Origin of the sequence: Streptomyces rugosispiralis (assembly GCF_024505145.1) — a bacterium.
GTDB lineage: Bacteria > Actinomycetota > Actinomycetes > Streptomycetales > Streptomycetaceae > Streptomyces > Streptomyces rugosispiralis.
On sequence record NZ_JANIAA010000004.1, the window covers coordinates 114,148 to 170,976 of the forward strand.

The 56,829-nt window shown below is 71.6% G+C and carries 49 protein-coding genes and 1 pseudogene (1 of these 50 only partly in view); 23 read left to right on the top strand and 27 right to left on the bottom strand.

Annotation, left to right across the window (positions count from 1 at the left end; all coding sequences use genetic code 11):
• Positions 1-108: 108 nt before the first annotated feature.
• Positions 109-1,302, top strand: a complete 1,194-nt coding sequence (locus NP777_RS09230; RefSeq protein WP_256649601.1) for a S1 family peptidase — start codon at positions 109-111, stop codon at positions 1,300-1,302.
• Positions 1,303-1,360: 58 nt separating this feature from the next.
• Here the strand turns inward: NP777_RS09230 and NP777_RS09235 are convergent, their stop codons facing one another.
• The gene (locus NP777_RS09235) at positions 1,361-2,365 is read right to left on the bottom strand and encodes a multicopper oxidase domain-containing protein (RefSeq protein WP_256649602.1); all 1,005 of its coding nucleotides are present in this window, start codon (positions 2,363-2,365) and stop codon (positions 1,361-1,363) included.
• Between the two features lie 223 nt (positions 2,366-2,588).
• Between NP777_RS09235 and NP777_RS09240 the strand changes: the two genes are divergently transcribed.
• Together NP777_RS09240 and NP777_RS09245 are read left to right on the top strand one after the other, a co-directional pair.
• A complete protein-coding gene (locus NP777_RS09240) occupies positions 2,589-5,066 on the top strand; it encodes a ThuA domain-containing protein (protein ID WP_256649603.1) in 2,478 nt (825 codons plus the stop codon).
• Positions 5,067-5,128: 62 nt separating this feature from the next.
• The gene (locus NP777_RS09245; protein ID WP_256649852.1) at positions 5,129-7,282 is read left to right on the top strand and encodes an OmpL47-type beta-barrel domain-containing protein; all 2,154 of its coding nucleotides are present in this window, start codon (positions 5,129-5,131) and stop codon (positions 7,280-7,282) included.
• A 210-nt stretch (positions 7,283-7,492) separates the two neighbouring features.
• Here the strand turns inward: NP777_RS09245 and recQ are convergent, their stop codons facing one another.
• Positions 7,493-9,364: a DNA helicase RecQ gene (gene recQ, locus NP777_RS09250; protein ID WP_256649604.1), complete on the bottom strand. Its 1,872-nt coding sequence runs from the start codon at positions 9,362-9,364 to the stop codon at positions 7,493-7,495.
• A gap of 158 nt (positions 9,365-9,522) precedes the next feature.
• On the opposite strand from recQ, the gene NP777_RS09255 reads away from it, so the two are divergent.
• A complete protein-coding gene (locus tag NP777_RS09255) occupies positions 9,523-10,077 on the top strand; it encodes a snapalysin family zinc-dependent metalloprotease (protein ID WP_256649605.1) in 555 nt (184 codons plus the stop codon).
• A gap of 56 nt (positions 10,078-10,133) precedes the next feature.
• On the opposite strand, the gene NP777_RS09260 is transcribed toward NP777_RS09255, so the two are convergent.
• Positions 10,134-10,931, bottom strand: coding sequence for a DeoR/GlpR family DNA-binding transcription regulator (locus NP777_RS09260; protein WP_256649606.1), 798 nt, complete (start codon positions 10,929-10,931; stop codon positions 10,134-10,136).
• A gap of 217 nt (positions 10,932-11,148) precedes the next feature.
• Between NP777_RS09260 and NP777_RS09265 the strand changes: the two genes are divergently transcribed.
• Positions 11,149-11,916: an HpcH/HpaI aldolase family protein gene (locus tag NP777_RS09265; RefSeq protein WP_256649607.1), complete on the top strand. Its 768-nt coding sequence runs from the start codon at positions 11,149-11,151 to the stop codon at positions 11,914-11,916.
• 39 nt (positions 11,917-11,955) lie between these two features.
• Here the strand turns inward: NP777_RS09265 and NP777_RS09270 are convergent, their stop codons facing one another.
• From NP777_RS09270 to NP777_RS09305, 8 genes are all read right to left on the bottom strand, one after another.
• The gene (locus NP777_RS09270) at positions 11,956-13,326 is read right to left on the bottom strand and encodes an NAD(P)/FAD-dependent oxidoreductase (RefSeq protein WP_256649608.1); all 1,371 of its coding nucleotides are present in this window, start codon (positions 13,324-13,326) and stop codon (positions 11,956-11,958) included.
• Between the two features lie 77 nt (positions 13,327-13,403).
• Complete coding sequence (locus NP777_RS09275; protein ID WP_256649609.1) at positions 13,404-14,393, bottom strand: zinc-dependent alcohol dehydrogenase family protein; 990 nt, start codon at positions 14,391-14,393, stop codon at positions 13,404-13,406.
• Positions 14,390-15,268 carry a carbohydrate ABC transporter permease gene (locus NP777_RS09280; RefSeq protein ID WP_256649610.1) on the bottom strand — a complete coding sequence of 293 codons (879 nt, stop codon included), beginning with the start codon at positions 15,266-15,268 and terminating at the stop codon, positions 14,390-14,392. The genes NP777_RS09275 and NP777_RS09280 overlap by 4 nt, the downstream gene beginning before the upstream one ends.
• Positions 15,265-16,230: a carbohydrate ABC transporter permease gene (locus NP777_RS09285; RefSeq protein WP_256649611.1), complete on the bottom strand. Its 966-nt coding sequence runs from the start codon at positions 16,228-16,230 to the stop codon at positions 15,265-15,267. The genes NP777_RS09280 and NP777_RS09285 overlap by 4 nt, the downstream gene beginning before the upstream one ends.
• Positions 16,227-17,576: an ABC transporter substrate-binding protein gene (locus NP777_RS09290; RefSeq protein WP_256649612.1), complete on the bottom strand. Its 1,350-nt coding sequence runs from the start codon at positions 17,574-17,576 to the stop codon at positions 16,227-16,229. Before NP777_RS09290 ends, NP777_RS09285 begins: the two co-directional genes overlap by 4 nt.
• A 53-nt stretch (positions 17,577-17,629) precedes the next feature.
• On the bottom strand, positions 17,630-18,391 hold the full coding sequence (locus tag NP777_RS09295) for a DeoR/GlpR family DNA-binding transcription regulator (RefSeq protein ID WP_137981334.1): 762 nt from the start codon (positions 18,389-18,391) through the stop codon (positions 17,630-17,632).
• Positions 18,392-18,669: 278 nt separating this feature from the next.
• The gene (locus NP777_RS09300) at positions 18,670-20,022 is read right to left on the bottom strand and encodes a 6-phospho-beta-glucosidase (protein WP_256649613.1); all 1,353 of its coding nucleotides are present in this window, start codon (positions 20,020-20,022) and stop codon (positions 18,670-18,672) included.
• The gene (locus NP777_RS09305; RefSeq protein ID WP_256649614.1) at positions 20,019-20,780 is read right to left on the bottom strand and encodes a DeoR/GlpR family DNA-binding transcription regulator; all 762 of its coding nucleotides are present in this window, start codon (positions 20,778-20,780) and stop codon (positions 20,019-20,021) included. Before NP777_RS09305 ends, NP777_RS09300 begins: the two co-directional genes overlap by 4 nt.
• A gap of 130 nt (positions 20,781-20,910) precedes the next feature.
• Here NP777_RS09305 and NP777_RS09310 point away from each other — a divergent pair, with 130 nt between their 5' ends.
• From NP777_RS09310 to NP777_RS09325, 4 genes are read left to right on the top strand one after another with little or no spacing between them, the layout of a single operon-like run.
• A complete protein-coding gene (locus NP777_RS09310) occupies positions 20,911-22,047 on the top strand; it encodes a carbohydrate kinase family protein (protein WP_256649615.1) in 1,137 nt (378 codons plus the stop codon).
• A gap of 31 nt (positions 22,048-22,078) precedes the next feature.
• Entirely contained in the window at positions 22,079-23,497 is a 1,419-nt protein-coding gene (locus tag NP777_RS09315) for an extracellular solute-binding protein (RefSeq protein ID WP_256649616.1), read from the top strand.
• Complete coding sequence (locus NP777_RS09320) at positions 23,494-24,402, top strand: carbohydrate ABC transporter permease (protein ID WP_256649617.1); 909 nt, start codon at positions 23,494-23,496, stop codon at positions 24,400-24,402. The genes NP777_RS09315 and NP777_RS09320 overlap by 4 nt, the downstream gene beginning before the upstream one ends.
• A complete protein-coding gene (locus NP777_RS09325; protein ID WP_256649618.1) occupies positions 24,399-25,223 on the top strand; it encodes a carbohydrate ABC transporter permease in 825 nt (274 codons plus the stop codon). Before NP777_RS09320 ends, NP777_RS09325 begins: the two co-directional genes overlap by 4 nt.
• A gap of 54 nt (positions 25,224-25,277) precedes the next feature.
• Here the strand turns inward: NP777_RS09325 and NP777_RS09330 are convergent, their stop codons facing one another.
• Positions 25,278-26,036 (bottom strand): DUF72 domain-containing protein, encoded by a 759-nt coding sequence (locus NP777_RS09330; RefSeq protein ID WP_256649619.1) that lies wholly within the window; start codon positions 26,034-26,036, stop codon positions 25,278-25,280.
• A complete protein-coding gene (locus NP777_RS09335; RefSeq protein ID WP_256649620.1) occupies positions 26,033-26,272 on the bottom strand; it encodes a hypothetical protein in 240 nt (79 codons plus the stop codon). The genes NP777_RS09330 and NP777_RS09335 overlap by 4 nt, the downstream gene beginning before the upstream one ends.
• 125 nt (positions 26,273-26,397) lie before the next feature.
• On the opposite strand from NP777_RS09335, the pseudogene NP777_RS09340 reads away from it, so the two are divergent.
• Positions 26,398-27,045: pseudogene (locus NP777_RS09340) on the top strand (phosphoribosyltransferase); the annotation flags it as partial.
• Positions 27,046-27,077: 32 nt separating this feature from the next.
• On the top strand, positions 27,078-27,347 hold the full coding sequence (locus NP777_RS09345) for a DUF1876 domain-containing protein (protein WP_037952439.1): 270 nt from the start codon (positions 27,078-27,080) through the stop codon (positions 27,345-27,347).
• A 137-nt stretch (positions 27,348-27,484) separates the two neighbouring features.
• On the opposite strand, the gene NP777_RS09350 is transcribed toward NP777_RS09345, so the two are convergent.
• Together NP777_RS09350 and NP777_RS09355 are read right to left on the bottom strand one after the other, a co-directional pair.
• Positions 27,485-27,904 (bottom strand): LysM peptidoglycan-binding domain-containing protein, encoded by a 420-nt coding sequence (locus NP777_RS09350; protein ID WP_256649622.1) that lies wholly within the window; start codon positions 27,902-27,904, stop codon positions 27,485-27,487.
• A 277-nt stretch (positions 27,905-28,181) separates the two neighbouring features.
• Positions 28,182-28,571 (bottom strand): hypothetical protein, encoded by a 390-nt coding sequence (locus tag NP777_RS09355; protein ID WP_256649623.1) that lies wholly within the window; start codon positions 28,569-28,571, stop codon positions 28,182-28,184.
• On the opposite strand from NP777_RS09355, the gene NP777_RS09360 reads away from it, so the two are divergent.
• From NP777_RS09360 to NP777_RS47710, 3 genes are all read left to right on the top strand, one after another.
• Positions 28,564-28,929, top strand: a complete 366-nt coding sequence (locus NP777_RS09360) for a DUF4232 domain-containing protein (protein ID WP_256649624.1) — start codon at positions 28,564-28,566, stop codon at positions 28,927-28,929. The genes NP777_RS09355 and NP777_RS09360 overlap by 8 nt on opposite strands.
• Positions 28,930-29,089: 160 nt before the next feature.
• Positions 29,090-29,263: a hypothetical protein gene (locus NP777_RS09365; RefSeq protein ID WP_256649625.1), complete on the top strand. Its 174-nt coding sequence runs from the start codon at positions 29,090-29,092 to the stop codon at positions 29,261-29,263.
• Positions 29,264-29,359: 96 nt separating this feature from the next.
• Entirely contained in the window at positions 29,360-31,090 is a 1,731-nt protein-coding gene (locus tag NP777_RS47710; RefSeq protein ID WP_308405066.1) for an HEXXH motif domain-containing protein, read from the top strand.
• 39 nt (positions 31,091-31,129) lie between these two features.
• Here the strand turns inward: NP777_RS47710 and fxsT are convergent, their stop codons facing one another.
• From fxsT to NP777_RS09405, 6 genes are all read right to left on the bottom strand, one after another.
• Positions 31,130-35,494 carry an FxSxx-COOH system tetratricopeptide repeat protein gene (gene fxsT / locus NP777_RS47715; protein ID WP_305889558.1) on the bottom strand — a complete coding sequence of 1,455 codons (4,365 nt, stop codon included), beginning with the start codon at positions 35,492-35,494 and terminating at the stop codon, positions 31,130-31,132.
• Positions 35,491-36,672, bottom strand: a complete 1,182-nt coding sequence (locus tag NP777_RS09385; protein WP_256649626.1) for an AAA family ATPase — start codon at positions 36,670-36,672, stop codon at positions 35,491-35,493. Before NP777_RS09385 ends, fxsT begins: the two co-directional genes overlap by 4 nt.
• A complete protein-coding gene (locus NP777_RS09390; RefSeq protein WP_256649627.1) occupies positions 36,669-38,132 on the bottom strand; it encodes a VMAP-C domain-containing protein in 1,464 nt (487 codons plus the stop codon). The genes NP777_RS09385 and NP777_RS09390 overlap by 4 nt, the downstream gene beginning before the upstream one ends.
• 405 nt (positions 38,133-38,537) lie before the next feature.
• Positions 38,538-39,719: a phosphorylase family protein gene (locus NP777_RS09395; RefSeq protein ID WP_256649628.1), complete on the bottom strand. Its 1,182-nt coding sequence runs from the start codon at positions 39,717-39,719 to the stop codon at positions 38,538-38,540.
• Positions 39,720-39,786: 67 nt separating this feature from the next.
• Positions 39,787-40,344, bottom strand: coding sequence for a hypothetical protein (locus tag NP777_RS09400; RefSeq protein ID WP_256649629.1), 558 nt, complete (start codon positions 40,342-40,344; stop codon positions 39,787-39,789).
• 66 nt (positions 40,345-40,410) lie between these two features.
• Positions 40,411-42,330 (bottom strand): sigma-54-dependent Fis family transcriptional regulator, encoded by a 1,920-nt coding sequence (locus NP777_RS09405; RefSeq protein WP_256649630.1) that lies wholly within the window; start codon positions 42,328-42,330, stop codon positions 40,411-40,413.
• A gap of 164 nt (positions 42,331-42,494) precedes the next feature.
• On the opposite strand from NP777_RS09405, the gene NP777_RS09410 reads away from it, so the two are divergent.
• The 3 genes from NP777_RS09410 to NP777_RS09420 all read left to right on the top strand — a co-directional run bounded on the left by NP777_RS09410 (position 42,495) and on the right by NP777_RS09420 (position 46,555).
• Positions 42,495-44,243: an FAD-dependent oxidoreductase gene (locus tag NP777_RS09410; protein ID WP_256649631.1), complete on the top strand. Its 1,749-nt coding sequence runs from the start codon at positions 42,495-42,497 to the stop codon at positions 44,241-44,243.
• 90 nt (positions 44,244-44,333) lie between these two features.
• The gene (locus NP777_RS09415) at positions 44,334-45,248 is read left to right on the top strand and encodes a YceI family protein (RefSeq protein WP_256649854.1); all 915 of its coding nucleotides are present in this window, start codon (positions 44,334-44,336) and stop codon (positions 45,246-45,248) included.
• A gap of 452 nt (positions 45,249-45,700) precedes the next feature.
• On the top strand, positions 45,701-46,555 hold the full coding sequence (locus NP777_RS09420) for a family 43 glycosylhydrolase (RefSeq protein WP_256649632.1): 855 nt from the start codon (positions 45,701-45,703) through the stop codon (positions 46,553-46,555).
• 110 nt (positions 46,556-46,665) lie between these two features.
• On the opposite strand, the gene NP777_RS09425 is transcribed toward NP777_RS09420, so the two are convergent.
• Positions 46,666-47,190, bottom strand: coding sequence for a DUF3761 domain-containing protein (locus NP777_RS09425; RefSeq protein ID WP_256649633.1), 525 nt, complete (start codon positions 47,188-47,190; stop codon positions 46,666-46,668).
• Between the two features lie 160 nt (positions 47,191-47,350).
• On the opposite strand from NP777_RS09425, the gene NP777_RS09430 reads away from it, so the two are divergent.
• The gene (locus NP777_RS09430; protein WP_256649634.1) at positions 47,351-47,839 is read left to right on the top strand and encodes a glutathione peroxidase; all 489 of its coding nucleotides are present in this window, start codon (positions 47,351-47,353) and stop codon (positions 47,837-47,839) included.
• A 43-nt stretch (positions 47,840-47,882) separates the two neighbouring features.
• Here the strand turns inward: NP777_RS09430 and NP777_RS09435 are convergent, their stop codons facing one another.
• Positions 47,883-49,745, bottom strand: a complete 1,863-nt coding sequence (locus tag NP777_RS09435) for a glycoside hydrolase family 9 protein (protein ID WP_256649635.1) — start codon at positions 49,743-49,745, stop codon at positions 47,883-47,885.
• Positions 49,746-49,931: 186 nt separating this feature from the next.
• Between NP777_RS09435 and sigJ the strand changes: the two genes are divergently transcribed.
• Positions 49,932-50,822 carry an RNA polymerase sigma factor SigJ gene (sigJ, locus tag NP777_RS09440; protein WP_256649636.1) on the top strand — a complete coding sequence of 297 codons (891 nt, stop codon included), beginning with the start codon at positions 49,932-49,934 and terminating at the stop codon, positions 50,820-50,822.
• Positions 50,823-51,048: 226 nt separating this feature from the next.
• Positions 51,049-52,281: a glycosyltransferase gene (locus NP777_RS09445; RefSeq protein WP_256649637.1), complete on the top strand. Its 1,233-nt coding sequence runs from the start codon at positions 51,049-51,051 to the stop codon at positions 52,279-52,281.
• A 294-nt stretch (positions 52,282-52,575) separates the two neighbouring features.
• On the opposite strand, the gene NP777_RS09450 is transcribed toward NP777_RS09445, so the two are convergent.
• Positions 52,576-52,770 carry a hypothetical protein gene (locus tag NP777_RS09450; protein ID WP_256649638.1) on the bottom strand — a complete coding sequence of 65 codons (195 nt, stop codon included), beginning with the start codon at positions 52,768-52,770 and terminating at the stop codon, positions 52,576-52,578.
• 137 nt (positions 52,771-52,907) lie between these two features.
• Between NP777_RS09450 and NP777_RS09455 the strand changes: the two genes are divergently transcribed.
• Genes NP777_RS09455 through NP777_RS09465 form a run of 3 tightly spaced genes read left to right on the top strand, consistent with a single transcriptional unit; the run spans position 52,908 to position 54,256 of the window.
• Positions 52,908-53,495 carry a helix-turn-helix domain-containing protein gene (locus tag NP777_RS09455; RefSeq protein ID WP_256649639.1) on the top strand — a complete coding sequence of 196 codons (588 nt, stop codon included), beginning with the start codon at positions 52,908-52,910 and terminating at the stop codon, positions 53,493-53,495.
• Entirely contained in the window at positions 53,407-54,078 is a 672-nt protein-coding gene (locus NP777_RS09460; protein WP_256649640.1) for a DNA-binding protein, read from the top strand. Before NP777_RS09455 ends, NP777_RS09460 begins: the two co-directional genes overlap by 89 nt.
• Positions 54,079-54,097: 19 nt before the next feature.
• Positions 54,098-54,256, top strand: coding sequence for a hypothetical protein (locus tag NP777_RS09465; RefSeq protein ID WP_256649641.1), 159 nt, complete (start codon positions 54,098-54,100; stop codon positions 54,254-54,256).
• Between the two features lie 37 nt (positions 54,257-54,293).
• Here NP777_RS09465 and NP777_RS09470 read toward each other — a convergent pair whose 3' ends face one another.
• The 3 genes from NP777_RS09470 to NP777_RS09480 form a co-directional block, all read right to left on the bottom strand.
• Positions 54,294-55,244: an HpcH/HpaI aldolase/citrate lyase family protein gene (locus NP777_RS09470; RefSeq protein WP_256649642.1), complete on the bottom strand. Its 951-nt coding sequence runs from the start codon at positions 55,242-55,244 to the stop codon at positions 54,294-54,296.
• Positions 55,245-55,248: 4 nt separating this feature from the next.
• On the bottom strand, positions 55,249-56,463 hold the full coding sequence (locus NP777_RS09475; RefSeq protein ID WP_256649643.1) for a CaiB/BaiF CoA transferase family protein: 1,215 nt from the start codon (positions 56,461-56,463) through the stop codon (positions 55,249-55,251).
• Between the two features lie 105 nt (positions 56,464-56,568).
• A protein-coding gene (locus NP777_RS09480) for a LysR family transcriptional regulator (RefSeq protein ID WP_256649644.1) crosses the window boundary here: on the bottom strand, positions 56,569-56,829 show its 3' portion. Its footprint extends 678 nt past the window's final position; only the last 261 of its 939 coding nucleotides appear in the window; its start codon lies beyond the right edge, outside the window — the gene reads right to left on this strand; it ends in the stop codon at positions 56,569-56,571.

Here is a 56,829-nt window from a genome sequence, read left to right on the forward strand (position 1 = left end):
ACCGTGACCGATCACGGCTTTGGTCTGGACTTTCCCCGGTGGCTCGCTAGGCTCTGCGCGATCGACACGTGAAAGCGCTCTCACCTGCTGAGCAGAAGGGGAACTTCCATGAGACGGAAGCCCGTTGTCCGTGCCGGACTGTCCGCACTCCTCGTCCTCGGCGCCCTCTCGGGCGCCGGCGGGGCCTTCTCGACCGCCGCCGCGGCATCCGGCGCCGACGCCCCCGCGGCGAAGCCCGCCGCCGCGTCGGCGCCGTCCGCCACCCTCGTCCGCGCGCTCGGCCGGGACCTCGGCCTGACCGCGGACCAGGCGCGGCTGCGGCTGGGCCAGGAGGCCGCCGCCATGAAGCTGGAGCCCAAGGCCAAGCGGGCCGCGGGTGCCTCATACGGCGGTTCGTGGTTCGACACGGACAGCGGAAAGCTGGTCGTCGGCGTCACCAGCGCCGGGCGGGCCGCGTCGGTACGGGCCACGGGCGCCACCACCCGGATCGTCCAGCACAGCGCCGACGCGCTCGACGCGGCCAAGGCGCGCCTCGATGAGAAGGCCAAAAAGCAGGCCGCCCCGGCCGGGGTGAGCAGTTGGAGCACCGACCCCCGCGCGGGCGCCGTCGTGGTCCGGGTCCGGCAGGGGAGCGAGGGCGACGCCGCCGTCCGCGCGTTCCTCCGCGAGGCGAAGCGCTCGGCCTCCGTCCCGGTCACCGTCGAGAAGGCGCCCGCCCAGGCGCCGACGACCTTCGCCGCCGGCACGGTCGGCGGTGACCCGTACTACACCGGCAACGTCCGCTGCTCCATAGGCTTCTCGGTCCAGGGCGGCTTCGTCACGGCCGGGCACTGCGGCCAGGCGGGGGGCTCCGTCAGCGGCTGGGACGGCTCGTACATCGGCAACTTCCAGGGCTCCTCCTTCCCCGGCAACGACTACGCGTACGTCAGCGTCGGCAGCGGCTGGTGGACCGTTCCGGTGGTGCTCGGCTGGGGCACCGTCCCCGACCAGCTGGTCCGCGGCTCCGCCGAGGCCCCGATCGGCGCCTCCATCTGCCGCTCCGGCTCCACCACCCACTGGCACTGCGGCACGGTCCTGGCCAAGAACGAGACCGTGAACTACAGCCAGGGCGCCGTGTACCAGATGACCAAGACCAGCGTGTGCGCCGAGGGCGGCGACTCCGGTGGCTCGTTCATCAGCGGCGACCAGGCCCAGGGCGTGACCTCGGGCGGCTGGGGCAACTGCTCCAGCGGCGGCGAGACCTGGTACCAGCCGGTCAACGAGATCCTTTCGGTGTACGGCCTGCGGCTGCACACCGCCTGACGGGCGATACGGCGACGGGGCGGGCCCGGCGGCCCGCCCCGTCGTGTCGCTCCGGCGGCTACCCCGGGTGGTGTGTGGACATCCGGTGCTCGTCGTAGCCGGGGATGGTGCCATCGGCCTTGGCGACCAGGAACAGCCCGGCCATGCCCATGTCGGAGTGGCTCTGGACATGGCAGTGGTACATCCAGGCGCCCGCGCCGACGTTCTCCCCGGCGATCACCTGGAAGCCGAAGGAGTCGGCGGGCCCGGTGATCTTGTTGTCGATGACCCGGCTCACATCGTCCGGGCCCGCCAGCAGCCCGGTGCGGTTGTCCGCCCACCGGTGCCCGTGCATATGGAAGGTGTGGTAGTACTCACCGTGGGTGATCATGATGATCTCGACGCGGTCGCCCACCGTGGCCCGGAACTCGGGGGCGTCATGCCCCGCCTTGTTGTTGATCGTCATGTCGTTGAAGACGATCGTGAACTGCTTGTCCGGCAGGATGTCGCCCGCCCGCCGCACCACCACCGGGCCGTACAGCCCCTTCCGGAGGCCACCGGTGCCGTGCGGGGTGCCCACCGCGTGGTCGTGGTAGTGCCAGTAGCCCGCGCTGCCCGGCCGCCAGGTGCCGTCGGCGCGCTTGCCCGGGGCGTGGGTGCGCCAGGTGTAGGTGCGGGTGCCGCCCGGTTCCACGGCGCTGCGGTTGAGCTGGGTGCCGTCGCTTGCGACGTCGTAGTCCAGGCCGTGCACATGGAGGCTGGCGGTGACGTCCATGGTGTTCTCGAACTCGATGTGCAGGGTGTCGCCCTCGGTCAGCTCGATCAGCGGACCGGGGACGCTGGCCTTGCCCTTCTCGAGCCCGTACCCCATCTGACCGTCGGGCAGCTTCTCCGCGTAGAGCTTGAGATGGCGGACCGTGCCGCCGGCCGTCGCCGTTTTGACCCCGCCGGACGGGGCCTTCGGCGCCTTCGCGGCCGCGGAAGTGGTGAGGGCCAGCGGTCCGACGGCCGCGGCGGCCGCGCCGCCGGTGAAAAGCCGTCTGCTGAGACCGCGTCTGGAGGTGATGCCGGGTGCGTCGCTCATCGTTCTCCCAAATCGCTGTGGATCCTCTGCCGTTGACGATGCGCAGATGCCCCGGGGTGCTTTCACGGTAGCCGGGAGAGCTCCGTTCATCCACACTCAGGACAAAGTTCGTTGAGTTGCGGTCATAGCTATTGGCGACTTGCGAAAAGCCGTCTAGCTTCCTTCAGCGGTGTTATAGGTACGTGAGAGGGATGGGTGACCAATGCGGGACATACCGTACCAAATGCCCTCAAAGAGGAGAGGACTGACAGTCGGTCGGCTGCGAAGAAGACGCGCGGGGGTGGCGGCACTGCTCTTCGGCGCCCTCACCGCGTCCCTGCTCGGCGGGACCCCCGCCAGCGCCCGGCCCGAGGATCGTGCGCCACTCACGCTGCCGTCGCCGCCCGGCGGTGACAACGTCCGGGTCCTGGTGTTCCACGGCTCGGCCGGGGACGAGCCGGCCACGGTGAACGCGGGCATCGAGGCCATCGAGCGGATCGGCAACCAGGGTCCCGCGGCGACCCGGTTCACCGTCGACGCCACCGCCGACGCCTCGGTCTTCACCAAGCCGCGGCTCGGCAAGTACAACGCCGTGGTCTTCCTGACCGGCGCCGGCGATGTGCTCGACCCCGAGCAGGAGGCGGGGCTCGAGGCGTACATGGAGGCGGGCGGCGGCTTCCTCGGCATCCATGACGCGGCCCGTAACGAGCCGTACTCCGACTGGTACAGCGGGCTGATCGGCGCCCGCCCGGCGGCCACCAGCCCGGCCACCGCCCAGCGGGCCGTGGTGGAGGTCGGCGACCGCGTCCACCCGGCCACCAAGGAGCTGCCGCTGGAGTGGAAGCGCACCGACACCTGGACCAACTGGAAGACCAACCCCTCCGGCACGGTGCACACCGTGGCCCGGGTCCGCGAGTCCAGCTACCAGCCGGGCGCGGGCGCCAACGGCGCGGACCACCCGATCTCCTGGTGCCGTGACTACGACGGCGGCCGCTCCTTCTACACCGGCATGGGCGGCACGGTGTCCACCTTCCAGGAGACCGACTTCCGCGCCCATCTGCGCGGCGCGCTGCTGTGGACCACCCGGCTCTCCCGCGCCGACTGCAAGGCCACCATCAACGCGAACTACAAGGCCGAGCGCGTCACCAAGCCCAATCAGCCGGGCCAGTCCGACCAGATCGGCGAGCCGCACGGCCTCGTCGTCGCCAAGGACGGCCGGGTGCTCTACATCGGCCGGGGCGGCGGCGACAACAGCGCACCCGTGGTCACCGACTGGAACGACCCGGACATCGGCAAGGGCCAGGGCCAGATCCATGTCTACGACCCGGACACCGGCAAGGTGACGCTCGCGGGCGCCCTGACCGTCTTCGGCAACAAGGGCGGCGGCGATGAGCTGATCAAGGTCGAGGAGGGGCTGCTCGGCATCGAGCTGGACCCGGACTTCCTCACCAACGGCTGGGTGTATCTGCACTACACCCCGCACTCCCGGATCAACCGGGACACCCAGATGGCCGAGCGCCGGGTCTCCCGGTTCACCCTGGACCTGAAGACCAACAAGCTGGACCTGGGCTCGGAGAAGGTCCTGCTCTCCTGGCCGGTCCAGATCCACAGCTGCTGCCACGCGGGCGGCGGGATGAGCTGGGACTCCAAGGGCAATCTCTACATCGCCACCGGGGACAACAACTCCTCCCAGTTCAGCGACGGCTACTCCGGCAACAACCCGCAGCCGAACTACAAGGGCGTCTCCTTCGCCGACGCCCGCCGCACCGCGGGCAACACCCACAACCTCAACGGCAAGATCCTGCGGATCCACCCGGAGGACGACGGCACCTACACCCTCCCCGAGGGCAATCTCTTCACCGGCAAGGAGCCCGACGAGGGCGGGGCCAAGACCCGTGGCGAGATCTATGTGATGGGGGTGCGCAACCCGGCCCGGATCTTCGTGGACCAGAAGACCGACATCCTCTACGCGGGCTGGGTCGGCCCGGACGCGGGCGAGCCCAGCACCACCTGGGGCCCGGCCAAGTACGACACCTTCGCCGCCATCACCAAGGCGGGCAACCACGGATGGCCGTTCTGCATGGGCAACAAGCAGCCCTACCGGGACCGCAATCTGCCCGACCCCAGCAAGCCGCTGGGCTGGTACGACTGCGACCACCCCAAGAACGAGTCCCCCAACAACGACGGTCTGGTGAACCTGCCGCCCATCACCGCGAACACCATCTGGTACTCGCCGCAGGGCGGCGCCCCCGACTATCCGCGGGACGCGAACGGCATCCCCAGCTACAAGACGTCGGAGGCCAAGTACCTGCTGCCGTGGCTCAAGGGCGGCGGCCAGGCCACCATGAACGGCCCGGTCTACCGGTACGACGCCACCAGTGACAGCACCACCAAATGGCCCCAGTACTGGGACGGCAAGTGGTTCGTCGGCGACTTCTACGACGCCGACCAGCCGCGCCACGCGGTGCTGACCGACCCGAAGACCGTCGGCAAGGGCGGGCTGCCGGTGAGCGCCGATTCCCTCAAGAAGATCATCCCGGTGGGCGCAGACGGCATCCGCAACCTCATGGACTGGAAGTTCGCCCCGGACGGCTCGCTCTACGTCCTCGACTACGGGCGCGGCTTCTTCACCTCCGACTCCAAGTCGGCGCTGTGGCACATCACGTACACCGGCGGCGAGCCCACTCCGCTCGCCCAGGATCTGGCCAGGAAGGCGGAGTGACCGTGAAACGAAGGCGCCCCAAACCCATCAGACCCTGGCTGCCACTGCTCGCCGCGCTGCTCATGGTCCTCGGCCTGAGTTCGGCGACGGCGACGGTGGCCTACGGGCAGGACGACACCCGGCAGGCCGTTCAGCAGACCCTCACCTGGACCGCGGGTGACGACATCACCAAGTACGCCTCGGCGCCCACCACCGCGGTCGCCGGGAAGACCACCATCGTCTTCGAGAACAGCACGGCCACCGGCAACACCATGGGGATGCCGCACACCCTGACGTTCGATGTCTCCGACCCGGAGTACAACAACGACGTCCCGCTGAACATCCTCGCCAACCCCTCGGACGACAGCGGCGGCAAGCACACCGTCGAGGTCACCCTCAGCCCCGGCCGCTACCGCTACCACTGCACCATCCCCGGCCACGGCCAGATGCAGGGCATCCTGGTGGTCACCGACGGCGCCGGGGGCGAGGACACCACCGCGCCCGAGACCTCGGCGAAGGTCGAGGGCGAGAAGAACGCGGACGGCGCGTACATCGGGATGGCCACCGTCAGCGTGTCCGCCACCGACGAGGGCTCCGGTGTGGACCGGATCGAGTTCGCCGAGGGCGACGGGGCGTTCCAGCCGTACACCGCCCCGGTGATGGTCCACCAGGTCGGGCAGCACACCATCCGCTACCGGGCGGTGGACAAGGCGGGGAACGTGTCGGAGGTGAAGTCGGTGGACTTCACCGTGGTGGCACCGCCGACGGACGACACCACACCGCCGGAGACCTCCGCCACCGTCTCCGGTGAGAAGGACCCGTCCGGTGCGTACATCGGCATGGCCACCGTGACCGTCACCGCCTCCGACACCGGCTCCGGGGTCAACCGGATCGACTTCGCCCTGGGCCAGGGGGAGTTCCAGCCCTACACCGGTCCGGTGATGGTCCATGACGCGGGCGCGCACACGGTGCGCTTCCGGGCGGTGGACAAGGCGGGCAATGTGTCGGCGGTGAAGTCGGTGGACTTCACGGTGGTGGCACCGCCGGCCGAGGACACCCTGCCCCCGGTGGTCTCCGCGCAGGTGGACGGCGTGAAGAACTCCGACGGTGCCTACGTGGGCAGCGCCAAGGTCGCGCTCACCGCCGCGGACGACGACTCCGGGGTGGAGAAGGTCGAGTACTCCCTGGACAGCGGCCCGTACCTCGCCTACACCAGCCCCGTGGTGGTGGACCGGGTGGGCCGTCACACCGTGGCGTACCGCGCCACCGACAAGGCGGGCAACACCTCCGAGGCCCGGCAGATCGCCTTCACCGTGGCCGAGGGCGGCGGGGTGCCCGCACCCGCGTGTCCGGAGTGGGACGAGCGCCTCACGGTGATCGTCGGCACGGTGGACACCGGCGTCCCCAACCGCATCACCCGCAGCCGCTGCACCATCAATGAGCTGATCGAGGACGAGAAGGACTGGTCCTCCAACGCCCTCTTCCTCAAGCACGTCACCGCCGTCACCGACAAGCTGCTCTCCGACGGCGTCATCGACCAGCGCGAGTACCGGGCGATCAACAAGGCGGCCAGGCAGTCCGGGATCGGCAAGCCCGGTCAGGGCGAGGGCTACCGCCCGCTGTTCGACGGCACCAAGAAGTCCTTCGACAAGTGGCAGCACGTGGGTGGCGGGGCCTTCGGCCTCAATGGCGACGGCAGCATGACCAGCGACACCTCCGTCGCGGGCATGGGCATGCTGTGGTTCCCGCAGCGGACGTACGACGACTTCTCGCTGAAGCTCCAGTTCCGGGATGACGCACCCGGGACGGGCAATGCCAATGGAGGCGTCTTCGTGCGCTTCCCGTACGTCCATGACCACCCCGAGGAGTCCCGCCCGGAGTGGGTCGCCATCAAGTACGGGCACGAGGTGCAGATCCTCGACCGCCCGGACGGCGATATGTACAAGACCGGATCGATCTACGGTTTCGACCGGGTCGGACTGGCCGGGGCGGGGGTCACCCCCAAGGGCAGCTGGAACGACTACGAGATCCGGGTGGTGGGTCAGCACTTCTCGATCTACCGCAACGGTGTGCTGCTCAATGAGTTCGACAACACCGGCGGCCAGGAGTTCACCCCGCCGCGCTCGGACGACCCCGGCACGGACGGCCGTCGGTACTCCTCGGGGTACATCGGTCTCCAGGTCCACAGCACCGACGATGTGATCTCGTACCGCGACATCCGCATCAAGGAGCTGTAGGGACCGCCTCGTACGGCATGAGGAACAGCGCGAGGGTAAGTGGCCGCCGGAGCACCCCAGTCCCCGGCGGCCACGGACCATGGGCCACGGGACCCGACGTTACCCCAGGTAACACTCATCGGTAACCCTTGTGCTCCAGACCTGCCAAACCCCCGCTCCCGGCTTGCGGAAGCGGGGGTTTGACGTAACGTCAGGAGGCTGGGGGGACGGTCAGGCCGCCAGCGTGTCCAGAAGCCCCTGCCCGTACTTCACCAGCTTGTTCTCGCCGACCCCGCTCACCGTGCCGAGCTCCTCGAGCGTGGCCGGGGCACGGGTCGCGATCTCGCGCAGGGTGGCATCGTGGAAGACCACATACGCGGGGACGCCCTGCTCCTTCGCGGTCGCCGCACGCCAGGCGCGCAGCCGCTCGAAGACCGGCACGGCCTCCTCCGGCAGATCCACCGGGGCCTTCTTGGCCTTCCCCGAGGAACCCGTCTTCCCCTTCGCGGTGCGCGGCGCCTTCTCCGGCTCGCGCCGCAGCCTGACCTCGCGCTGCCGGTTCAGCACCTCCGCGCTCCCGTCGGTGAGCACCAGCGTGCCGTAGTCCCCCTCGACGCCGAGCACCCCCTGGGCCAGCAACTGCCGTACCACACCGCGCCATTCGGCCTCGCGCAGCTCGGTGCCGATGCCGAACACCGACAGCGTGTCATGGTCGAACTGGATGACCTTGGCCGTCTTCTTGCCGAGCAGGATGTCGATGATCTGCCCCGCGCCGAACTTCTGGTTGCGCTCCCGCTTGAGCCGCACCACCGTGGACAGCAGCTTCTGCGCGGGGATGGTGCCGTCCCAGGACTCCGGGGGCGTGAGGCAGGTGTCGCAGTTGCCGCAGGGGGTGGACTCCTGGCCGAAGTACGCCAGCAGCCCCACCCGGCGGCACTCCACCGTCTCGCACAGCGCCAGCATCGCGTCGAGGTGGGCGCCGAGGCGGCGCCGATGGGTGTCGTCGCCCTCGGAGGTGTCGATCATCTTCCGCTGCTGGACCACGTCCTGGAGGCCGTACGCCAGCCAGGCGGTGGAGGGCTGTCCATCACGCCCGGCCCGGCCGGTCTCCTGGTAGTAGCCCTCCACGGACTTGGGCAGGTCGAGATGGGCCACGAACCGCACATCGGGCTTGTCGATCCCCATGCCGAACGCGATCGTGGCCACCACGACCAGACCGTCCTCGCGCAGGAAGCGCGCCTGGTGCTCGGCGCGGACCCGCGCGTCCAGCCCCGCGTGGTACGGCACCGCGTCGATGCCCTGGGCCACCAGGAACTCGGCCGTCTTCTCCACCGAGGACCGGGACAGGCAGTACACGATCCCCGCCTCGCCCGGGTGCTCGGTGCGCAACAGCTCGAGCAGCTGCTTCTTCGGCTCGTTCTTGGGGGCGATCCGGTACTGGATGTTCGGGCGGTCGAAGCTGGCCACGAAGTGCAGCGCGTCCTGGAGCTTCAGCCGGGACGCGATCTCGCCGTGGGTGGCCTCGGTGGCGGTCGCGGTCAGCGCGATCCGGGGCACGGTGGGCCAGCGTTCGTGCAGCTCGGACAGGGCCAGATAGTCGGGCCTGAAGTCGTGCCCCCACTGGGCCACACAGTGCGCCTCGTCGATGGCGAACAGCGAGATCTGGCCCCGGTCCAGCAGCCGCAGCGTGGACTCGACCCGCAGCCGCTCCGGGGCGAGATAGAGCAGATCCAGCTCGCCCGCGAGGAACTCGGCCTCGACCATCCGCCGCTCGTCCAGGTCCTGGGTGGAGTTGAGGAACCCGGCCCGCACCCCGAGGTTCCGCAGCGCGTCGACCTGGTCCTGCATCAGCGCGATCAGGGGGGAGACGACGACGCCGACGCCCTTCCGCACCAGCGCCGGGATCTGGTAGCACAGCGATTTGCCGCCGCCGGTCGGCATGAGGACGAGCGCGTCACCACCGGCCACCACATGGTCGATGATCTCCTGCTGCCCTCCCCGGAACGAGTCGTAACCGAAGACGCGGTGCAGAACGCCGAGCGCCTCGCTCGTCTCGGGGTCGGGCGCGTCGCTCATGTCGGGGCCGGTGTCGGGGAGAGCCATCCGGCGATTCTAGGGGGCCGGGAGGTGCTTGCGGTGACCGCCTGTGGACAACCGGCCGGATGGGAGAAGGTGGGTGGGCACAGTGGCCGATGAGACGGCGACATGCCATGCTCATGCCCACTTGCACCGTCCATCCTTCCCCCACGAGGAGGCCGATCGTGAGATCCAGCACGTTGGTACGCGCCTTACCCGCCGCGGTGACCGCGGCGCTCGCCCTGACGGCCGGACAGGCCGTGGCCGCCCCCGCCGCCCCGGCGGAGCACACCGCGGCCGCGCGGGTGGTGACCTACGACGCCAGCGGGGCCGCCGAGTTCAAGGACGCCGTGACCAAGGGCGCGGCGGTCTGGAACGAGAGCGTGGTGAACGTCCAGCTGAAGCCGGTCGCGTCCGGACAGCGGGCGAACGTCCGCATCGTCGCGGACGACGGATGGCCGCGCACCGCGTCCACCGGCCTCGGCAGCGGCACGATCTACTTCGGTCGCCAGGCGGTCGACGAGGGCCACAACACCGTGCGGATCTCTTCGCACGAGCTGGGCCACATCCTGGGCCTGCCCGACCGCAAGCCCGGCCCCTGCTCCAGCCTGATGTCCGGCGCCAGCGCCGGTACGTCGTGCACCAACGCGTACCCGAACGCCGCCGAGAAGGCCGAGGTCGAGGGCGACTTCGGCCTCGCCGGGGCGGCGACCCTCGGGGCGCGCACCTTCCGGGACTGACCCGGGGCGCCGGATACCGGGCAGCGGGCATCCCGCGCCCGGTGTCCGGCGCGGCGTCACACCGTGACGACCTCCGTGTCGGGCAGCGCCCGGAACGGGCCGAGCTGGTCATCGGTGGCGCCGCTGTCGGTGACCAGCGTCCACGGCCGGTCCAGCGGGGCCCAGGCGGTGAACGGGGACTCGCCCAGCTTGCTGCTGTCGGCGAGGACGTACACCTCCCTGCCGCGGTCGGCCATCATCTCCTTGAGCGAGGTCTGCTGGAGGCTCGCCTCGCAGATCCCCAGCCGCGCGTCCAGCCCGTCGGCGCCGAGGAACACCTTGTCCGCGGTCAGCCGGGACAGGGTCAGCTCGGCGAGCGGCCCGACGAAGCCCTGGCTGACATGGCGCAGGGTCCCGGCGAGGGTGATCAGCTCGATCCCGTCCGCCTCGGCCAGTTCGCGCAGCGCGGTGAGGCCGCAGGTGATCACGGTCAGATCGCCGCGGGCGCGCAGATGGTGGGCGAGCCGTCCGGTGGTGGTGCCGGCGTCGAGGATGACGGTGTCGCCCGGCCCGATCCGGGCGGCCGCCCAGCGTCCTATGCGGTCCTTCTCGGCGACCGCGAGCCCGCTGCGCTGTCCCAGGGTGGGCTCGACGGCGTGACCGGCGCTCATCGCGCCGCCGTAGGTGCGGGCGATGGCCCCCTGTTCGGTGAGGAGCGCGAGATCCCGGCGGATGGTGGAGGGCGTCACCTCCAGCGAGCGGGCCAGCTCCTCCACGACGACCGTGCCATCGGTCTGGATCATCCGGGCGATCAGTTCCCGGCGGTCCCCGGCGCGCAGCCGCCTGCGCTCCTCCGCCCCGGCCTCCTGACGCATCGCGGCCCCCATCCTTCCGTAACTCTGCGCGACTCTGCGCAGCCCTGAGCAACCCTATCAGTCTGCGCATTTCGCGCTGTTTCGTCGCAGCTTCCGCGAGATACTTGCGTGTTACGTGCAATCATGCGAGCGTGCCGCTCATAACACGCATGGAGTGAAGAGCCGCGCAACTCGCCGAACAGAACTCGCCGATCGCCGAAGGAGAGAAGCTGACAGCATGAACACTTCCCCCGCCGACTTCGCGGCCCGGCTGCGCGCCCGCCGGCGGATCGTCGGCTACTGGGTCGTCCTCGACAATCCCGTCGGCACCGAGCGCCTGGCCGGGCTCGGCTACGACTACATCTGCGTCGACGCCCAGCACGGTCTCCTCGACTACAAGGGCACCCTCGGCGCGATGACCGCCATCGACGCACGTGGCACCGCCGCCGGTATGGTGCGGGTTCCGGGCAACGACGGCTTCTGGATCGGCCAGGCGCTCGACGCCGGCGCCCGCGGGGTGATCGTCCCGCTGGTCGACACCGCCGAGGAGGCGGCCGCCGCGGTGAGCTACTGCCGCTACCCTCCGCTCGGGGTCCGCTCCTACGGCCCGATGCGCTCGGGGCTGCGCGTCGGCCCCGCCCCCGCCGAGTCCAACCGGCAAGTGGCCTGCGTCGTGATGATCGAGACGGCCCAGGCGCTGGCCAACACCGCGGAGATCTGCGCCACGGACGGGCTCGACGGCGTCTATATCGGCCCCTCCGACCTCACCATCGCGCTCGGCGGCCGCACCTCGACGGACACCTCGGTGGCGGAGAAGTTCGAAGCGGCGCTGGCGAAGGTCGCCGAGGAGGCACGGACCGCGGGCATCGCCGCCGGTATCCACTGCCCCGACGGGGCCACCGCCGCCAAGCGCCTGGCCCAGGGCTTCACCTTCGCCACGGTCAGCAGCGACCTGGCCCACCTGGAGCAGGCGGCGGCCGCGCATCTGCGCGACGCGACCGGCTGAGCGCGCCGCCCCGGGCGCCGTCCCGGGCACCCTCCCGGGTCAGCTCTCCACGCGCAGCGGCGGGTCCGTCAGACCCCGGGCCCTCGGCAGCAGCACCGTCCGCAGGGCGACCCCGGGGGACAGCAGCCGGGACGGCCCCGCCGCCAGATAGACGACGTCGCGGAAGGCCGCGCCGACCACCCGGTCGATCGCCGCCCGGTCCGCCAGCCGCCCGAAGTACCAGCTCCGCAGCCGCTCGGCGGTACCCGGTGGCGTGGCGTCCGCGTCCGTGACGTACGGGCGGTCCGCGCCGACGGCGGTCAGCCAGGCGGTGTCGCCCGCACGGGCCACGGCGCGCTGCGCGGCGGCCGCGAAACCGGGCCGCAGACCCCCCTCGGCCAGACAGCGGCGCAGGGCCAGCCCGCTGAGGGCGGCCACCGCCATGCCCTGACCGTAGATCGGGTTGAAGGTGCAGGCGGCGTCCGAGACCGCGAGGAACCCCTCGGGCACCCCGCCCGGGGCGTCGTAGTGGCGGCGGCGGTTGGAGGTGTCGCGGAACCCGTACGGCGGGGAGACCGGCTCGCAGGTCAGCAGATGCTCGTACAGCTCGGGCTCGCCCAGGGACTTGACGAAGCCGGGCACCTCCGAGCCCTCGGTCGGCGGATGCTGACCGCGCGCCCCCGACAGCGTCAGCAGCCAGTTGCCGCCCTCGACCGGGGACCAGGCCGCTCCGCGCGGGCAGTCCGGGCGCGGCTGGACGACCATCACCATGTCCAGCGGCTCGGTGGGCCGGAACATCTGGGTGCAGTAGCCGATCCCGGCGTCCACGACCTCCTCGCGCGGCGCCGGAGCGCCCAGCTCCGCCAGCCACTTGGGGGCGCGCGAGCCGCGCCCCGAGGCGTCCACGACCAGATCGGCCCGCAACTCCCGCTCGGCGCGCCCGGTGTCCCGCGCCCGCACCCGTACGCCGGTGACCCGGTCCGCGGCGCCGAGCAGCCCGGTGGCCTCGGTGCCCTGGAGCACCTCCACCCGGGTCCCGGACCCCTCGGCCTCGGCCAGCACCCGCGCCCGTACGGTGGCGTCGAACAGCGCCCGGGTGCAGCTGGTGGTGGCGTGTCTGCCCTCGTGGAAGCGGCGCTGCCAGCCGTTGCCACCCTTGGTTATCACATCGCGCGGCGCTTCCAGGCGGTGTGCGCCCGCCGCCTCCAGCTCGCCGTTCAGCCCGGGGAACAGCCGCTCCAGGGCGCGCCGCCCGCCGCTGAGGAAGACATGCAGATGGCGGCCCTGGGGCACGCCCTTGCGGAAGGCGGGCTGGTCCGGGTAGCGGTCGCGCTCCACCAGGGTGACCGTGTCGACGTGGCCGAGGAGCGCGCCCGCCGCCAGCGTGCCCGCCAACCCCCCGCCCACCACCACCGCGTCGCCCTTGCCCATATGCCCGCCCCTCCCCGCCGACCGTGATCGATGACGGCCCAAGCCTGGTGCTCCGGGCTTGGGCCGTCAACACACGGTTACGGGACGACCACGATCTTCCGGCCGACTCCCGCCTTGAACTGGTCGAGCGCCTTGGGGTACTCCTCCAGCGGCATCCGGTGGCTGATGAAGATCTTCGGGTCCAGCACCCCGCTCGCGAACAGCCCGGCGGCACGCTCATAGCTGTGAAGCACGGCCATCGAGCCGGTGATGGTGATCTCCTGGTTGTAGATCTTGTACGGCTCGATGGTGGCCCGCGTCGCGTAGTCGGAGACACCGAACTGAAGGAACGTTCCGGCCTTGGCCACCCGGCCCAGGCCGTCCTGAATGGCGGCCTGGTTGCCGGTGGCGTCGATGACCACGTCCCAGCCCCGCGGCTGGTCCAGCTCGTCCGCCGAGGCGGCGGACCGGGTGCAGCCGAGGGTGGTGGCGGTGGACAGCCGGTCGGGGTTGACATCGAGCATGTCCACACTGGTGGCGCCGGTCCGCTTGGCCAGCTCCAGCATCATCAGCCCCATGGTGCCGGAGCCGTAGATGAGCACCTCGGCGCCCAGGTTGCCGTTGAGCACGTCATAGCCGCGCACCGCGCAGGACAGCGGCTCGATCAGGGCCGCGTCGGCCACCTCGACCTGCTCGGGCAGCTTGACGCAGTTGGCCACCGGGGCCACCGCGAACTCGGCGGCCCCGCCGGGGACGCTGACCCCGATCGCGTTCCAGTTGTCGCACAGATTGCCCCGGCCGATCCGGCAGTAGCGGCACTCATGGCAGTGCAGGGAGGGGTCCACGGCGACCCGGTCGCCCACCGCCACCTCGGTGACATCGCTGCCGATGCCCACGACCTCACCGGCGAACTCATGCCCGGGGACGATCGGCAGCGTGGGCGCGAACTCCCCCTGGAGGATGTGCAGATCGGTGCCGCACAGCCCGCAGGCCGCCACATCCACCACGACCTCACGGGGGCCCGGGGTGGGGTCCGCGACGGTGGCGACGGTGACCTTCCCGGGGGCTTCGATGACTGCGGCCCTCATTTGACTGCTCCTAGCGACAGGCCCTGGACCAGCTTGTCCTGGGCGGCGAAACCGGCGGCGAGCACCGGCAGGGAAATGACGATCGACGCGGCGCACACCTTGGCCAGGAACAGCCCCTGGCTGGTCACGAAGGTCGTCAGGAACGCCGGGGCGGTCTGGGCGACCACACCGGTGAGCACTTGGGCGAAGAGCATCTCGTTCCAGCTGAAGATGAAACAGATCAGCGAGGTGGCGGCGATGCCAGGACCCGCGATCGGGGCCACGACCCGCCACAGGATGGTGGGCAGCCGCGCCCCGTCCATCTGGGCGGCCTCGATGATCGACACCGGGACGTCGGCGAGGAAGGACTGCATCATCCACACCGCGATCGGCAGGTTCATCGAGGTGTAGAGGATGACCAGCAGCCAGACGTTGTCCAGGAAGTTGATGTCCCTGGCGAACAGGAACACCGGCAGCAGTCCGGCCACCACCGGCAGCATCTTCGTGGACAGGAAGAAGAACATCACATCCGTCCACTTGCGCACCGGCCGGATCGACAGCGCGAACGCCGCCGGAAGCGCCAGCAGCAGCACGAGGCAGGTGGAGAAGACGGAGGTGCCCACCGAGTTGAGCAGTGCGGGCCAGGGGCTGGCCCCGCCGCCCGAGCCGAAGAACTCCTTGTACCCGTCGAGGGTCAGCGAAGCGGTCAGCGACGGCGGGTTGGTGGCGGCGTCGGCCTCGGAGTGGAACGAGGTCAGCAGCATCCACAGCACGGGCAGTACGAAGACGATGCCGACGAACCAGGCCAACACGCCGAGCGCGGCACCGCGCCGCTTGGCCCGGCGGGTGCCCTCCGGAACGGACGTGATGGTCATCGGGGTGCTCACGGCGGTCATGCGCGGGACGCCTCCTCACGGAAGAGGGACGACACCACGCGCAGCGCGAAGGTGGCGATGATGATCGTGCCGATCACCACGACGACCCCAGCGGCCGATGCCAGCCCGTACTCGTGGGCGTTGTAGAAGGTTTCGTAGATGGTGTAGGGGAGGTTCGCGGTGTCCAGACCACCGCGGGTCATGGTGAACACGGCGTCGAAGTTCTGCACGATGTAGATGGACCCCAGCAGGGTGCCGAGTTCCAGATAGCGGCGCAGGTGCGGAAGGGTCAGAAAGCGGAAGATCTGCCAGTTGCCCGCCCCGTCCAGCCGGGCCGCCTCGATCATGTCCAGTGGGCGGCTCTGCAGTCCGGCCAGCAGGATGAGCATCATGAACGGCGTCCACTGCCAGATCAGCGACGCCTCCACCGCGATCAGCGGCGTATCGGTGAGCCACTCCGGCTGGGGGCCGCCGAGCCAGTTGAGCACGCCGTTGAACAGGCCGTACTCGGGGTTGTACAGCGCGTGCTTCCACAGCAGCGCCGAGGCCACCGGCACCAGCAGGAACGGCGCGATGAGCATGGTGCGGACCAGGCCCCGGCCGCGGAACTTCCGGTCCAGCAGCAGCGCCAGCAGCAGCCCCAGCACCACGCTGACGATCACCACGGAGGCGGTCAGCAGCACGGTGGTGAGGATGGACTCGCGCAGCGACGCGTCGCTGAGCACCGTCTTGTAGTTGTCAAGACCCGCGAACGCACGGCGGTCGGGCCGGAACGAGTTCCAGTCGAAGAGCGAGATCACCAGCGTGGCCACGAACGGAAGCTGGGTGACCACGATCAGGAAGATCAGCGCGGGCAGCAGCGGTGCCCGGGTGGCCCACTCCCGGGCCCGGTTCCGGGACGCCACGGGACGCCCCGCGGAGGCGGGGGCCGCGGTCGGTGGCCGCTGGCCGCTCACGGGTACTGCCGTCGTCGGATTACTCATCGGTACTCCTCGCCGACCTTCTCGGCCAGCTTCTGCGAATTCTTCAATGCCGTGTCGACGGACTGCTTTCCGGCGATGGCGGCGCTGATCTCCTGGGCGACCTTGGTGCCGAGATCGGCGAATTCGGGGATGTCGACGAACTGGATGCCGATGGTCGGCCGCGGCTGCACTCCCGGATCACGCGGCTTGGCGCTGGTGATGGCCTTGCGCGTCTGCTCGGAGAAGGTGCTCGCGGTGTCGCGGTAGTCCGGGTTGGAGTAGGTGGACGACCGCTTGCCGGCGGGCACATTGGCCCAGCCGAAGGTCTTGCCGACCAGGGCCTCGTACTTCTTGCTGGATGCCCAGGAGATGAACTTCCACGCGTTGTCGGGGTGGCGCGACGCCTTCTGCACGCCCCAGGCCCAGGTGTAGAGCCAGCCCGAGGTATCGGTCTTCACCACCGGCGCCTGGACATATCCGATCTTGCCCTTGACGGGGGATCCCTTGGCCTCCAGCGACCCGGCGGCCGAGGTGGCGTCGTACCACATGGCGCTCTTGCCCTGGGTGAGGTTGTTCAGGCACTCGGCGAAGCCCGACTGGGCCGCACCGGCCTCACCGTGCTTGCGCACCAGGTCGACATAGAACTTGGTCGCCTTGGTGAATTCCGGCGAGTCCAGTTGCGCCTTCCAGTCCTTGGTGAACCAGGTGCCGCCGAAGGTGTTGACCACCGTGGTGAGCGGGGCCATCAGCTCACCCCAGCCGGGCAGTCCGCGCAGGCAGATGCCGTTCATCCCCTTGCGGGAGCCGTCCACCTTGGCCGCGATGTCCGCGACCTGCTGCCAGGTGGGCCGCTCGGGCATCTTCAGACGCTTCTCGGCGAGTACGTCCTTGCGGTACATCAGGAACGACGACTCACCGTAGAAGGGCTCGGCGTAGAGCTTGCCGTCCTCGGCGGTCAGCGACTCCCGCATCGAGGGGAGGACGTCCTTCTGGTCGAATGCCTTGTCCTTGGCGGCGTATCCGTCGAGTGGCATCAGCCAGCCGTTCTTCGCGTAGAACGGCACCTCGAAATTGCTGATGGTGGCCACGTCGTACTGGCGCGCCTGATTGGCGAAGTCCTGACTGATCTTGTCGCGGACCTCGTTCTCGGGCATCATCGTGAATTTGACCGTGATGCCCGTTTCCTTGGTGAAATATTTCTTGGTGAGCTTCTGCAGATCCACCATCTGGGGGTTGTTCACCATCAGGACATTGATGGTCTTGTCGCCTGAACTGCCGCCCCCCATACCGGCGCAACCGCTCAGGAGCGCGCCCGCGGTCAGGGCCACCACCGGTATCCGGGCAGCACGAAGAGTCAGGACTGGCATAACGGGTCCAATCGAAGGGACGTGGGGAAGGAAAAACAGCGGGGGAAGGGGCGTCAGACCCTGACGATCTGGGGGCCCAGCAGCGAATAGCGGTGTGCCTCGGTCAGCGGCAGACCTGTGTCGGTCACGATCGTTTCGAAGTCCGAGACATCTGCGAACCGGCAGAAGCTGACGGCTCCGAATTTGGTGTGCACCCCGGAGAAGATCTTCCGCCGGGACACCCGCACCACCTGCGCCTTGATCTCGCTGACCGCCGGATCCGGGGTGGTCAGGCCGTACTGGCGGGAGATGCCGTTGGCGCCGATGAACGCCAGGTCGATGACGAAGCCCGAGAGCATATGCGTCGCCCAGTGATCGACGGTGGCCATCGTGCCCCCGCGCACCCGGCCGCCGAGGAGCAGCACGGTGGTGTTGTCACGGGTGGCGAGGCCGGTGGCGGTCGTGAGGGAAGCGGTGATCACGGTGAGCGGCCGGTCCCTGGGCAGGGCCTCCGCGATCAGCTGCGGGGTGAATCCCTCGTCGATGAAGACCGTCTCGGCATCGCCCAGCAGATCGGCCGCCGCGGTCGCGATCCGCGACTTCTCCGGTACGTGCATGGTGGTGCGGAAGGCGAGGGTGGTCTCGAAACCGGCGCTCTCCACGGGGTAGGCGCCGCCATGGGTGCGCCGCACCAGTCCGTGCTGTTCCAGGACCCGCAGATCGCGGCGCACCGTCTCCTTGGACACCCCGAGGTCGGCGGCGAGCTTGCCGACGTCCACGACGCCGGCACGGCGAGCCGTGTCGAGGATCTCCCGACGGCGTTCCTCCGCGTCCACGCCGCACCTCCTGCCTAGGTCTTTCGGCTTGCGTGGCAGTTTTACAAGCGCGCAACAGGGGAAGCCAGTCTTGGCACCACAGAGATCGTGACCGTATGCGCCCGTTTCACAACCGTTATAAGAGCAGGTCGGAGCGGGTTAGGCAACGGACGGTGAGGAACTCGGCCGCCTGATTGTCCACCTGGCGGGCCCGTTTCTCGCCCGATCGCCGAAAGAGGGCGTGAACGGAGCCCGTCCGGGCGGGTTCAGATACTGGGGAATGCCCGAACGGACATGTGCTAAGGGCGGGCCATGGCCCCGGAGGCGTCGAGAATCCGGCCCGCGACCTTGACCGAGTCCACCAGCGGGTGGAGCGCCAGGGCCCGCAGGGCGGCATCGCGGGCGATGCCCGAATCGCTGCCCGCTTCGGTCGTGGCCGCCTCGATGGCCGAGCGCTCCACCGCCTTGACCGACAGCATCAGGCCGAGCTGGTCCGGCGCCACCGCGCCGGTGGCCAGCGGCCGTGCCCCGCCCGCGTCCACCAGACAGGGCACCTCCACCACGGCGTCCTCGTCAAGACCGGGCACCGCCGTCCGGTTGCGTACGTTGAGGATCAGCGTGGCGCGCTCATCGCGGGCGATCGCCCGCATGATGGCCAGCGCGATCCGGTCGTAGCCGCCGCCGTCCAGATCGCAGGAGTCGCGCTCCCAGCCGCCGGTGGCCTCGCGGCTCTCCGCCATGTACGTGGCCTCACGCTCCAGCCGGGTGCGCTCCCACTCCCTGAGCGCCCCGGGCGCGCCGGAGCCCGCCGTCTGGTAGAAGCGCGCCTGCTGGTCGCGGAGGAATTCGCCACGGGTGGCCGGGGCCTGCCGGATCGAGGCCACCGCCTCCCGGTTGAAGTAGTAGTAGTGCAGATACTCGTTGGGCAGCGCGCCGAGCGCCCGCAGCCACTCGGCGCCGAAGAGCTTGCCCTCCTCGAACGACTCCAGGGCGCCGGTGTCGCCGAGCAGCTCCGGCAGCCGGTCCCGGCCGTCCACCATCACCCGGCGCAGCCAGCCCAGATGGTTCAGGCCCACATAGTCGTACGTGGCCCGGTCCGGATCGGCGCCGACCGCCCGCGCGGCGCGGCGGCACAGGCCGACCGGGGAGTCGCAGATGCCGATCACCCGGTCCCCGAGCACCCGCTGCATCGCCTCGGTGACCATGCCCGCCGGGTTGGTGAAGTTGATGACCCAGGCGTCCGGGGCCACGGCGGCGATCCGCTCGGCGATCCGCAGCGCCACCGGCAGGGTGCGCAGCCCGTAGAGCACCCCGCCCGCGCCGACGGTCTCCTGCCCCAGCACCCCTTCGCCGAGCGGAATCCGCTCGTCGTTCGCCCGGCCCTCCAGACCGCCGACGCGGATGGCCGAGAAGACGAAGTCGGCGCCGCGCAGCGCCTGGTCGAGGTCGGTGGTGGCCCGGACCTCGGGGGCGGTGGGGCGGCCCGTGGCCTGTTCGGCCAGGACCGCGCGGATCGCGTCCAGCCGGCGCCGGTCGGTGTCGTACAGCACCAACTCGGTGCAGCGCCCCGCCTCGTCCCCGGTGTCGTCGAGCAGCGCCCGGTACACCAGGGGCATACGGAACCCTCCGCCGCCCAGCACGGTCAGCCTCATACGGTCACTACCTCCACATCGCCCTCGCGGAACACCGCGAGCGTCGCCGGGTCGGACGTCTTGTTGGTGATCAGGGTGTCGATGCCCTCCGGTCCGCAGATCCGGGCGAGGCCGGTGTCACCGGGGAACTTCCCCGCGGTGACCAGCAGCACCACCTCCCGGGCCGCGCCGAGCATGGCCCGTTTGACCGGCACCTCCACATGGGTGCTGTCCAGCACGCTGCCGTCGGGGAGCACCCCGCTCGCGCCGAGGAAGAGCCGGCCGACCCGCAGCTGGCGGATGTTGGACTCGGTGAGGAAGCCGACCACGGAGCGGTAGTTGGCGCGCACCTGCCCGCCCAGCAGGATCAGGGTCACCCGCGGGTCGTCGCGCAACTCGTCGTAGACCGCGAGATTGCTGGTCACCACGGTCACCGGACGGCCGCGCAGCAGCTTGGCGAGCTGGAGGGTGGTGGTGCCGATGTCCAGCAGCAGCACATCGCCGTCCGCCACCAGATCGGCGGCGGCGCGGGCCACGGCCTCCTTGTCGGCCAGGTCGTCGACCACCACCTCGCTGAACGGGCGCTCCTCGTCCTGGGTGGGCGCCGCCACGGCGCCGCCGTAGACCCGGGTGAGCCGGCCCGCCCGGCCCAGCTCGGTGATGTCCCGCCGGGCCGTGGCCTCGCTGACGCCGAGACGCGTGGCGATCTCCCCGATGGGCAGCACGCCCTCCTCGCCGAGGATGCTCAGCAGCTTCTCGTGGCGGCTCTCTCGCAGCATGGCGGCAACGTACTGCAGATGAGCGAGTGTGCGCGACTCTGATCGACCTCTTGCATTCATCCCGGGTGCGGTGCAAGGTGTCGCTCACATCACATCGAACAGGCCCCGCCGCACAAGGAAAGGCACGTCGGTGAGCACCACGGCCGGAACCCCCGATCCGATCCAACCGATCCAACCGATCGACCCGCTCGCGGCGCTGCGCGCCTCCACGGATCCCGAGCACGACGTCTACCTCACCGGCACCGTGTTCCTGGACATCATCTTCACCGGGCTCGACCACGCCCCCGTCCGCGGCACCGAGTCCTGGGCGCGCGGCATGGGCTCGAGCCCCGGCGGCATCGCCAACATGGCCACCGCCCTGGCCCGGCTCGGCCTGCACACCACGCTCGCCGCCGCCTTCGGCACCGATGTCTACGGTGACTACTGCTGGGAGAGCCTGGCGCTTGGCGAGGGCGTGGACCTCACCCCCTCCCGCCGCGTCGCCGGCTGGCACTCCCCGGTCACCGTCTCCATGGCGTACGAGGGCGAGCGCACCATGGTCACCCATGAGCACCCGGCCCCGCCGCCCGCCGTCCGGGGCGCGCCGCCCCGCTCCCGCGCCTGCGTGGCCACCTTCGAACCGGGGCGCCAGGAGGACTGGGTGCGCCGGGCGCAGGCCCGGGGCAGCAAGATCTTCGCCGATGTCGGCTGGGACGAGACCGGGCGCTGGGACCCAGCCGCGCTCCCCGACCTGCCCTACGCCCACGCCTTCCTGCCCAACGCCGCCGAGGCCCAGCGCTACACCCGCACCGACAGCCCCGAGCGGGCGGTGCGCGCCCTGGCGGAGCTGGTGCCGATCGCCGTCGTCACCCGGGGCGCCGAGGGCGCGGTGGCCATCGACTCGCTCACCGGGGAGCGCGCCGAGGTGCCCGGACTGTCCGTGGACGCGCTGGACCCGACCGGGGCGGGCGATGTCTTCGTCGCCGGATTCATGACCGGCACGCTCGCGGGCTGGCCGCTCGCCGACCGGCTCGCCTTCGCCAACCTCACCGCCGCCCTCTCCGTCCAGCACTTCGGCGGCTCCCTGGCCGCGCCCGGCTGGCCGGAGGTGGCCGCCTGGTGGCACCGTGCGCGCCGGGCGGCCGACGGCGGGGCGGACGCGGCCGGACTCGCCCGCCGCTACGGCTTCCTGGGCGATCTGATCCCGGACCGGGTGCGCGGCTGTGCGCGGCTGCGGGCCCTGCCCACCATCGGTTTCCGGGTGCATGACAGTGCCCAACGGTCCTGACGGTCCTGATCACCGCATCGAGGAGAACCCCATGGAACTCGCCCGTACCGGGGCGCGCCGGCCACGCGGCAGAGCCGTCCCGGCCGCGCTCGCCATCGGTGTCGTCCTGCTCGCCGCGGGGTGCGTCCCCGGCACCGACGGCTCGGGGGCCGCCGGTGCCGGGACCGGCGCGGCCACCGCCATACCCGATCCGGCGAAGGCCGGAAAGACCACGCTGACCGTGTGGGACCAGGAGATACGCGGCGGGACCAACGGCGAGATACAGCAGCTGAACCGGGAGTTCGAGCGGAAGTACCCCAATGTGCGGATCAAGCGGGTGGCCCGGAGCTTCACCGATCTGAAGACCACCCTGAAGCTGGCCGTCTCCGGCAACCATCCGCCCGATGTCATCCAGGCCAACCAGGGCTACCCGGACATGGTGGCCTTCGTCCGGGCCGGGCTGCTCGCCCCGCTGGACAACTACGCCGGGATCTACGACTGGAACACCCGCTACCCCGCCACCCTGCTCAATCTGAACCGGGTCTCCGCCGACGGCGACGACTTCGGCCGGGGGCGGCTGTACGGCATCTCCCAGACCGGCGAGTACATCGGCCTCTACTACAACAAGGGCGTGCTGAAGCGGGCCGGGCTCCAACCCCCGCGCACCTGGGGCGAGTTCACCGACGGGCTGGCCCGGCTCAAGGACCGCGGCGAGCTGCCGATCCAGTTCGGCAACCTCGACAAGTACCCCGCCATCCACACCTTCGGGGTGCTGCACGACCAGCTCGGCGCCGCCGGTGCCCGCGACACCGTCCTCGGCCGCGGCGACGGCTTCGACAACGCCGCCACCAAGGACGCCGCGGCCACCCTCGCCGACTGGGCGAAGCGCGGCTATCTGCCCGGCGGCGCCAACGGCCTCGGCTACGACGACGCGGCCAAGAAGTTCGCCTCGGGCGACGGCGCGTATCTGCTGACCGGCACCTGGCAACTGGCCGACCTCAAGAAGCCCATGGGGGACAGGCTGGGCATCATGCCGCCCCCGCCCGCCAAGGCCGGCGGCGACCCCGTGACCACCGGCGGCCAGGGCCTGGCCTGGTCCATCACCTCGCGCTCCCGCCACCCGGAGGTGGCCGCCGCCTATCTGGACTTCCTCACCGACGCACACGCCGCGGACGTGATGACCCGGCACGGAGTGCTGCCCGCCGTCCCCGCGAGGGCCGCGGCGGGGGTGAGCCCGGACAGCGTCGACGGCCAGATGATCGCCGGGTGGAAGCGGCTGAGCGCCGCCGACGGGCTCGTCCCGTACCTCGACTACTCCACCCCCACCTTCTACGACACCCTCTCGGCCGCCCTCCAGGGCGTGGTCAGCGGCAAGACCTCCCCGGACAGCTTCGCCGCGACGCTCCAGAAGGACTACGGGGCCTTCATGAAGAAGCAGCGCGAGCAGCACACCTCGGCCGGGCCCCGATGAGGCTCGCCGCCCTGACCAGGGCCTACCGCCGCCGCGCCCCCGGTGAGCCGCGCGCCATCGGCTACCTCTACATCCTGCCCGCGCTGATCGTGTACGCTGTCTTCCTGCTCTACCCCTTCGGGCAGTCGGTGTGGCTGTCGTTCGTGAACTGGGACGGGCTGACGGTCGCCACCCCCGCCGGATTCGACAACTACCGTGCGCTGTTCACGGACGCGAGCCTGCGCGCCCCCTTCCTCCACGCACTGCTGCTGCTCCTCTTCTACGCCGCCCTGCCGGTGGCCATCGGGCTGCTGCTGGCCGCCGTGATGTCCCGGGCCCGGGTCCGGGGGATGACCTTCTTCCGTACGGTCCTGTTCCTGCCGCAGGTCCTGGCGCTGATCGTGGTCGGCGTGGCCTGGCGCTCGATCCTCGCCCCCGACGGGCTGCTCAACGACGCCCTCCGCGCCGTCGGCCTCGGTGGCCTCGCCCGCCCCTGGCTCGGCGACTACACCTGGGCGCTGCCCGCCGTCGGCGTCGTCGGCACCTGGGTCGGCACCGGGCTGTGCATGGTCCTCTTCCTCGCCGGGGCCCAGCGCATCCCGCGCGAGCTGTACGAGGCGGCGCGGATGGACGGCGCCGGGCCGCTGCGCGAGTTCCGCACCGTCACCCTGCCCGGACTGCGGCCGCAGATCGCGGTGGCGCTGACCCTGACCATCGTGGCGGGGCTGCGCAACTTCGACCTGATCTACATCACCACCGGCGGCGGCCCAGGAAACGCCACCTCCGTGCCCGCCTACGAGGTCTACCACCGGGCCTTCGAGACCAACCAGGTCGGCTCGGCCGCCGCCGTCGGCGTGGCCCTCACGGTCCTGATCTTCGTCCTGACCGTCACGGTCTCCCGGCTCGTGGAAGGGCGGCGGGCATGACCACACGCCTGGAACGCAACGTCACCTACGGCATCCTCGCCCTGTTCACCGTCATCGCGCTCACCCCCGTGATCGGCATCCTCACCACGGCCTTCGGCGCGCAGAACTCCCTGGACACCGGCTTCTCACTGCCCAAGGACGGTCTGCACTGGAGCAACTTCGCCGACGCCTGGAGCCGTGGCCACTTCGGCACCTATCTGGGGAACTCGGTGCTGGTCACGGTGGTCGTGGTGGCCGCCACCACCGTGCTGGCCATCCTCGCCGGGTACGCCTTCGGGGTGATGCGCTTCCCCGGCTCCACGGTGCTGTTCCACCTCTTCGTGATCGGGCTGACGCTGCCCCAGGAGGCGCTGATCGTCCCGCTCTACTTCGATCTGCGCCACGCCGAACTCACCGACAGCTACTGGGCGTTGATCCTGCCGCAGACCGCCCAGTCCCTGGCCTTCGGGGTCTTCTGGATGCGCACGTACTTCCGCGGCAGCGCACGGGCGGTCATCGAGGCGGCCCGGATCGACGGGGCGAACACCTGGACCACGCTGTGGCGGGTGCTGGTCCCGATGGGCCGCCCGGCGATCTCCACCATGGTCGTGATCACCTTCATGTGGACCTGGAACGAGTTCCTGATGGCCCTGGTGATGGTCAGCGACGAGGCCCATCGCACGGTCCCCCTCGGCCTCGCCTTCTTCCAGGGCCGGCACAGCTCCGACGCGGCGCTGCTCGCGGCGGCCTCGGTGCTCATCGCCCTGCCGGTGGTCGTGGTCTACGTGGCCCTGCAGCGCCGGTTCATCGAGGGCATGCTGGGCGGGGCGGTGAAGGAGTGAGCCCGGCGGGCACCGGGCTCAGGGTCCTCTGGTGGATCTCCGCCAGGAGGACCCTTAAGCCGAGGGGGCGCGGCTGACCGGGCGGCCGCGCCGGGCCACCGCGCGGGCGAAGACGGCCGCGTCGTGCACCGCCGCCCCTCCCGTGTCGTTGTTGAAGTACGCGTAGACCTCCGCGTCGGCCGGCCAGGTGTCCCCGATCCGCCGCGCCCAGGTGGCCAGCGCCTGGCGCCCGTAGCGCGGGGCCGGGCGGGCGAGGCCGCCGTGGAAGCGCAGATACCCCCACCCGGTGGTCCGCCACAGCGGGGTGACGGGGCGGGAGCCGGAGTCGGCCCAGCACAGCGCGGCCGCGCGGCGCTCCAGCACCGCGCGGATCTCCTCGGTCCACCAGGAGGTGTGCCGCGGTTCGACGGCCACCCGCGTCCCGGCGGGGAAGCAGCCCAGACAGCGGTCCAGCAGCTCGCCGTCGGCCCGCAGGGTGGGCGGCAGCTGCACCAGCACCGGGCCCAGCCGGTCGCCGAGCCCGGCCGCATGGGACATCAGCCGCTCCACCGGCTCCTCCGGGTCGCGCAGCCGCTTGATGTGGGTGAGGTAGCGGCTCGCCTTGAGCGCCATCACAAAGCCCTCGGGCAGCCGCTCCCGCCAGGTGGCGAACTGGTCGTACGAGGGCAGCCGGTAGAAGGCGTTGTTGCTCTCCACCGTGGCGAAGGCGCGGGTGTACTCCTCCAGCCACAGCCGCTGCGGACAGCCCTCGGGATAGAGATCACCGCGCCAGTCCCGGTACTGCCATCCCGAGGTGCCGACGAGAGCGGTCATGCCTCGCCCGGATGCCAGGGCGGCCACTGTCCGGGCCGGTCCTCCCAGTGCACCTGGGCCGGGTCCGACAGGTCGATATCGGGGAAGACCCGCCGGACGCGCGGTTCGAACTCCTCCCGTTCCAGCGGTTCGCATCCCAGGCCACGCAGCCGCACCAGCCGGTAGCGGCTGTCGGCCTCGATTGACTCGACGAAGACGGGGTAACCGGACTCGTCCGGGCCGGTGGCGTTCTCCATACCTCCAGGGTGCCGGGTCTCCGGAATCCGCGCGCCCCGGCCGGCGGCCGGGGACCGCCGGTTTGCGGACGGGCGCACCGTCGGCTTGATATGGAGATGAGTCCTTTCAGGAGCGAGGGTGAGCCATGATCTTCACCGACCGGACGGACGCCGGGCGGCGCCTCGGCGAGGCACTGCGCCCCTTGGCGGATGAGAAACCGGTCGTGCTCGGGCTGCCACGGGGCGGGGTGCCGGTGGCCTACGAGGTGGCCCGCGCGCTCCATGCGCCCCTGGACGTGATCATCGTCCGTAAGCTCGGCGTCCCCTACCACCGGGAGCTGGGGTTCGGCGCCATCGGCGAGGGCGACGTACGGGTCGTCCATGAGGCGATCGTCCGGATGAGCCGGGCCGATGAGGAGGACCTCGCCGAGGTGGAGCGGACCGAGCGGGAGGAGCTGGCCCGCAAGGCGCGCCGGTTCCGCCGGGGCCGCTCGCGGATCCCGGCCGAGGGCCAGACCGTGATCGTCGTGGACGACGGCATCGCGACCGGCGCCACGGCCCAGGCCGCCTGCCGGGTGGCACGGGCCCAGGGCGCCGCGCGGGTGGTCCTCGCCGTGCCGGTGGCGCCGCCGGACGCGGTCGCCGCGCTGCGCGAGGACGCGGACGAGGTGGTCGCCCTCTCCACCCCCTCGGACTTCGCGGCGGTGGGGGAGTGGTACGAGGACTTCTCGCAGACCGGGGACGACGAGGTGGTGGAGTTGCTGTCCCGGTCGACCGGAGAGACCGGGGAGGCGCATCCTGGAAGGTGACGCAGGAGGTGAGCGCGATGGAGACGATCGTGGGATGCGACATTCAGATGGAGTTTCGTGAGATCGGCCCGCTGACCGAAGCGGTCGTCCGGCTGAGGATGCACGACGGCACGGAGATGCTGGCCCAGGGCCGCGCCAACCGCAACCCCGACGACCCGGCACAGCCGAGGGTCGGCGAGGAGATCGCGGCGGCGCGGGCACTGACCAATCTGGCGCACCGGCTGATCGGCAAGGCGGGCGGCGACATTGAGGAAGTCACCCATTCCAAGGCGCATTTGGTGATGTAGGCCGTGGAGGCCAGGGAGCGTCCGCCGCGGTGGACCACCGCGGGCGGAGGCTCCTGTGCGTGTGCGTGCACGCATGCGTGCGCACTGCCCGTGTGCGGGCACACGCACGCGTGCGCACTGCCCGTGTGCGGGCTCGTTCAGCGGTGGCCGAGGGTGAGCCGCTGGCCGGGCCGGATCAGATCCGGGTCGGCGCCGATGACCTGGCGGTTGATCTCGTAGAGCCGCTCCCAGCCGCCCGCCACTCGCTCCCGGTCCGCGATCCGGGAGAGGGTGTCGCCGCCGACGACGGTGTACGACCCGGCCCGGGGCTGGGCCTTGGCCGGTGGCTCGGGCACGGCCTTCGGGACGATGAGCAGCGGCTCGGCCCTCGTGGTCGGGACCGCCGAGACGGTGGTGGCGGCCGGGGCCGGCGAGCTGGGCGTGGGGGCTGAGGCGGCGTTCGCCTGGCCGATGCCGATGAGTGGCAGGGCGACGCCGGCGCCGCCCGCGGTGATCGCGAGCGAGGCGCGGGAGACACGGTGGGGCCGGGGCCGGCGATGACGTCCGCGTGCGGCCATGGAGTCCTTCTTCCTGTCCTGGTAGGGGGGTTGGCGAGTGCGATGGCTGCCGAACAGTAATCCCAGGGTTCTGGCGTGGACAAGGCGTTCGGGTGTTTGCGGTAGAGAATCCAATGTGAGGAATTTGAGCGCCGACGCGATCAATGTGCCCCGGACATAACAGCCCGCGCGCGGGGAAGGGAGACCCAAGAGGGGGCATGCACGGGAGGCATCGGGGCACCCGCCCTCGATGCCGGTGGCCCCGGCAGACGGCTGACCTCGGGAGGTCGCTCATGAGTCAACGGAACGGCTCGGCTCCTCGGCGCACGACTCGACGCGGGACGGCGGCGCGGTCCCGGCCGCCCGTCTTATGCGCCGTGCTGATCGGCGCGCTGGCCACGGTCACCGCGTGCGGCAGCGACACCGGGGACGGGGACTCCGCGCGGCGCGCCTCGTCCGTCACTTCCGCCTCCTCCGCCGCGCCACCCTCCTCCCCTTCGGCCGCCTCCTCCGCCTCTGCCGAGAGCGGCTCCTCCCGGAACGAACGGCCCGCCTCGCGCACCGCGCAGTCCCTTCCGCCCTCGGCGCAACCCTCGCGCCCGCCCTCCTCGCGGCCCGCCGCCGCGTCCGGGGCGCGCCGCGTCTGCTCCAAGGCGCAGTTGACGCTGGCGGTCGGCCGGATGGACATCGGCGCCGGTAATGTGTATCTGCCCCTGGTGTTCACCAACAGGTCCACCACGACCTGCACCCTCACCGGATATCCGGGTGTCTCGCTGCTCGACTCCACCGGCGCGGTGATCGGCGACCCCGCCACCCGGCGCGGCCCCACGCGCTCCCCGGTCTCCCTGCCGCCCGGCGCCAGCGCATCGAGCAGTCTGCACACGCTCAACGAGGGCATGAGCGACACCCCGTGCCGGCGTACCGCCGCGCGGATCCGGGTCTATCCGCCGGATTCCTTCGACGCGATGACCGTCCCGGCCCGGTCGTTCCGGGTGTGCGGAGGCGTGTTCGAGGTCGAGACGACGCAATCCGGAACGGGGGGATGACAGCGGCATATCGGGGCTCCCGGGCGCGCGGAAGTGTCCGAAAATCTTGACAACGCAGGTGCCGACTGGCCGTGTTCGCCCTTTCGCAATCATTAGGGGTAGGCCACCATAGGGATGCCTCATATGAGCCGTTAGGGAGCGTCCGGAGGGGGACGGTGTCATGGAGCGAGTCGCGACCGAGGTCGAGACGGAGCTGCTGGACCTTTCGGGGGCGACACTCGAAGACCTCGAGCGGCACGAAGGGATTTCCGCGGTGACGGAGCGGCTGCTCGACATCGTCCAGCGCCCGCCGACGATCGCCAACGCGTCGTCGTCGGACCCCTGCGTGAGTTAGGCGGCTATGACGTCCTCCGTCGCGCGGGGCCTCAACCATCGTTTATCGGCGGGGGGTTTCGCCGAGTTGGCGCGGGGTTCGGGCGGCCCCTCGGCCGTGGCCGAACTGAGATCGGGGCAGCGCAGCCGGGCCATGCTGCTGCTGCGCGCCCTGGTGGACATCGCCTCCGCGCACCCCGCCCTGCCCGGCCCTCTTCCCCCGCCCCGGGACGCCTGGCACCTGCTGATTCGGGCCGAGCACCGCTCCCCGGCCGCCGTGGAGACGCTGCTGCTGCACCCTCCCGTAGGCGTGTGGCTCAACCGCTGTTTGCGCAGGCTGCGCGGTCTGGAATCGGGGGACGAGCCGCTGTGGAGCGCGGTGGGTTATCTGTATGACGTAGCCGCCTCGGCCGCTCTTCTCGCCGGAATCGACTTTCGCGGGGCCGTTCCCGTGCACGAGCGCGGGGTGATATTGCCGGCCCTGGGATTCGCCCGCATTCCGGACACCACCGATGTCGCCGAGGTCGTCATGAACGACCGGAAGGCGGTGGTGTTATCCGGCCCGTATTCGGTGACGCTGCCCGCCGACTTCTCCGAGGACGCTCCCGGTTGGCACGGACTGCGGCGGTTGCGCGGAGAACACGAGGGGATTGTGTGTGCCCCCCTTGCCGACGACCTCGACCCCTATCGCGACTTTCTCCGGATCCGGGAGCCCGAGCGGCTCGGCGACGAAGAGTGGCAGGGCTGGCAGGAGAGATTCGGCAATGCGTGGCGGCTGATCTCGGAGCAGCGTCAGGTGGACCCGCGGGGAATCGGCGCCTGCCTGTCCTCCGTCGTGCCCGTGCCGTACGGTGCCTGGCCCGAACCGTTCAGCGCCTCATCGCCGGAGGCGTACGGCTGTGTGCTGCTCAATGGGGCCACGGACCCACTGACCCTCGCTGCCGCGCTGGTGCACGAGGCCCAGCACATCAAACTCAGCGCCCTGATGGACCTGGTGCCCCTGATCGAAGGGGGCCTGGAGGAGATCCACTACGCGCCCTGGCGGCCGGACCCGCGACCCCTGCGCGGGCTCCTCCAGGGGGTGTACGCGTTCCTGGGCGTGACCGGATTCTGGTGGGACCGGCTGCGGCGCGCCGAGCCCGGCCCGGCCCGGGACACCGCCGCGTTCGAGTTCGCCCTGCGCCGGGCACAGACCGCCTCGGGGCTGCGTACGCTCTTCGCACACGCCGAACTGACGCCCCGGGGCGAGGAGTTCCTCCGCCGGCTGGAGGAGCGACTGACCCTGTGGCTCGCCCAGCGGGTGCCCTCCGTACCGGCGCGCCTGGCGTCCGACCTGATCCACGACCACCGGCTCGTCCACCGCATGCGCCACCTGGCGGCGGACCCGGAGCCGACCGCCCGCTGGGCGCGGGCCTGGCGGGAGCGGACCGACCCTCCCGGGGAACTGCCCGGGACCTCGGTCCGGCCGACCCGCCCCGAGGCGCCGGCACGCCCCGCGCTGGCCCGGCTCCGGCTCGCGGATCCGGCGGCGTTCGCCCGGCTGCGCGAGGGCGGGGGAGCGGGGCTGCCGGGGGGCGGTGACGCCCCCGACCCGGCCGACCTCGACTGGGCCGCGGGGGACACCACGGCCGCGCAGCGCGGCTACCGGGCCCGGCTGGAAGCGGACCCGGACGACATCGAGGCATGGGCGGGGCTCGCACTCGGCCAGCCGGACGGCGCGGTCAGGACGACGCTGCTGAACCACCCCGAACTGGCCCTGGCCGTCCACCGGGAGCTGCGCACCGCACCGGGCACGGGTCCCGATCCGGTGGCGCTGGCGCGGTGGATCGGGACGCGTACGCGCGGGTGAACGGCGACGCGGGCGCCGGTTCAGATGGCGGCCGACGGCTCAGATGGAGATCGACTCCACATCGCAGTCCGCCCGGATGCCGCGGGCCGCCGCGACCGTCGCCGGGTGGTTGGCCGTCAGCACCCGGCGCAGTCGGCCGAGCGCGTCCTGGTGCAGCTCCTCCGCCCGCCTGCCCTCGCCCAGTGCGCGCAGATCCCCCGACAGGTTGACCGCACATGCGAGCGTGGTGGGGTGGTCCGCACCGAGCCGGGACCGGCAGGCCGCGAGGGTCGTGGTGTCCAGGTCGTGGGCCTCCTGGTAGTCCGCGAGGGTGTAGTGGTCGCTGGCCGTGTTGATGGCGCACGCCAGCGCCGTGGGATGGTCGGCCCCCAGCTGCTCGACGAGCACCGGCAGCGTCTCCTTGTCCAGCGCCAGCGCCTCATCCGTCTCGCCCAGCAGCCGCAGCGTCACGGCGAGGTCGACCGCCGCGCCCAGGGTCGCCGGATGCCGCTCCCCCAGCAGGACGCGCATCTCGTCGAGGCATTTCCGGCCCAGCTCACGGGCGCCCTCCAGATCGGCGGTCTGCCGCAGATCCATCGAGAGGGCCAGGGCCGTGTTGGTGATGTGGAGGTTGGGCTCGGCGTAGCGCAGCCGGTAGCGCTCCAGCACCTCCCGGCTGAGGTCCAGCGCGCCTTCGTGGTCGCCTGCCTTGCGGCGCGCCACGGCGAGGTTACGCAGGGCGTAGACCACGGTGGGTGTGTTCGGCGGGAACAACTGGCGGGCGCGGCTACAGGTCTGCTCCAGCATGTCGCGGGCGGCCAGATAGTCCCCGCCCTCGCGGACGTCGATGCTGAGGTTGGCCTCCACCAGGATGGTGAGCAGGGCGTCCTCGCCGAGCACCAGACCAGCGGTGCGCCGGGCGCTCTCGTCCAGCTGCCGGGCGCGCTCGTAGTCCCCCGCCGCGCGCAGCGCCACGGCGTAGTCGTTCGTCGCGGCGATGGAGTACGGGTCCTCGTCCCCGGCGAGCCGCAGGGTCCTGGTCCAGCGGTCCTTCTCCAGCTCCACATAGCGGGCGTATTCGCCCTGGTAGCGGGTGTCGACGGCGACCGCGCCCTGAGTCACCAGGGTGTTCTCGTGGTCGTCGCCCTCCTGTGCGCGCTGGAGCTCCAGCGTCCGGCGGTTGAGCTCCCGGGCCTCGTTGAAGTGGCCGAGCACGGTCAGGACATGGCCCAGGGACCGGGAGACGGCCAGCGTCTCCGCACTGTCCTCGCCGAGCGTCTCCACCCACTGCCGGCGCACCTGGGTGGCGAGCTCCAGCGCGCCGTCGTGGTCGCCCCAGACATGGAGGAAGCGAACCAGGTTCCGCACCATCTGCCGCACCCATTTGTCATCGCACTCCATCGCGCGCGACGCCCGGACATGGGAGAGGAGGTCGGCGTACCGCCCCCAGTTCGCGGGGGCGACGTCATTGGGGTCGCCGAAGGCCAGCAGCACATGGGCGCTGTGCCGCATGTCCGCCTGCTGCTGCGGGGACATCTGGCCGATCAGCACGGCCTGCACCAGCCGGTGCATCTCGATCGTGTTGCTGCGGTGATTGATCTTGATCAGGGCGTAGCGGTTGATCTCACGGATCGCGTGGCCGAGCTTGATCGGGTCCTGCAGCACCTCCGAGAGCTCGGGGGAGAGGGACACCCCGCGCACGCCCGAGAAGAGCCGGCGGGAGACCGGCTCGGGCGCGAAGAACGAGCACATCTGGAGGAGTTGGAGCGCACCGGGATGGGTTTCGGCCAGTCGCCGCAGCGACATGTTCCAGGCGGCGGCGACCGGTTCGGGGTAGTCCACCGGAACGCCCGCCGCCAGCAGTTCATTGCGGCGGGTGGAGACATCGGCCCGCTCGTCCTCGAAGACCTGGAGATACTCGTCCACCGGCATCCCGGTCTCGGTGAGCCACGCGGCCGCCTGCTCGATGGCCAGCGGAAGGTCCCCCAGCGCGTCGGCGACCCGGTCCGCCTGTTCGCGCGGCAGCTCCGGCCCCCGGCGGCGCAGCAGCTCGATGCTCTCCTCCCGCTCGAAGACGTCCACTTCGACGGTGCGGGCGGCGCGCGACCACTGGGCGTTCCTCGAGGTGACCAGGATCCGGCCCGGCCCGCCCGCGGGGAAGAACGGCCGAACCGTCTCCAGCTCCTCGGCGTTGTCGAAGACCAGCAGCCAGTTGCGGCACGGGCGTCCGGTGCGCAGCGCGTCGAGCACGCTGGGCACGGCCGTGTTGGCCTCCATGCCCGCGTGCAGCCCGAGCCGGTCGGCGAGCTGGACCAGCGCCTGGCGGATCTGCTCGGGGCGCTCCGCCGGGATCCACCACACCGCGTCGTAGTCGGCGGCGTGCTGATGGACGTACTCCAGTGCGATCTGCGACTTGCCCACCCCGCCAAGACCGTGCAGGGCCTCGGGCAGCACGGCGGCGGTGCCCTCGCTCTTGAGCCGCTCGTGGAGGGTGTCGAGCAACGTATGCCGCCCGGTGAAGTTGTTGTTCCGGGGCGGTACATTTCCCCAAATGGACGGGGGTTCCCCGGGCTGGCGCTCCTCCACGGCGGGCAGGGACCGGGCAGCGGTCACGGACACGAATGTTCCTCTCAGATGCTCCCCTGCCGGGCCCGGCGAGCCGTGCGCCGGCGGGGATGGTGAATCGTCGGCCTGGGACAGCGGGTCCGGTCGGGGAGTCGTGGAGTCAGTCATGGCCGCAACCGCCTCGGAGACCACATATTTTCCCCTGTGTGATGCGTCTTCAACTGGATCGGGCGGGCTTTCCCCCGAGCGGGCGAGCGCCTGATGGGCCAGGACAAGGGCGCGAAAGGAGCGCGCACCTTCCAGATAGGGCCCGGAAAGAGCCTGGTAGACCTGCTCCTGGAGGCGGATGTAGGGCAGCAGGCGCTCGGTTCTGGGAAGGTCCCCCACCGAACCCGAGGGGTGGTTGAGCAGATCGCGCAGCATCAGCAGCGGTTTCCAGCGCCGGCCCAGCCGGTCCAGGACGCTGCCGAGGATGTACAGCGACTCGTCCCGCATCCCGGCGGACAGCAGCAGTTCGCGCACCCCGTCGTGGAACTCGTAGCCGATGCCCGTCTCGTCCAGCGGGTCGGCGGTCCCCACCTTGCGCAGCAGCCCGCCCAGCAGCACCTCGGCCAGATCGCCGGGGCTGCCCTCCGGCTGGTGGATCCCCTGCACGAACTCCATCACCGGAATGTTCAACGGGGCCGCGGCCAGCCGGGACGCCAGCCGGAAGGCGCTCGGCGAGGCGGTGGCGCGAAACCGGAAGACGCGGTCCCAGGCGCTCGGCTCCGGTTCGGGGTCCCAGCGCTCGGCGGGCGCCCCGGGCAGCAGCGCCATCGTGTCCTCGCCGCGCGCCGACGGGCGGGCCACCAGCCGCGCCCAGTTGGCCATCCACCGCGCCTCCAGCTCCAGCACCGGCACCGGTGGCGCGCCGCCCGGCCAGGAGCCGCCGTCCGCCCGCCGCCAGGTGCCATTGGGCGCGCCCGGTTCGGGGACCCGCACCCGCACCCGCTCCGGCGCCACCCCGGTGTGGTGCCAGCGGCCCTGGTGCAAGACGTGGAGCACCGCGACCGACGCGTGCCGCGCCCAGCCGGCCAGCGCACGCTGGGCGCTCTCATCGCCCCAGGCCGCGCCGATGCCGTCGGTCAGCACCAGCACCGTCCGCTTGCCGCGCGGCTCCATCCCCGCCACCGGCGACCGGTCGTCCTCGGGTAACGGATGGTCGGTGTTCACCCGGTGCACCCGCACATCCCGGAACGCGCCGGTGCGTTGCAGCACGGTGACCAGATGCGCGGCCGTCCGCCGCCACACCACCATCGAACTGCCGCAGTCCACCACCAGGACGGCGTCCATCCAGCGCTCGCGCACCGGCACCAGATCGGGCACCCACAGCCCCTCGCGCGCCGCGCGCTCGGCCGTGGCCTCCTCGTCCACCTCCATCTCGACCGGCGAGGGCGAGGTGCGCTTGAGCGGCCGCAGCGCCCGGGACAGGGCGCGCTCGGGCAGCGGCGGCCCGTCGGCGGACGGCCGGCGCGCGGACACGAAGACCTCCGCGAGGGTCGCCGGCTCCGCCTCGCCGGGCGGTGCGGAGACGCCGGTCAGCTCCGCGGGGAGCGGCGGTTCCGCGACCGCGGGCGCCGCCTCGGGTCCGGTCGTGGGGCGCTCCCCGGACCGGTCCTGCCGCGGCTCGTCCGACGGCTCGTCACCGGGCGGCGGAGCTTCCGCCTCCGGTGCCCCGGGGAGGGGGCCGGGGTCCGGCCGTCCGGGGCCACGGTCCGTCTCGGCCTTGCAGACCGCCAGCCAGACCGCGTCGGCGAGCTGCCGCCAGTCGAGGTCCCGTGGGCCCGGACCGGCGGGCCTGCCGCCTGGGTGGTCTGTCATGGCGAGCCCGCTGCGCTGTCCAGCCGATGCCAGACGGCCTGCAGTAGCTCCTCCCACTCGGGCCCCGGAACATGTGACTGGGCCGTCACCAGATACACCGCGTTGAGCAACTGGTCGGCGGCGAGACCGCCTTCCCGCTCGCTGCGCTCGAGGAACATCTGGATCAGCTCCCGCGCACGCGGATCGTCGGCCCGTCCCAGATGCGCGGCCACGATCGCGGCGAGCCGGTCCGCGTCCGGGTCGGGCAGCCGGAGCTGGAGACAGCGCCGCAGGAACGCGGGCGGGAACTCCCGTTCGCCGTTGCTGGTGATGACGACGACGGGGAAGGCGCGGCAGCGCACCCGCCCCGAGGCGACGACGGTACTGCGATCCGGGTCGTCGGTGAGGACCGATACGGCCGGGCGTCGTCTGCGGATGCGCACCAGCTCGGGGATGGAGTACTCACCGGCCTCGAAGATGTCGAGGAGGTCATTGGGCAGATCGATATCGCTCTTGTCGAATTCGTCGATGAGCAGGACGCGCGGCAGGCGGTGCGGGAGCATCGCCGTGCCCAGCGGCCCGAGTTGGAGGAAGTCACCGATGTCCTCCGGTCCGGGTTCGTGCGTGTCCCCCTCCGACGCCTGGCCGGCCGCGGCGGCGTGCACACGGCCGACGGCATCGTAGCCGTAAAGCCCGGACCGCAGGGTCGAACGCGTGGTGATCGGCCAGCGCAGCACCCGGCCCAGGCCCAACTCCCGGCTGATGCGGTACGCCAGCGTGGACTTGCCGGTGCCCGGGCGGCCGGTCACCAGTAGGGGACGCCTCAGTATCAGCGCCGCGTTGACGAGGTCGGCCTCCTCCGGGTCGGAGCGCACGCTCAGGGGAGTCGTGCCCAGCCGCCGGGCGGTGTCCTGCTCGTCCTCCGGCGGCGCCGGGGGCTCGGTCGGGGCGTCGTCCGCGTCCGATGACGCGCCGGACCGGCCGTTGCTCTCGACCGGGCAGGCCGAGACCCCGCCGAAGGAGCGCCACGGGGGCGGCGGCGGAAGGATCTCCTCCAGGCTCACATCGTGCAGCGGGCGCCCGGTGCCCTGGTAGATCCACCAGGGGCGCGGTATCCCGGACGGCAGGGCGGCCGAGGCGGAACCGGAATCCTGGTGGACCCGCCCATTGTGGCGCCGCGCAGGCTCTTCGTCGCTCATCGACCACCCACCCCCTCGTCCGGCCCCGTCATGCGCCCAGCCGGCTCCACGGGACGGGTCGGGTCGTCCCAAACGAGCACCACATGTTGCCCCAGGTGATGCTCCCGCTCCGCGGAGTCGATCGTATGGGCGTCCAGACGTAACTCTGTCACGGCTTCGCGGAGCCGTGCCAGGTTCCCGCTGGCGTCGGCCTGTTTTTGTCCCAGCTGCTGGACGAAGCCGGCGGCCCGGGTCGCCCGGCCGTCCCAGGCGACGACCGGAATCCCGGCCCGCCAGGCGGTCAGCGCCTCCGAGGTGCCCTCGGGCGTGATGCCCGGGGGCGAGGTCAGGACCAGGGCCACCACCTGCGGATCGGCCTTGAGCCGGGCCAGCAGCGCGGTCGGGTCGCCGGAGCGCGGGCTGTCCGGGTCCGCGCCGTCCACGACGAGCTGTTTGGCGCGCTCGGGCTGCTGGTCGAAGAGGTTCCAGCGGTGCTTCCACTCCCGGTGCCAGCGCCTGGTCCAGCTGCGCTCCAGGCTCCGTACGACCACCGGATGCTCCATGTACAGCGGAATGGGCAGCTCGCTGTCGAGCTCCAGACGCCAGCGGTGGACCGGCAGATTCAGGTCATCCGGGCCGAGCATGAACTCGATGTGGATCGCCCGGGCGTCGTCCCACTCCTCGGCCGCCTGGTAGACCAGCGTCTGGACCGCCCGCTCCGCGGTCTCCGCGGTCACCCGGGTGACCGGGCCGCGGACCGGATGCCAGCCGGTGGGGTCGTACTGGTGCCAGGACGAGAGCTCGTAGCACCCGGCCTCCTCCTGCGGCAGCAGCCGGATCACCAGATAGGCGTCCACCGGACCGGTCGGTGCGGCATGCCCCACCTGCTGCCGCAGCGACCGCAGCTGGGGCGTCAGGCCCAGCTCCCGGGCCTGCTCATCGGCCCATTCGCGCAGCGTGTCGGCCCGCTGCAGCGGGCGCGCCGCCGCCGCGAGGTACTCCACGAGGGCGAGCCCCGGCGGCAGCCCGCCCGGCTGTGCGTTCATCCGGCTGAGCACCTCGAAGGCGTGCCAGGGGCCGGTGACCGCGGGGACGTCCTGCAGCGGGCCCGCCGCCGCACGGCACAACTGGCCCAGCTGCTCGATCTCCAGCTCCTCCAGCAGCGACCGCAGCTTGGCGATGGCGGTCTCGGGCAGCGCCGGACGGGCCGTCATCTGCTCCATGACCGAGTCGAGCCGCTTGATCGCGTCCTCGTCGGCCGCCGCCATCACCGCGAGGGACGCGCGTAGCGCGTGCATGATCCGCACGTTTTCCAGGCATTCGCGGGCCAGCTCCACCAGGAAGTAGTCGGTCACCCGGTGGGCGCGTACGGGGACGCTGGTCATCTCCAGCTCCATGGCGACCAGATCAAGGCACAGCGTGCGCAAATCCGGATCCGTCAGACAGCGGAACTCCTTCAACGCAGTGACGAGGCTGCCCACCGATTTCAGGCCACCTTCCCCCATGGCCGCCATGCCGTGCCCTCCCCCGAGGCCGCATCATCGGTCCCCGCCGCCGATGATCCCGCCGGAGACCATGTCACACGCGAGTGCCACCCGCCCGGACTCCGGGACAACTTGTATGCCCCGGGAGCCTCTCCTGACACCCCCGGCGAGTATGTCCGCGGCACCGTCCCCCGCGCCCGGGGCGGGCCCCGCCGGGGCCGGGACACCTCCCCGCGGCAGCCCGGGGAGCCCGCGCCCGCGGCGGCCGCGAGGCGGAGGGCCGTCCTCCTCACGGGCCCACCTGGACGGTTCCGGTGAGCCGGCGCGGGGGACGCCGCCCCGGGACGGCTCGGGGAGGGTGGCCCGGGGCTCGGGCACGCCCGAGCGGGTGGGTGAGGAGGGTCACTCCAATCCGAGTTCCCCGACGCGCCGGGTGAGTTCGGCCGCCGCCGGATCGTCCGGCGCGAGCACCGCGACCACCTCCACCAGTTCGCCCATCGCCCGCCGCGCCTCGCAGACACGCAGCAGGGACAGGGCCTCCGCACGGCTCGCCGACTGCCGGCCCACCGCGGTGCCGACGGTGGGCAGTTCGTCGAGCAGCTGCTGCCAGCGCGCGGGGGAGGTCATCCCGGGCACGGCCAGCAGGGTGTCCGCGAGTACGCCGAGGTCACGAATGGTCAGCCCGCGGCGCCGGGGGCCCTCGGGCGGCGTACCGGCGGCGAGGGACCGCGTAGTGGCGGCGAGTGGCCGGGTCGTCGCCGGGGCGTCCGCCGCCACCGGGGCCTCCGCCCTCACCGGGGCCTCCGCCGCCACCGGGATCCGGCCGATCAGCTCGAAGGCGAAGGCCGCCGCGTTCCGGGAGGCCACCGGCTGCCAGCGCTCGTCGTGCGCCTCGCCCTTGTCCCCGAGCAGATCCGAGATACCGCGGACCACCAGCGCGTCCAGCTGCTGATTGGCATACGCGCCGGCGAGGAAGCCGAAGCCCTCCATGTCCACCGCGAGCGCGTCGCCCGCGCCGGCCGCGAGCCTGAGCCCGACGTCCGAGCGGTGGTGCGCCACCACCCGGCCGCCCGCCGCGATGGGCTTCACATGGGCACGGGGGCGCGGCGCTCCGTCCCCCGGGCGGATCCGCCGCTGCCACGCGTCGGCCGCCGCCACCAGCCGGGCCAGCTGCACCAGCCCGTACGCGGACTGATAGGTCTTCTGCCGGGGCAGGAACCCGGTCTCGGTGTCCTTGCCGGTCTCGTAGTCGTAGACCGCGTCGGCGGCCACCACATCGCCCAGCGCGACATCCTTGACGCCGCCCGCCACCCCCACGAACAGCACCGCCCGGGGCGCGAAGAGCGCCGCCGCCCGCTCGACCGAGACCCCGGCACCCGGATTCCCCGGCCCCGTCATATGGATGGCGACCGTCCGCTCGGCGGACTCCTCGCGGAACACCCCCAGCTCGAACAGCGCGCCCCGCTCCGCCTGAACCGGACGCGGATCCTCCAGATGGGCGCGGACCGCCCGGTACTCGACCTCCAGCGCGGTCAGGACCACCACATCGGCCCGTACCGCACCCCCGTTGCCCTCAGCGCCCACGGTTCCCCCCTAGCACTGCCTCTGCCGACACCTTACGGACCCGACGCACCCCACGGGCCCTCACGCATCACGGCCGGTGCAGATCCGCGTACAGCACGATCTGCACCGCCACCACGGTGACCAGCGCCACCTCCGTCACCGACACCGCCAGCAGCACCGCCCGCACCGGCTCCGAGCTCCAGTACACGATGAGCGCGGCGATCGGCGCCACCGTGAACAGCAGCAGATCGGCCGCGAGCTGAAGCCGCTTGCGGGAGATCCGGCGGCCGTCGTCGCGGTGGGCCCGCTCCCAGCCGAACACCGGCGGCCGGCCCGGGGCGAGCGCCGTCAGCCGGGGCCCCAGATCCTCCCGGACATACCGTCCGATGGCCGATATCTTCTCGTCGTTGACCAGATACGCCCAGCCCAGCAGCGCCGACGCCGGAGGCAGCAGCAACAGCAGCTCCGGGCGCCCATGGCTCTGCAGGGAGAAGGTGATGATGGCCGCCATCGCGGCCAGCGTCGCGTAGAGCAGATTGTCGCGGAACCCGATCCGCGCCCGCTGCTCCTCCTTCACCTGCTCGTACTCCAGGATCAGCAGCCTGCCCGTGACCGCCTCGCTCTCGGCGCTGTTGTCTCGCGTCACCGTGCCCCCTCCGCGGCCCATGACCGGCTCCGGTGTGACCGGCCCCCCTGGTGACTGATTCCGCCGTTACGCCTGGTCCATTCCGTACGCCCGCAACTTCCGGTACAACGTGGCCCGGCCGATGCCCAGGGACTCGGCGGCCCGCGCCTTGTTGTCCCCGTGCCGGCGCAGCGCCTCCAGGATCGCGGTGCGCTCCGCCCGTTCGATACCGCTCAGCCGACGGGTGGCCGGTGGCACCCGCAGTCCGTACGGCAGCTCCTCGCGCCGCACCGGCCCGGTGGCGCGGCGGCGCTCGGCCACCTCCCGTACGACATGGGCGAGTTCGGCCACATTGCCCGGCCAGGCGTGCTGCTCCAGCGCCCGGCGGGCGTCCAGGCTCCAGGTCAGCGGGGGACGCCCGGGGGAGGGGCGCCGGGTAAGCCCCTCCAGCAGCGGCGGGATGTCCTCGACGCGTTCGCGCAGCGGCGGCAGCGTCACCGACCGGGCCGCGAGGATGTCCAGCAGCCGGCTCAGACACGGGCCGGTCGGCGCGCCCGGGGTGTGGGTCGCCACCAGCGGCACCGCGGGCCGCTCCGCCAGCAGCGAGAGCAGCGCGGCCACATCGGACTGGCCCAGCCGCTCGGCGTGGCGCAGGAGCAGCGGCGGCGCGCCGCCGTCCCCCTCCGGACCCGGGGGCTCCGCGAGCGCGTGACACCAGCGCGGGACCTCGCCGGGCACCTGCTCGGCGGCGTCGACGACCCGCGGCGCGGCCGGGCCCCGCAGCCCGAGCAGGGCGCGGGCCAGCGCGGTCTTGCCCACGCCCGGCTCGCCGATGAGCAGCAGCGGCTCCACGGCCCGCGCCAGCTCCGTCGCCCGGGAGACGGCCAGCCGCCAGGGCCGGGACGTGCCCACCAGCCCCGGGAGCCGGCCATGGCCCCGCCGCTCCGCCGACCCCGCCCGCCGGGCCGCCGGGCACACCGTGGCCACGGCCCCGATGACCTCGCCCTCGTGCACCAGGCGCGTCATCCTTACGGTGAGCCCGGCGCCGTCCGGCACGGGGATCTCGCCCCCGGCGCCGTCCGGCACGGGGATCTCGCCCCCGGCGCCGTCCGGCACGGGGATCTCGCCCCCGGCGCCGTCCGGCATGGGGATCTCGTCGTCCGGTACGGCGACTTCCTCGGGTGCGCGCTCCTCCGGCCCCGTGGCCGGCCCCGTATCCGCGTCCCTGAGCAGGGCCGTGGCATGCCGCTCCAGCCGCGCCAGCGTCTCGGGCGACAGCAGCCGCGCGGCCTCCGGGCTGACGAGGCGGCTGCTGCCGTCGAGCGCCACCACCGCCGCCCCCTCGGCCCGCTGCCGCAGATACGTGTCGAGCAGCACCCGCTCCGGCGGGCGCGCCCGGCCCAGCAGCTCCGTCTCGACCGCGTGCGCCGTGGCCTCGGCGAGCGCCGCGCCCGGGTGGGCGGCGCGGCCCTCGACCAGCGGGGCCACCACGGTGACGGCGCCGGCCGGGCGGCCCGCCGTCGGCTCGTACAGCGGAACGCTGACCGCCGACACCTCCTGCCACAGATCGAGGAAGTGCTCGGGGCCGTGGACCTCGGCCCGGCGCCCCGTGCGCAGCGCGAGCGCCGCGCTGTTGTGCCCGACCGCCTTCTCCGACAGATCGAGACCGGCCATGCCGTCGGGCGTACCGGCGCAGCGCCCGCCGCCCGACCACAGCGCCCGGCAGCGGGAGTCCACCAGCACCAGCCCCATCGCACCGCTCAGCGTGGGCGCCACGCGGTCCAGCACGGGGCGCGCCGCGGCCAGCAGTGGGGAGTCCACCGGCGGCCGGACCCTGGGCGGGGCCGCCAGATCGCGCGGTACGCCGAGGAACCGCGCCCGCCGCCAGGCTTGGGCGAGCTCCTCGGGGATCCCGTCGCCCGGTGGCCGTCCGCTGAAGAACCGGTCGCGCGCCCGGCGCAGCGATGAGAGGGCCGGGCCGGCCAGGGGGTCGTCGGTGGTCGTCACAACCCCTCCACCGTATACGGCGCCACTGTTTCGAAATGAGACACCTCGGGGTCCGGGTTCTGGAACAAGATCATCGAGGTCGATCGGCGATCATCGATCGGGCCGGGGAGACCGGCCGGCACGGGGGAGAGGACGGGGAGCGGACCGAGAGGAGCCCTACAGCAGTGGAGACCGTCGAGACCGACGTACTGGTCGTGGGCAGCGGCCCCGCCGGAGCCGCGACGGCGCTCGCCCTGAGCACCTACGGCGTGCCCAACGTCATGGTCACCCGGTACGGAAGCCTGGCGGACACGCCCCGCGCGCACATCACCAACCAGCGCACCATGGAGGTGCTGCGCGACCTCGGCGTCGAGGACCAGGTCACCGCCCTGGCCACGCCGCAGCCGCTGATGGGGAACACCGTCTTCTGCACCAGCCTCGCGGGCGAGGAGCTGGGACGGCTGCGCTCCTGGGGCAATGACCCGCTCGTCCAGGCCGAGCACGAACTGGCCGGCCCCAGCCGGATGTGCGACATGCCGCAGCACCTGATGGAGCCGGTGCTGGTGAACGCCGCGGTCTCCCGGGGCACCGCGCTGCGCTTCCACACCGAGTACCTCTCCCACGAGCAGTCGGACGACGCCGTCACCGCGCTGGTGGAGGACCGGCTGCGCGGGGACACCTACCGCGTCCGGGCCCGCTATCTGGTCGGCGCCGACGGCGGGCGCAGCCGGGTGGTGGAGAACGCCGGGCTGCCCACGGTCGGCCGGATGGGCGTCGCGGGCAGCCTCAACATCGTCTTCGAGGCGGACCTCACCCATCTGACCGCCCATCGCCCCGCCACGCTCTACTGGGTGCTCGCCCCCGGCGCGACCGTCGGTGGCATCGGCGCGGGCCTGGTGCGCTGTGTGCGCCCCTGGACCGAGTGGATGGTGGTGTGGGGCTACGACCTCGACGCGGGCCCGCCGGACCTCACCGAGGAGTCCGCGCGGTCCGTGGTGCACCGGCTGCTCGGCGACGACACGATCCCGGTGCGCATCACCTCCACCTCGGCGTGGACCGTCAACCACCTGTACGCCGAGACCTACGCCGACCGGCGGGTGCTGTGCGCGGGCGACGCCGTCCACCGCCATCCGCCGTCCAACGGGCTGGGCTCCAACACCTCCATCCAGGACGCCTACAACCTCGCCTGGAAGCTCAAGCTGGTCCTCGACGGCACCGCCGCCCCCGCCCTGCTGGACACCTACTCCGCCGAACGGGCCCCGGTGGGGCGCCAGACCGTGGAGCGCGCCAACCGGAGCATCGGTGAGACCGCGCCGGTTTTCGAGGCGCTGGATCTGCTCTCCACCTCGGATCCCGAGCAGATGTGGCGCAATGTCGATGCCCGTAAGGACGCCACGCCCGAGGGCGCCAAGCAGCGGCGGCGGCTGCGCGAGGCCATCGCGGCCAAGGTGTACGAGTTCAACGCGCACGGCGTGGAGATGAACCAGCGGTACGTCTCGGCCGCCGTCGTCCCCGACGGCACCCCCGACCCCGGTTTCGACCGCGACCCGGAGCTGCATCACCAGCCCTCCACCCGTCCCGGCGCCAAACTGCCGCACGCATGGGTCGTCCGGGGCCGTGCGCGGCTGTCGACCCTCGACCTCGGCGGTCACGGCCGGTTCACCCTCTTCACCGGCATCGGCGGGGGCTGCTGGGCGGAGGCGGCCGCGGCGGTCCGTCGGGAACTGGGCGTCGAACTCGCCACCGTTTCCATCGGCCCCGGCCAGGAGTACGAGGACCCCTACGGCGACTGGGCCCGGCTCCGCGAAATCGGCGACTGCGGAGCGTTGCTGACCCGCCCCGACAATCACATCGGCTTCCGGCACCCCGAAGCGTCCCCGCAGGCACGGGAGTTGCTGCTGGGCGCGCTACGGAAGATCCTCGGCCACGGCTGACACCCACCCCCCAGTCGTCCGGAGCCCACCCTGGGGCTTCATCATGGACGCGCCCCCATCCCCAGAGAAACCGTTAGTGAGATGACTGCAATGCCCCTCGCACTGCTCCGGCGCATGCGCACCAAGCGTCCGGACCGCGGATCAGGACTCAAGATCCCCCTGCCCGTGGGTGCCGGAGCCTTCAGCTGCGAGGTCCTGGACCCCGTGGGCCAGGCCCTGGGCGGCGTGGAGGTCACCGTCACCGAGACGCGTGGCGCCGCCCGTACGGTGGCCAAGGCCACCACCGATCCGCATGGACTGTTCCTCGCCACCCTCGAGCCTGGGCAGTACACGGTGCTGCTCACCGGAAGCGGTCTGCAGCCCAACCGCCTCACCGTCGACATCGTCCCCGGCCAGAGCGAACCTCCGCGCCGGGTGCAGATGGAGCCCTCCCAGCAGCTCGAACTCCCCCCGCCGGGCACCTGGCTCTTCGACCCGCCGCACACCGCGATCCGCTTCATCGCCCGCCATGTCGGCATGGCCAATGTGCACGGCCGCTTCACCCGCTTCCGGGGCGGCATCTACATCGCCGAGCGGATGGAGGACTCCCGGGTCGAGGTCGTCATCGACGCCTCCAGCATCAACACCGGCAACAACACCCGCGACGCCCATCTGCGCTCGGCCGACTTCCTCGACGTGGACCACTTCCCGGAGATCCACTTCGCCAGCAACCGCTTCACCTGGCGCAGCGGCCCCAAGTGGACCATCCAGGGCCCCCTCACGATGCACGGCGTCAGCCGCTCGGTGACCCTGGACACCACCTACCTCGGCGCCGTCAACGGCGGCTACGAACAGGAACTGCGCTGCGCCGCCCTCGCCACGGCCGAACTCCACCGCGAGGACTACACCCTGAACTGGCGCAACATGCTCGCCCGCGGTATCGCCGTGGTCGGCCCCACGGTCAAGCTGGAACTCGACATCCAGGCGATGTACCGCAACCACGACACGCCGACGCCGCCGGAGTAGGCGGCTGACCCGCCAGTTCACCGCCTCCCGCGGGGCAGCCGTCACGAGGTCGGCTGCCCCGCGGGAGGCGAGCCGGCGGCGTTCCGCGTCGGCCGTGGCCGAGCCCTTCGTGGATCCGACCGGCATGCGAATGTCAAGGATTTTCCCACTAAGGGATGATTATCTAGTTCGTCCGGGCGTATTGGCATCCGTTTGCGGGGAGCATGGGCCGTTGCCGGGATCGAGCCGCACCGCGGCTCTCCCCGCATTTCGCTCCAGGAACTCGCAAGAAAGGATGTATCGCTATGCGTAGAGTGCTGCATGCCGTTCTGCGATTAGTCGTCGCAGTGTGCATTGCATTCCTTTTACCGCTACAGGTCTCCGGCAAATCCCAGGCCGTCCCGGCGACGTTCACCAATGGAACGCAGTTCATCAACACCGCGGGAGACGCGGTACATGGGCATGGCGGCAGCATGATCAAGGTGGGCGGCTACTATTACTGGTTCGGCGAAAACACCTACCCCGACGGCCCCTTCGCGTCGATCCCGGTCTACCGCTCCACCGACCTGCGTACCTGGGAGTTCCGCAATAGCGCGCTGAGCCGGACCTCGGCCCCCGAGCTGCAGAACGCCGGGGTCTGGCGGCCCAGGGTCGTCTACAACGCCCGCACGCGGCAATACGTTCTCTTCGTCCGCAAGGAGAACTACCCATCACCCATGACCGAGAACAAGGTCGCGATCGCCACCTCGCCCACGGTGGACGGCGACTACACCTACCGGGGCAGCATCCGGCCCATGGGATACCGGTCCTTCGACCTGAGTGTCTTCCGCGACACCGACGGTCAGGCGTACCTGATGTCGACGACCAATGACCAGAAGGACCTGACCATCTTCCGCCTGACCCCCGACTACCTGAGTATCGCCGCCCGGGTGACCACTCTGCACAACGTCAGGCGGGAGGCGCAGTCGATCTTCAAGCGCAACGGGGTCTACTTCCTCGTGACCTCGGGTACCACCGGCTGGAATCCGAACCAGCAGAAGTACGCGACCGCGACCAGCATGGCGGGCCCCTGGAGCGAAATGGCCAACCTCGGCGACAGCACCGCCTACAACTCGCAGGTCACCCACATTCTCCCGGTGCAGGGCAGCCGCACGACCTCGTATCTCTACCTCGGCGACCGATGGGCGCAGCCCCGGGGCGGCAAGCACAACGACTCCACGTACGTCTGGCTGCCGCTGCGGTTCCCGTCCAACACGTCCCTGACGATGGCCTGGCACCCGAAAGTCACCATCAACGCCGACACCGGCGTTGTGTGGGGCACCAGTTGATACCGCCCTTCTGAGGAGTGGCTGGGGAGCATGCGACGCTGACTCAGTGGGTGTGATCATTGCACCCTGAACTGGCGCAGCATGCTCGCCCGCGGCATCGTCGTGTCAGATCAGCGGTAGAAGACGGCCACTCCGCCGTGATGCGAGCACGCGCCCTGGTGGTGGGCGGCGTAGGAGTAGGTGCCGTCGTTGCAGAGTGCCGTGGCCCCGCTGCTCGATCCGCCGGTGCTGCTGGACGACGAGCCTCCGGAAGACCCGCCGGACGACGATCCGCCGCCTCCGGAAGAGGACGAGCCACCGGATGACGTGCCCCCACCGCTGGTGGAGGAGGACGAGTCGTCCGCACCGCTCCGCTTCGGCTTCCGCGTGGGCTTCGGCTTGGCGGTGACGGTCTTGGTGACCGTCACGGTGGGTGCCGGTTCGGGCGTGTCCTTCACCCGGGCGGGCTTGGCCGTGACGGTGACCGTCACCTTGGGCGTGGGCTTGTCGCCGTCGGACGACTTCGTGTCGTCACCCTGGGCCGACCCTATGCCGACTCCGGCGAAGAGCAGGATGGCCGCGACCGGGACGGCGACGCGCTTGCGTGCCCATCCGGGGCGTCTCGGTGCCGGTGATGGCTGGTTATTCCAGGACATGGTCCCCCCTTGAGTGATACGCGAGGAACCGACCTTAACCGCGCTGATTGAAAAGTGAAGAGTTTGTGTGTGCTCGGTGTTCATATCGTGATCCGGCGTCATGGGCCCGGAAGCACATAGATTTGGGCTCACCCACCGAACGACGAAGGCGGTAGATCCCATGAGCCTGTACGACATCCCCCTGCGCACCCTCGCCGGCGAGCCGACCTCGCTCGGTGAGCACCGGGGTGCGGCGCTGCTGGTGGTCAATGTGGCGTCCAAGTGCGGTCTGACCCCGCAGTACGAGGGGCTTGAGCGGCTGCAGCAGCGCTATGCCGGGCGCGGGTTCACCGTGCTGGGGGTTCCGTGCAACCAGTTCGCGGGGCAGGAGCCGGGGACGGGCGAGGAGATCCAGACGTTCTGCTCGACGACCTACGGGGTGTCCTTCCCGCTGCTGGAGAAGATCGATGTCAACGGCGAGCAGCGGCATCCGCTCTACGCCGAGCTGACGGCGACGCCGGACGCTCAGGGCGAGGCGGGGGATGTGCAGTGGAACTTCGAGAAGTTCCTGATCTCGCCGGACGGTGAGGTCGTGGGCCGGTTCCGGCCGCGGACCGAGCCGGAGGCGGACGACGTCGTCGCCGCGATCGAGGCGCAACTGCCCCGGTGAGGTGAAGGGGGGCGAGGGGCCGGGAGGCCCCTCGCCCGCCCGGTCAGCCGCGTTCCGCGGCAAACGCGGCCAGCCACGCCAGCGGCGCGTTCCAGTTGATCGCCACCTCATTCGTGGAGTACGAGCCGATGTCGTCGATGTAGCACGCCGCGGGCGCGCAGCCCGGGAGCTTCTCCTGCGCCACCGGATCCTGCAGCCCGGAGTTCGCGCCGCCCGCGATCGACCCGGCGGGCGGGTTCGGCAGCGAGGCGTCGTACTGGTGCGCCCAGAAGCGGTGGTGCTGGTTCTGCGAGGCGTGCTCGCCGTAGCCGGTGACATACGACTGGCCGAGCGCGTTGCGGCCGAGCAGATAGTCCAGCGTCTCCAGCGCCCCGGCGCGGTACCGCCGCTGCTTGGTGAGCTCGTAGGCGACTGCCAGGACCGTCCCGTTGTTGGCCACCTGACCGTTGGAGCCCCAGACGTAGCCGTCCGCCGGCAGCGGCACCGCGTAGCCCTGGCCGGCCATCGTGCTCAAGCGGGCATCGGCCGCGGAGACCACGGAGGCGCGGACGCGGGCGAGGTCGGCGGCGGGCAGGCCGTTGGGGACGGTGGCCAGGACGATCCGCCCGAGGGGCCCGGTGCCCTGCCAGCTGAAGCCGTTCGGGGTGAACACATCGCTCGCGGTGTGGTACGGCGAGGAGGTGACCGCGTCCCGGTACCGCGCCTCCCCGGTGGTCGCGTACAGCTCAGCCGCCGCCCAGTAGAACTCGTCGCCCACCTCGCTGTCGTCGTACGCCCCGCCGCCGGTGGAGTCGGAGGCCGGTGCCGGCACATCGGGGTTCGCCCGCGCGGCGGCCCAGGCGCGGCGCGCCGAGTCCAGGCAACGGGCGGCGAAGGCGGCGTCGTACGGCGCGTAGACGCGGGCGCACTGCGCCGCCGCGGCGGCCAGATTGAGGGTGGCGGCGGTGGACGGCGCATGCAGCTCGCGCGGTTCGGCGTCCTGCTCGGGCCGGGTGGGCAGCCCGGTCCAGGCGGCGTCATGGACCTTGTGGAAGGCCATGCCCGCCCGTGGCTTGCCCGCCGGGATCTGCATGCGCATCAGGAACTCCAGCTCCCAGCGCCCCTCGTCGAGCACATCGGGGATCCCGTTGCCGCGCTCCGGGACGCGCAGCGTGGAATCCCCGAGCGCCGCCGCGTGCCCCGCACGCTTGGCGCGCTCGAAGGAGTTGACCAGCTGCCAGACCGCGAGACCGCCGTTGACCACGTATTTGCCCTGGTCACCGGCGTCGTACCAGCCGCCGCGCACATCCCGGGCGTAGTCGCACACCCCGCTCACGCAGGGCACGGCGGTGTCGCCCCGGTTGGGCGCGACGCCCAGATGGCCCGCCGGTCGCGCGTAGGCCGCGCCGGCCAGCGACGCCTCGATGGGGATACCGCTGCGCTGCTGGTAGAAGAAGGACATCGCGTCCGCGCGCAAGCCCTCGTAGAGGTTCGCGCGGATGTCGAAGGGGTGGCTGGTCCGCCCGTCCACGGTGAGCGTGTAGCCGGTGCCCGTCCCCTGGTACGAGGAGAAGTCCACCAGATGGGCCGACTGCCCGGAGGCGGCGTCCGCGCCCCGTACGGTGGTGGTGCCCGAGGCGGCCGTCCGCCCCGCCGCGTCGCGCAGCCGCCAGGGCAGGGCGGCGGTGCTCGCGCTGACGACGGTGGCGCGCTTGGGGCCGTCCGGCAGATAGCCCAGCTGGTTGACCTGGACGGCGGAGGGCGCGGCGGAGGCCGAGGGCGCGGCGGAGGGCGTAGCGGCCGCAGGAGCCGTGGGGGAGTCCGCTCCGGCGGGCGCGGACTGGGCCGCGATCAGCAGCAGCGCACCGGTGAACAGCGCGGTGGCGGCCCGCGCGCCGCGCGGACGGGGTAACAGGGGCAGGGGCATGACGGTCCCTCCTGGGGAGTGGGAGGCATGGGAGCGCTCCCAACTTGTGTAATGATGTGATCGCAGTGCGTCAAGGGACTGGACGGGTGCACGGTCCACCCCGCCCCCTCTGTCACATCGCGCCCGGCCCATCCGTCAGCACGGTGTGGCCTGCGACGGTGCGGTCCGGACAAGGGGATGTGACCGATGAACGAGAACCACCTTCTGGCGGAGGGCTTCGAGGCCCACCGCGGCCATCTGCGCGCGGTGGCCTACCGCATGCTCGGCTCGCTGAGCGAGGCGGATGACGCCGTCCAGGAGGCCTGGCTGAGGCTCAGCCGCTCCGACACCGGCGCGGTGGAGAACCTGGGCGGCTGGCTGACCACCGTCGTCGGCCGGGTCTGCCTGGACATGCTGCGCTCGCGCACCGCCCGGCGCGAGGAGCCCCTGGGGGTGCACCTGCCCGACCCGGTCATCAGCAGTGCCGGCGGACCCGGCCCCGAGGACCAGGCGCTGCTCGCCGACTCCGTCGGCCTCGCCCTGCTGGTCGTCCTGGAGACGCTGGCCCCCGCCGAACGGCTGGCCTTCGTACTGCACGATCTGTTCGCCGTGCCGTTCGACGAGATCGCCCCCATCGTCGACCGCACCCCGGCCGCCGCCCGTCAGCTCGCCAGTCGCGCCCGCCGCCGGGTGCGGGGAGCGGCCCCGGTCCCGGACGCGGACCTCGCCCGGCAGCGCGAGGTCGTGGGCGCCTTCCTCGCCGCCGCGCGTGACGGCGACTTCGAGGGGCTGATCGCCGTGCTCGACCCGGATGTCGTGCTGCGCGCCGACTACGGCCCGGCGCCCGCCCTCGCCCCGCGCGAGGTGCATGGCGCGGCGGCCGTGGCGGACCAGGCGCTCACCTTCTCCCGCCTCAGCGGCCCGGACCTCCACGCCCGGCCCGCGCTCGTCAACGGGGCCGTGGGCGTGGTCAGTTCGCGGGAGGGGCGGCCGTACTCGGTGCTGGCCTTCACGGTCGTGGACGGCAGGATCGTGGCGATCGACATCCTGGCCGACCCCGAGCGGCTGAGCGGGCTCGACCTGACGGACCTGGACTGAGGGACCTGGACTGAGGGACCTGGGCTGGCCCCTGAGCTGAGAGACCCGGGCTGGCCTGGGCTGACGGGCCCGGGCCGGCCTGGGCCGACGAAACAGCAAAGGCAGGGAGGTGCATCCCCCTGCCACTCTCAACCTATAGCGCACCGGGGGGCTTGCGGCAAGACCCCGGGTGCGCCTCAGAATGGGCGGCCGATGTCAGAACCTGGGGAAACGGGGGATATGCGATATGCGTGTGGTGTTGTCGTCGTGGGGGTCGCGCGGGGACGTCGAGCCGCTGGCGGGACTCGCGGTGCGGCTGCGGGAACTCGGCGCGGAGGCGCGGGTGTGCGCGCCGCCGGACGAGGAGTTCGCGGCGCTGCTGGCCGGTGTCGGCGTGGAGCTGGTACCGCTCGGCCCGACGGTGCGCTCGGTGGTGGCCGGCGCCCGGCCGCCGTCGGCGACGGCCGCGTTCCGGCTCGCGCCCGAACTGGTCGCGGCGCGGTTCGACACGCTCACCACGGCGGCCGAGGGATGCGACGTACTCCTCGCGACCGGCCTGATGCCGGCCGGCGCACGCTCGGTGGCCGAGAAGCTGGGCATCCGCTATGTGTTCGCGTGCTTCCATCCGTTCGGACTGCCCTCGCGGCACTTCCGTCCGGGAAGGCGGCCCGGCACGCCGTCCCCGGCGGAGGAGACCGACCTCAAGGTGTTGTGGGAGCAGGACGCCCAGCGCGTGAACGAGCTGTACGGCGAGGCGGAGAACCGGCACCGGGCGGCGATCGGCCTGCCGCCGGTGGACAACGTCCGCGACTACGTCTTCACCGACCGGGCGTTGCTGGCCGCGGACCCGGTCCTGGGCCCGTGGCAGGACATGACGGAACTCGATCTCGTCCAGACCGGGGCGTGGATCCTGCCGGACGAACGTCCGCTCCCGGCTGAGCTGGAGGCGTTCCTGGAGGCCGGTGAACCGCCGGTGTACGTGGGCTTCGGCAGCATGGCCATGCACACCTCGGCCGACCTCGCCCGGGTGGCCGTCGAGGCGGTCCGCGCGCAGGGCCACCGTGTCCTCCTCGCCCGTGGCTGGGCCGGGCTGGCCCCGATCGACGACCGGGACGACTGCCTCGCCGTCGGCGAGGTCAACCATCAGGCGCTGTTCGGCCGGGTGGCCGCCGTCGTCCACCACGGTGGCGCGGGCACCACGACGACCGCCGCCCGAGCCGGTGCGCCCCAGGTGGTGGTCCCCCAGATCGCGGACCAGCCGCACTGGGCCGCCCGGGTGGCCGAGCTGGGCATCGGCGTGGCACACGACGGTCCGGCCCCGACCCTCGACTCCCTGTCGGCCGCGCTGAAGACGGCCCTGACCCCCGAGACCCGGGCACGGGCGAGGGCCGTGGCGGGCACGATGCGCTCCGACGGGACGACGGTGGCCGCGAAATTCCTCCTCGACGCCGGGGCATCGGGCGGTCAGGCGCGCAGGTAGGTGAGCACCGCGAGGACGTGCCGGTGACCGTGGCCGTCCAGACGGAGGTCGAGCTTCCGCGGCCGCCCTGGCCTCGGCCGTGGTGATCGCCGCGCGGTCGCTCGCCTGCTCCTGAGCCGGAGGGCATGTGTTCTGGTAGCACCCGGCGCCCAGGGCGAGCGGGTGGACGCAGAGCGGGTATTCGTCGGTGAGGCCCGCCGGGGAAAGTGACTGAATCAGCGCGCCCGGTTGCAACTGAGCCCCACCCCAAGTGTGACCGGGGTGGGGCTCAGGCGCTGGTCAGACGGAGTCCGGTTATCCCAGGAGGAGTTCGTCACCGGCGGGGAAGCGGGCCGTACCGCCCTCCTCCCAGGTGACCACGACAGCTAACCCGCCCATTGGCCCCTGGGTGGTCGACGCCTCCTTGACCGTGCGCCATTCGCCGTCGTAGCCGATCACGTCACCCGGACTGATCAGGGCAGCGCGCTTGGTGGGCAGATGGCTGAGCACCGTCGGTGCTCACATAAGAGAACTGCCGCCGTGCAAAGCGGACTTGCCCACCTCTTGCACAGGGCGCAGGCGCATGAGTGCTGAGAGTGAGACGATGGATGAGAGGTGACGCCAGTCGAGTGGGGGAGACGCACACTATGAGCGCGACCAAGATTCCCGGACCTGGTGCGAATGTGGCTGTCTGCCGCAAGGCGCGCGGCTTCAGCCAGGTTGCCCTTGCCCGGCGTGCAGGTGTGTCGGTCTCGCTGCTCAGCAAGATCGAGGTAGGCGACCGCGCGCTGACCCCGGGCATTGCCGCCGCTCTCGCTCAGGCCATGGGTTTGACGCTGGATGAGCTGTTGGGCACGGCCCCCGTCGAGCGCGCCGATGAGAAGAGCCTTGCCGCCCTCAACTACGCCGTTCGGCGGTTCGACATCCCCGACACGCCACCGTCACACCCTGAAGGACCTTCCGTGCGAGCTGGCCGAGCTGAACGAGCACCGACACCGCACGGAGCTTTCGGCGGTTCTCCAGAAGCTCCCTGGCGTGCTGGCCGACGCCACCAACTGCGCCCACGCCACCCAGTCGCCCGACGCCTGGACCCGTGTCGCCGACGCGTACTCGGTGGTCTATTGGCTGGCAGCCCGGCACCGCTGGATGCACCTCGCCGAATTGGCCGTCATGAAACAGCGGCTGGCCGCCGAACGTGCGCACCCGATTGCCGCCACGGTGGCCGCCCGGGATGAGGCCGGAGCCTTCCTCAACTCCGGTGACTTCGCGGGCGGGTTGGCAATCGTGGACCGGGCAGTGGTCGAGGCCGAGACGACGCTCCGGGGACGTGACCGCGCGTACGGTCTGGGCATCCTGCACCTGCGTGGGCTAACGCTGGCCGGTCGTCTCAAGGAGAAAGCCACCGCCGAACGGCATATCGAGGCAGCATGGCAGGTGGCCGAGGAGTTCCCCGAGGACATCGTGGACCACGGCATCCACTTCGGGCCCGAGAACACGGCCGTACATGTCATCTCGACGGCTTCCGACATGGAGGACTACCGCGAGTCCCTCAACACGGCGGACGACTTGGTCCGGGGTGGGTTGACGCTTCCGGCCACGCGCGTTGGTCCGCTGCACATGAACATCAGCCGGTCAAAGCTCGCGCTGGGCGACAGGGGTGGCGCCCTTGAATCGCTCGAAGCGGCTTGGGACGTCGCACCGGAGATGGCCCGCGTCCACCCGACCAGCCAAGAGCTGATGCGTGTGCTCACGTCACTGCACCGACGCAGCAACCCGAGGCTTACGCGGCTGGCCAAGCGCGCCGGCGTGCCCTTCTGAGGTCAGCCGTTATCGGACTATGGCCAACCTGACGAAGGCGGCCGAGGACAACGAGAAGAAGATCGGCATCGATCACAAGGCGAGGGCCGTGGCGGGCTCGATGCGCACCGACGGGACGACGGTGGCCGCGAAACTGCTCCTCGACCCGGGGGCGCAGGAAGGTCAGGCGCGCAGGTAGGTGAGGACCGCGAGGACGCGCCGGTGTCCGTGGCCGTTCAGGCGGAGGTCGAGCTTCCGCCGCCGCCCTGGCCTCCATCGCGGTCATCGGCTCCGGCCAGCGCCAGCGTCCGGCGGGCCGTCGCCGCCATCGCCTCGTCCACCATCCGCCCCTCGAAGCGCACCGCCCCGGCCCCCTCCGCCTGCGCCCGCTCCACCGCCGCGATCAGCCGCCGGCAGCGGGCCAGTTCCTCCGTGTCCGGCGAGAACACCTCGTTGACCACCGGCACATGCGACGGGTGGATCACGGCCATCCCCTCGTACCCCAGCGCACGGTTCTGCTCGGCGAAGCGCCGTAGCCCCGCGAGGTCCGCCACATCCGCCCACAGTCCGGCCACCGGGTGGGGGCGGTCCGCGGCGCGGGCGTCGAGCAGGACCCGGGCCCGTAGCTCGCGGGTCTCCTCGCCCTCGGGACTCCAGCGGTAGCCGACCGCCCGTTCCACATCCCCGCCCGGCGCGGCCACCGCGCCCAGGTGAGCGATCCGGGCGGCGGCCCGGCCGATGGCGTACGCCTCGCGCAGCCCGCGCGCCGTCTCCAGCAGCGGCAGCAGGGCGAAATGGCCCTCGGGCAGGCCGTGTTGGCGCTCGCACCAGGCCAGCAGTCGATCGGCGGTGATCACGTCCTCGGGGCCGCTCACCTTGGGCAGCACAATGCCGTAGAGCCCGGGACGGGCCACCGCCCGCAGGTCGTCGGCGCCCTGCCAGCCCGCCGCGCGGTCCAGCGCGTTGATCCGCACGAGCAGCCGCATGGCACCGGGGGGCGTACCGGCCGCCCGGTCGACGGCCCCGGCCACGGCCTCCCGCGCCGCCGCCTTGCCGTCCTCCGGGACGGCGTCCTCCAGGTCGAGGATGGCCGCGTCGGCGCCCGCCGCCTCCGCCTTGGCAAGCCAGCCGGTCCGGCCGCCGGGCACGAAGAGCAGGGAGCGCAGCGGGACACGGGGAGTCGTCACGCCGTCAGATGACACCCTCGGCCTCCAGCTTCGCCAGCCGTCCGCCGTCGATGCCCAGCCACTCCCCGTAGACCAGCGCGTTGTCCGCGCCGAGCGCGGGGCCGGTCCGCCACACCGCGCCGGGGGAGCGGTGGAAGCGCGGGATCACGGCCTGCATCCGCACCGGGCCGAGGTCGGGATCGTCCACCGTGATGACGTCCTCGCGTTCGGCGTAGACCGGGTCGGCGACGATATCGGCGGCGGTGAACACCCGCGAGGCCACCACCTCGGCCCGCTCGAACGCGGCGAGGCATTCGGCCGCCGGGCGCGCCGCCACCCACTCCCGCAGTTCCGCGTCGAGCCGCTCGCGCCCCGCGTGCTGCTGCTCCACGGTGGCGAACTCCTCGTCGGGCAGGCCCAGCAGCCGCACCACATTGCGCACCGAGCGGGTGGTGGCGGAGGTGACGGTGAGCCAGTCGCCATCGGCGCTGCGGTAGGTGTTGATGACGGCGGCCGGGGCGACGGCCAGCTGGTTGCCCGCCCGCTCGGGGGCCGTACCGAGCTGGTCGTACGCGATGATCTGCCACTCCACCAGGCGGTACAGCGGCTCGAACAGCGCCAGGTCGATCCACTCGCCGTCGAACGAATCCGGATCGGTGTCCCGGCGGTGCAGCGCGGCCAGGACCGCGAACGCGCCCATCAGCCCGGTGACCGCGTCGCCGTGCGAGAAGCCGGTGTGCACGGGCGGGCCTTCGGGGAAGCCGGTCAGATGCACCACCCCGCTGCGGGCCTCGCCCATCTTCCCGAAGCCGGGGGCGTCGGCCCGCGAGGAGGTGGCGCCGAACCCGGAGATCTGCAGCAGGATCGCGGTGGGATTGAGGGCGTGGACGGCCTCCCAGTCCAGGCCCCAGGCGCGCAACCGGCCGGCCCGGAGCGTCACGATCACCACATCGGCCCAGGCGATCAGCTCCCGGGCGACCTCCCGGCCCTCCTCGTGGTGCAGATCCAGGGTCACCGAGCGCTTGTTGCGGCCCGCCACCTTGAACCACAGCGGTACGCCGTCGCGCCGCGGGCCCATCGCCCGCGCCGCGTCACCGGAGCCCGGCGGCTCCACGTGGACGACGTCCGCGCCCTGGTCGGCGAGCATCCCCCCGGCGAGCGGGCCCGCCACCACATGCGCGAACTCCACCACCTTCAGCCCTGTGAGCTGTCCCTGCCCTGTGCTGGTCTGGTCCTCCATGCGGCCAGGCTGCGGGGCGGGGCGTATGCGCGTCCAGCAATGAAAGGGGATCAATTCATGCGGATCTCGCAAGGATCGCCGCCCGGCCGTGCACGCCCCGCGACCTCACTCCTCATCCGCCTCCTCCCACACCACCCCCGCCGGCAAGGCATCCGCCGCGGAGCGGAACTCCTCCAGCTGCTCCAGGAAGCGCCGCGCCCCCGGCGGAAGCGTGCGACGCGTCGGCAGGACGACGTACAACCGGCGCTCCACCACCGGCCCCACCAGTGGGCGCCGCACCAGCCGGCCCGGCCCCACCAGCGGATGGACCAGGGCGGGCAGCGCGGAGACGCCGAGCCCGGCCGCCACCAGACCGCCCACCGTGGC

What these genes read in the sequence shown, in the direction of transcription:
- NP777_RS09230 (WP_256649601.1), top strand. Translation starts at nt 109, where the DNA reads ATGAGACGGAAGCCCGTTGTCCGTGCCGGACTGTCCGCACTCCTCGTC.
- NP777_RS09235 (WP_256649602.1), bottom strand. Translation starts at nt 2,365, where the DNA reads ATGAGCGACGCACCCGGCATCACCTCCAGACGCGGTCTCAGCAGACGG.
- NP777_RS09240 (WP_256649603.1), top strand. Translation starts at nt 2,589, where the DNA reads ATGCCCTCAAAGAGGAGAGGACTGACAGTCGGTCGGCTGCGAAGAAGA.
- NP777_RS09245 (WP_256649852.1), top strand. Translation starts at nt 5,129, where the DNA reads ATGGTCCTCGGCCTGAGTTCGGCGACGGCGACGGTGGCCTACGGGCAG.
- recQ (WP_256649604.1), bottom strand. Translation starts at nt 9,364, where the DNA reads ATGGCTCTCCCCGACACCGGCCCCGACATGAGCGACGCGCCCGACCCC.
- NP777_RS09260 (WP_256649606.1), bottom strand. Translation starts at nt 10,931, where the DNA reads ATGCGTCAGGAGGCCGGGGCGGAGGAGCGCAGGCGGCTGCGCGCCGGG.
- NP777_RS09265 (WP_256649607.1), top strand. Translation starts at nt 11,149, where the DNA reads ATGAACACTTCCCCCGCCGACTTCGCGGCCCGGCTGCGCGCCCGCCGG.
- NP777_RS09270 (WP_256649608.1), bottom strand. Translation starts at nt 13,326, where the DNA reads ATGGGCAAGGGCGACGCGGTGGTGGTGGGCGGGGGGTTGGCGGGCACG.
- NP777_RS09275 (WP_256649609.1), bottom strand. Translation starts at nt 14,393, where the DNA reads ATGAGGGCCGCAGTCATCGAAGCCCCCGGGAAGGTCACCGTCGCCACC.
- NP777_RS09280 (WP_256649610.1), bottom strand. Translation starts at nt 15,268, where the DNA reads ATGACCGCCGTGAGCACCCCGATGACCATCACGTCCGTTCCGGAGGGC.
- NP777_RS09285 (WP_256649611.1), bottom strand. Translation starts at nt 16,230, where the DNA reads ATGAGTAATCCGACGACGGCAGTACCCGTGAGCGGCCAGCGGCCACCG.
- NP777_RS09290 (WP_256649612.1), bottom strand. Translation starts at nt 17,576, where the DNA reads ATGCCAGTCCTGACTCTTCGTGCTGCCCGGATACCGGTGGTGGCCCTG.
- NP777_RS09300 (WP_256649613.1), bottom strand. Translation starts at nt 20,022, where the DNA reads ATGAGGCTGACCGTGCTGGGCGGCGGAGGGTTCCGTATGCCCCTGGTG.
- NP777_RS09305 (WP_256649614.1), bottom strand. Translation starts at nt 20,780, where the DNA reads ATGCTGCGAGAGAGCCGCCACGAGAAGCTGCTGAGCATCCTCGGCGAG.
- NP777_RS09315 (WP_256649616.1), top strand. Translation starts at nt 22,079, where the DNA reads ATGGAACTCGCCCGTACCGGGGCGCGCCGGCCACGCGGCAGAGCCGTC.
- NP777_RS09320 (WP_256649617.1), top strand. Translation starts at nt 23,494, where the DNA reads ATGAGGCTCGCCGCCCTGACCAGGGCCTACCGCCGCCGCGCCCCCGGT.
- NP777_RS09325 (WP_256649618.1), top strand. Translation starts at nt 24,399, where the DNA reads ATGACCACACGCCTGGAACGCAACGTCACCTACGGCATCCTCGCCCTG.
- NP777_RS09330 (WP_256649619.1), bottom strand. Translation starts at nt 26,036, where the DNA reads ATGACCGCTCTCGTCGGCACCTCGGGATGGCAGTACCGGGACTGGCGC.
- NP777_RS09335 (WP_256649620.1), bottom strand. Translation starts at nt 26,272, where the DNA reads ATGGAGAACGCCACCGGCCCGGACGAGTCCGGTTACCCCGTCTTCGTC.
- NP777_RS09345 (WP_037952439.1), top strand. Translation starts at nt 27,078, where the DNA reads ATGGAGACGATCGTGGGATGCGACATTCAGATGGAGTTTCGTGAGATC.
- NP777_RS09350 (WP_256649622.1), bottom strand. Translation starts at nt 27,904, where the DNA reads ATGGCCGCACGCGGACGTCATCGCCGGCCCCGGCCCCACCGTGTCTCC.
- NP777_RS09360 (WP_256649624.1), top strand. Translation starts at nt 28,564, where the DNA reads ATGGACATCGGCGCCGGTAATGTGTATCTGCCCCTGGTGTTCACCAAC.
- NP777_RS09355 (WP_256649623.1), bottom strand. Translation starts at nt 28,571, where the DNA reads ATGTCCATCCGGCCGACCGCCAGCGTCAACTGCGCCTTGGAGCAGACG.
- NP777_RS09365 (WP_256649625.1), top strand. Translation starts at nt 29,090, where the DNA reads ATGGAGCGAGTCGCGACCGAGGTCGAGACGGAGCTGCTGGACCTTTCG.
- fxsT (WP_305889558.1), bottom strand. Translation starts at nt 35,494, where the DNA reads ATGACAGACCACCCAGGCGGCAGGCCCGCCGGTCCGGGCCCACGGGAC.
- NP777_RS09385 (WP_256649626.1), bottom strand. Translation starts at nt 36,672, where the DNA reads ATGAGCGACGAAGAGCCTGCGCGGCGCCACAATGGGCGGGTCCACCAG.
- NP777_RS09415 (WP_256649854.1), top strand. Translation starts at nt 44,334, where the DNA reads ATGCCCCTCGCACTGCTCCGGCGCATGCGCACCAAGCGTCCGGACCGC.
- NP777_RS09420 (WP_256649632.1), top strand. Translation starts at nt 45,701, where the DNA reads ATGATCAAGGTGGGCGGCTACTATTACTGGTTCGGCGAAAACACCTAC.
- NP777_RS09425 (WP_256649633.1), bottom strand. Translation starts at nt 47,190, where the DNA reads ATGTCCTGGAATAACCAGCCATCACCGGCACCGAGACGCCCCGGATGG.
- NP777_RS09430 (WP_256649634.1), top strand. Translation starts at nt 47,351, where the DNA reads ATGAGCCTGTACGACATCCCCCTGCGCACCCTCGCCGGCGAGCCGACC.
- NP777_RS09435 (WP_256649635.1), bottom strand. Translation starts at nt 49,745, where the DNA reads ATGCCCCTGCCCCTGTTACCCCGTCCGCGCGGCGCGCGGGCCGCCACC.
- sigJ (WP_256649636.1), top strand. Translation starts at nt 49,932, where the DNA reads ATGAACGAGAACCACCTTCTGGCGGAGGGCTTCGAGGCCCACCGCGGC.
- NP777_RS09445 (WP_256649637.1), top strand. Translation starts at nt 51,049, where the DNA reads ATGCGTGTGGTGTTGTCGTCGTGGGGGTCGCGCGGGGACGTCGAGCCG.
- NP777_RS09455 (WP_256649639.1), top strand. Translation starts at nt 52,908, where the DNA reads ATGAGCGCGACCAAGATTCCCGGACCTGGTGCGAATGTGGCTGTCTGC.
- NP777_RS09460 (WP_256649640.1), top strand. Translation starts at nt 53,407, where the DNA reads ATGCACCTCGCCGAATTGGCCGTCATGAAACAGCGGCTGGCCGCCGAA.
- NP777_RS09465 (WP_256649641.1), top strand. Translation starts at nt 54,098, where the DNA reads ATGGCCAACCTGACGAAGGCGGCCGAGGACAACGAGAAGAAGATCGGC.
- NP777_RS09475 (WP_256649643.1), bottom strand. Translation starts at nt 56,463, where the DNA reads ATGGAGGACCAGACCAGCACAGGGCAGGGACAGCTCACAGGGCTGAAG.